The 54,215-nt window shown below is 64.8% G+C and carries 63 protein-coding genes, 5 tRNA genes and 3 pseudogenes; 45 read left to right on the top strand and 26 right to left on the bottom strand.

Annotated elements, in window-relative coordinates; genetic code table 11:
* Positions 1-84: 84 nt before the first annotated feature.
* The 6 genes and pseudogenes from E5206_RS09775 to E5206_RS09755 all read left to right on the top strand — a co-directional run bounded on the left by E5206_RS09775 (position 85) and on the right by E5206_RS09755 (position 4,215).
* Positions 85-672 (top strand): recombinase family protein, encoded by a 588-nt coding sequence (locus E5206_RS09775; RefSeq protein ID WP_136322321.1) that lies wholly within the window; start codon positions 85-87, stop codon positions 670-672.
* Complete coding sequence (locus E5206_RS09770) at positions 669-2,120, top strand: Mu transposase C-terminal domain-containing protein (protein ID WP_136322320.1); 1,452 nt, start codon at positions 669-671, stop codon at positions 2,118-2,120. Before E5206_RS09775 ends, E5206_RS09770 begins: the two co-directional genes overlap by 4 nt.
* 493 nt (positions 2,121-2,613) lie before the next feature.
* Positions 2,614-2,672 (top strand): annotated as a pseudogene (locus E5206_RS19820) (hypothetical protein); the annotation flags it as partial.
* Between the two features lie 13 nt (positions 2,673-2,685).
* A complete protein-coding gene (locus tag E5206_RS19815; RefSeq protein WP_346763442.1) occupies positions 2,686-3,030 on the top strand; it encodes an ATP-binding protein in 345 nt (114 codons plus the stop codon).
* A gap of 194 nt (positions 3,031-3,224) precedes the next feature.
* Positions 3,225-3,752 (top strand): hypothetical protein, encoded by a 528-nt coding sequence (locus E5206_RS09760; RefSeq protein ID WP_136322319.1) that lies wholly within the window; start codon positions 3,225-3,227, stop codon positions 3,750-3,752.
* Entirely contained in the window at positions 3,733-4,215 is a 483-nt protein-coding gene (locus E5206_RS09755) for a hypothetical protein (protein WP_136322318.1), read from the top strand. Before E5206_RS09760 ends, E5206_RS09755 begins: the two co-directional genes overlap by 20 nt.
* A gap of 121 nt (positions 4,216-4,336) precedes the next feature.
* Here E5206_RS09755 and E5206_RS09750 read toward each other — a convergent pair.
* The 4 genes and pseudogenes from E5206_RS09750 to E5206_RS09735 all read right to left on the bottom strand — a co-directional run bounded on the left by E5206_RS09750 (position 4,337) and on the right by E5206_RS09735 (position 7,644).
* Positions 4,337-5,554 (bottom strand): annotated as a pseudogene (locus tag E5206_RS09750) (IS110 family transposase).
* Between the two features lie 222 nt (positions 5,555-5,776).
* Positions 5,777-7,235 (bottom strand): annotated as a pseudogene (locus tag E5206_RS09745) (dynamin family protein); the annotation flags it as partial.
* A gap of 135 nt (positions 7,236-7,370) precedes the next feature.
* Positions 7,371-7,443 (bottom strand) — tRNA-Glu (locus tag E5206_RS09740).
* Between the two features lie 129 nt (positions 7,444-7,572).
* A tRNA-Gln gene (locus E5206_RS09735) sits at positions 7,573-7,644 on the bottom strand.
* 347 nt (positions 7,645-7,991) lie between these two features.
* On the opposite strand from E5206_RS09735, the gene E5206_RS09730 reads away from it, so the two are divergent.
* The 3 genes from E5206_RS09730 to E5206_RS09720 all read left to right on the top strand — a co-directional run bounded on the left by E5206_RS09730 (position 7,992) and on the right by E5206_RS09720 (position 11,139).
* Positions 7,992-9,380 carry a hypothetical protein gene (locus E5206_RS09730; RefSeq protein ID WP_136322317.1) on the top strand — a complete coding sequence of 463 codons (1,389 nt, stop codon included), beginning with the start codon at positions 7,992-7,994 and terminating at the stop codon, positions 9,378-9,380.
* Positions 9,381-9,587: 207 nt separating this feature from the next.
* Positions 9,588-10,304: an ATP-binding cassette domain-containing protein gene (locus tag E5206_RS09725; RefSeq protein WP_240689619.1), complete on the top strand. Its 717-nt coding sequence runs from the start codon at positions 9,588-9,590 to the stop codon at positions 10,302-10,304.
* A 127-nt stretch (positions 10,305-10,431) separates the two neighbouring features.
* Positions 10,432-11,139, top strand: coding sequence for an ABC transporter permease (locus E5206_RS09720; protein WP_240689617.1), 708 nt, complete (start codon positions 10,432-10,434; stop codon positions 11,137-11,139).
* 70 nt (positions 11,140-11,209) lie between these two features.
* Here E5206_RS09720 and E5206_RS09715 read toward each other — a convergent pair whose 3' ends face one another.
* The 19 genes from E5206_RS09715 to ilvD form a co-directional block, all read right to left on the bottom strand.
* Positions 11,210-11,590: a hypothetical protein gene (locus tag E5206_RS09715; protein ID WP_136322315.1), complete on the bottom strand. Its 381-nt coding sequence runs from the start codon at positions 11,588-11,590 to the stop codon at positions 11,210-11,212.
* Between the two features lie 115 nt (positions 11,591-11,705).
* Complete coding sequence (locus tag E5206_RS09710; RefSeq protein WP_136322314.1) at positions 11,706-12,302, bottom strand: hypothetical protein; 597 nt, start codon at positions 12,300-12,302, stop codon at positions 11,706-11,708.
* Positions 12,295-13,038 (bottom strand): HAD family hydrolase, encoded by a 744-nt coding sequence (locus E5206_RS09705; RefSeq protein WP_136324059.1) that lies wholly within the window; start codon positions 13,036-13,038, stop codon positions 12,295-12,297. The genes E5206_RS09710 and E5206_RS09705 overlap by 8 nt, the downstream gene beginning before the upstream one ends.
* Positions 13,039-13,040: 2 nt before the next feature.
* Entirely contained in the window at positions 13,041-14,588 is a 1,548-nt protein-coding gene (gene gltX / locus E5206_RS09700) for a glutamate--tRNA ligase (RefSeq protein WP_136322313.1), read from the bottom strand.
* Positions 14,589-14,727: 139 nt separating this feature from the next.
* A complete protein-coding gene (locus E5206_RS09695) occupies positions 14,728-15,321 on the bottom strand; it encodes a PadR family transcriptional regulator (protein ID WP_136322312.1) in 594 nt (197 codons plus the stop codon).
* Between the two features lie 243 nt (positions 15,322-15,564).
* A complete protein-coding gene (locus E5206_RS09690; protein WP_136322311.1) occupies positions 15,565-16,341 on the bottom strand; it encodes a fumarylacetoacetate hydrolase family protein in 777 nt (258 codons plus the stop codon).
* A 10-nt stretch (positions 16,342-16,351) separates the two neighbouring features.
* Complete coding sequence (locus tag E5206_RS09685; RefSeq protein WP_136322310.1) at positions 16,352-17,143, bottom strand: MBL fold metallo-hydrolase; 792 nt, start codon at positions 17,141-17,143, stop codon at positions 16,352-16,354.
* Between the two features lie 96 nt (positions 17,144-17,239).
* Complete coding sequence (locus E5206_RS09680; RefSeq protein ID WP_136322309.1) at positions 17,240-18,352, bottom strand: branched-chain amino acid aminotransferase; 1,113 nt, start codon at positions 18,350-18,352, stop codon at positions 17,240-17,242.
* Positions 18,353-18,466: 114 nt separating this feature from the next.
* On the bottom strand, positions 18,467-19,519 hold the full coding sequence (locus tag E5206_RS09675; RefSeq protein ID WP_136322308.1) for a 3-isopropylmalate dehydrogenase: 1,053 nt from the start codon (positions 19,517-19,519) through the stop codon (positions 18,467-18,469).
* Positions 19,520-19,593: 74 nt separating this feature from the next.
* Positions 19,594-20,370, bottom strand: a complete 777-nt coding sequence (locus E5206_RS09670) for a class F sortase (protein WP_136322307.1) — start codon at positions 20,368-20,370, stop codon at positions 19,594-19,596.
* A gap of 82 nt (positions 20,371-20,452) precedes the next feature.
* Complete coding sequence (locus tag E5206_RS09665) at positions 20,453-20,971, bottom strand: hypothetical protein (RefSeq protein WP_136322306.1); 519 nt, start codon at positions 20,969-20,971, stop codon at positions 20,453-20,455.
* A gap of 434 nt (positions 20,972-21,405) precedes the next feature.
* Positions 21,406-22,965: a methionine--tRNA ligase gene (gene metG, locus E5206_RS09660; RefSeq protein WP_136322305.1), complete on the bottom strand. Its 1,560-nt coding sequence runs from the start codon at positions 22,963-22,965 to the stop codon at positions 21,406-21,408.
* 62 nt (positions 22,966-23,027) lie between these two features.
* Complete coding sequence (locus E5206_RS09655; protein WP_205759889.1) at positions 23,028-23,795, bottom strand: ATP-binding cassette domain-containing protein; 768 nt, start codon at positions 23,793-23,795, stop codon at positions 23,028-23,030.
* A complete protein-coding gene (locus E5206_RS09650; RefSeq protein WP_136322304.1) occupies positions 23,792-26,581 on the bottom strand; it encodes an FtsX-like permease family protein in 2,790 nt (929 codons plus the stop codon). The genes E5206_RS09655 and E5206_RS09650 overlap by 4 nt, the downstream gene beginning before the upstream one ends.
* A 219-nt stretch (positions 26,582-26,800) precedes the next feature.
* Positions 26,801-28,396, bottom strand: a complete 1,596-nt coding sequence (gene serA / locus E5206_RS09645) for a phosphoglycerate dehydrogenase (protein ID WP_136322303.1) — start codon at positions 28,394-28,396, stop codon at positions 26,801-26,803.
* 137 nt (positions 28,397-28,533) lie between these two features.
* On the bottom strand, positions 28,534-29,559 hold the full coding sequence (ilvC, locus tag E5206_RS09640) for a ketol-acid reductoisomerase (protein ID WP_136322302.1): 1,026 nt from the start codon (positions 29,557-29,559) through the stop codon (positions 28,534-28,536).
* A 100-nt stretch (positions 29,560-29,659) separates the two neighbouring features.
* Positions 29,660-30,172: an acetolactate synthase small subunit gene (ilvN, locus tag E5206_RS09635; RefSeq protein WP_136322301.1), complete on the bottom strand. Its 513-nt coding sequence runs from the start codon at positions 30,170-30,172 to the stop codon at positions 29,660-29,662.
* Between the two features lie 2 nt (positions 30,173-30,174).
* Positions 30,175-32,073: an acetolactate synthase large subunit gene (locus E5206_RS09630; RefSeq protein WP_136322300.1), complete on the bottom strand. Its 1,899-nt coding sequence runs from the start codon at positions 32,071-32,073 to the stop codon at positions 30,175-30,177.
* A gap of 396 nt (positions 32,074-32,469) precedes the next feature.
* Positions 32,470-34,191 (bottom strand): dihydroxy-acid dehydratase, encoded by a 1,722-nt coding sequence (gene ilvD, locus E5206_RS09625; protein WP_136322299.1) that lies wholly within the window; start codon positions 34,189-34,191, stop codon positions 32,470-32,472.
* Positions 34,192-34,592: 401 nt separating this feature from the next.
* Here ilvD and E5206_RS09620 point away from each other — a divergent pair, with 401 nt between their 5' ends.
* The 3 genes from E5206_RS09620 to E5206_RS09610 all read left to right on the top strand — a co-directional run bounded on the left by E5206_RS09620 (position 34,593) and on the right by E5206_RS09610 (position 36,906).
* Positions 34,593-35,510: a hypothetical protein gene (locus tag E5206_RS09620; RefSeq protein WP_136322298.1), complete on the top strand. Its 918-nt coding sequence runs from the start codon at positions 34,593-34,595 to the stop codon at positions 35,508-35,510.
* 155 nt (positions 35,511-35,665) lie between these two features.
* Positions 35,666-36,769: a PQQ-dependent sugar dehydrogenase gene (locus tag E5206_RS09615; RefSeq protein WP_240690087.1), complete on the top strand. Its 1,104-nt coding sequence runs from the start codon at positions 35,666-35,668 to the stop codon at positions 36,767-36,769.
* Between the two features lie 64 nt (positions 36,770-36,833).
* Positions 36,834-36,906, top strand: a tRNA-Lys gene (locus E5206_RS09610).
* 118 nt (positions 36,907-37,024) lie between these two features.
* Here the strand turns inward: E5206_RS09610 and E5206_RS09605 are convergent.
* Both E5206_RS09605 and E5206_RS09595 read right to left on the bottom strand, forming a co-directional pair.
* A complete protein-coding gene (locus tag E5206_RS09605; RefSeq protein WP_168709308.1) occupies positions 37,025-38,086 on the bottom strand; it encodes a tyrosine-type recombinase/integrase in 1,062 nt (353 codons plus the stop codon).
* Positions 38,087-38,574: 488 nt separating this feature from the next.
* Positions 38,575-39,045, bottom strand: coding sequence for a hypothetical protein (locus E5206_RS09595; RefSeq protein ID WP_136322294.1), 471 nt, complete (start codon positions 39,043-39,045; stop codon positions 38,575-38,577).
* Between the two features lie 301 nt (positions 39,046-39,346).
* Here E5206_RS09595 and E5206_RS19275 point away from each other — a divergent pair, with 301 nt between their 5' ends.
* The 25 genes from E5206_RS19275 (at position 39,347) to E5206_RS09495 (ending at position 50,043) form a co-directional block, all read left to right on the top strand.
* Positions 39,347-39,466, top strand: coding sequence for a hypothetical protein (locus tag E5206_RS19275; protein WP_168709306.1), 120 nt, complete (start codon positions 39,347-39,349; stop codon positions 39,464-39,466).
* 112 nt (positions 39,467-39,578) lie between these two features.
* Positions 39,579-40,325, top strand: coding sequence for a phage antirepressor N-terminal domain-containing protein (locus E5206_RS09585; RefSeq protein WP_205760032.1), 747 nt, complete (start codon positions 39,579-39,581; stop codon positions 40,323-40,325).
* Positions 40,325-40,519: a helix-turn-helix domain-containing protein gene (locus E5206_RS09580; RefSeq protein ID WP_136322291.1), complete on the top strand. Its 195-nt coding sequence runs from the start codon at positions 40,325-40,327 to the stop codon at positions 40,517-40,519. Before E5206_RS09585 ends, E5206_RS09580 begins: the two co-directional genes overlap by 1 nt.
* 117 nt (positions 40,520-40,636) lie before the next feature.
* The gene (locus E5206_RS09575) at positions 40,637-40,909 is read left to right on the top strand and encodes a hypothetical protein (protein WP_136322290.1); all 273 of its coding nucleotides are present in this window, start codon (positions 40,637-40,639) and stop codon (positions 40,907-40,909) included.
* A 94-nt stretch (positions 40,910-41,003) separates the two neighbouring features.
* Positions 41,004-41,279 (top strand): hypothetical protein, encoded by a 276-nt coding sequence (locus E5206_RS09570; protein WP_168709305.1) that lies wholly within the window; start codon positions 41,004-41,006, stop codon positions 41,277-41,279.
* A complete protein-coding gene (locus E5206_RS19270; RefSeq protein ID WP_168709304.1) occupies positions 41,276-41,431 on the top strand; it encodes a hypothetical protein in 156 nt (51 codons plus the stop codon). Before E5206_RS09570 ends, E5206_RS19270 begins: the two co-directional genes overlap by 4 nt.
* Positions 41,428-41,712: a hypothetical protein gene (locus E5206_RS09565; RefSeq protein WP_136322288.1), complete on the top strand. Its 285-nt coding sequence runs from the start codon at positions 41,428-41,430 to the stop codon at positions 41,710-41,712. The genes E5206_RS19270 and E5206_RS09565 overlap by 4 nt, the downstream gene beginning before the upstream one ends.
* 354 nt (positions 41,713-42,066) lie before the next feature.
* Complete coding sequence (locus tag E5206_RS19265; protein WP_168709303.1) at positions 42,067-42,222, top strand: hypothetical protein; 156 nt, start codon at positions 42,067-42,069, stop codon at positions 42,220-42,222.
* Positions 42,219-42,701, top strand: coding sequence for a hypothetical protein (locus tag E5206_RS09560; RefSeq protein ID WP_136322287.1), 483 nt, complete (start codon positions 42,219-42,221; stop codon positions 42,699-42,701). Before E5206_RS19265 ends, E5206_RS09560 begins: the two co-directional genes overlap by 4 nt.
* The gene (locus E5206_RS19735; RefSeq protein WP_276605959.1) at positions 42,698-42,826 is read left to right on the top strand and encodes a hypothetical protein; all 129 of its coding nucleotides are present in this window, start codon (positions 42,698-42,700) and stop codon (positions 42,824-42,826) included. The genes E5206_RS09560 and E5206_RS19735 overlap by 4 nt, the downstream gene beginning before the upstream one ends.
* Positions 42,823-43,017 carry a hypothetical protein gene (locus E5206_RS09555; RefSeq protein WP_136322286.1) on the top strand — a complete coding sequence of 65 codons (195 nt, stop codon included), beginning with the start codon at positions 42,823-42,825 and terminating at the stop codon, positions 43,015-43,017. The genes E5206_RS19735 and E5206_RS09555 overlap by 4 nt, the downstream gene beginning before the upstream one ends.
* A 155-nt stretch (positions 43,018-43,172) precedes the next feature.
* Positions 43,173-43,409, top strand: a complete 237-nt coding sequence (locus tag E5206_RS09550) for a hypothetical protein (protein ID WP_136322285.1) — start codon at positions 43,173-43,175, stop codon at positions 43,407-43,409.
* A 166-nt stretch (positions 43,410-43,575) separates the two neighbouring features.
* Complete coding sequence (locus E5206_RS09545) at positions 43,576-43,827, top strand: hypothetical protein (protein WP_136322284.1); 252 nt, start codon at positions 43,576-43,578, stop codon at positions 43,825-43,827.
* A 202-nt stretch (positions 43,828-44,029) separates the two neighbouring features.
* Positions 44,030-44,269: a hypothetical protein gene (locus E5206_RS09540; protein WP_136322283.1), complete on the top strand. Its 240-nt coding sequence runs from the start codon at positions 44,030-44,032 to the stop codon at positions 44,267-44,269.
* Positions 44,270-44,443: 174 nt separating this feature from the next.
* The gene (locus tag E5206_RS09535; protein ID WP_136322282.1) at positions 44,444-45,277 is read left to right on the top strand and encodes a PD-(D/E)XK nuclease-like domain-containing protein; all 834 of its coding nucleotides are present in this window, start codon (positions 44,444-44,446) and stop codon (positions 45,275-45,277) included.
* A 2-nt stretch (positions 45,278-45,279) separates the two neighbouring features.
* Positions 45,280-45,876 (top strand): hypothetical protein, encoded by a 597-nt coding sequence (locus tag E5206_RS09530; protein ID WP_136322281.1) that lies wholly within the window; start codon positions 45,280-45,282, stop codon positions 45,874-45,876.
* Positions 45,873-46,046 carry a hypothetical protein gene (locus E5206_RS19260; RefSeq protein ID WP_168709302.1) on the top strand — a complete coding sequence of 58 codons (174 nt, stop codon included), beginning with the start codon at positions 45,873-45,875 and terminating at the stop codon, positions 46,044-46,046. Before E5206_RS09530 ends, E5206_RS19260 begins: the two co-directional genes overlap by 4 nt.
* A 2-nt stretch (positions 46,047-46,048) precedes the next feature.
* A complete protein-coding gene (locus tag E5206_RS09525) occupies positions 46,049-46,579 on the top strand; it encodes a single-stranded DNA-binding protein (RefSeq protein WP_136322280.1) in 531 nt (176 codons plus the stop codon).
* Between the two features lie 27 nt (positions 46,580-46,606).
* Complete coding sequence (locus tag E5206_RS09520; protein ID WP_136322279.1) at positions 46,607-46,840, top strand: hypothetical protein; 234 nt, start codon at positions 46,607-46,609, stop codon at positions 46,838-46,840.
* A gap of 125 nt (positions 46,841-46,965) precedes the next feature.
* Positions 46,966-47,256 carry a glutaredoxin domain-containing protein gene (locus E5206_RS09515; protein ID WP_136322278.1) on the top strand — a complete coding sequence of 97 codons (291 nt, stop codon included), beginning with the start codon at positions 46,966-46,968 and terminating at the stop codon, positions 47,254-47,256.
* 44 nt (positions 47,257-47,300) lie between these two features.
* The gene (locus tag E5206_RS19255; protein ID WP_168709301.1) at positions 47,301-47,438 is read left to right on the top strand and encodes a hypothetical protein; all 138 of its coding nucleotides are present in this window, start codon (positions 47,301-47,303) and stop codon (positions 47,436-47,438) included.
* Positions 47,435-47,734, top strand: a complete 300-nt coding sequence (locus E5206_RS09510) for a hypothetical protein (RefSeq protein WP_136322277.1) — start codon at positions 47,435-47,437, stop codon at positions 47,732-47,734. The genes E5206_RS19255 and E5206_RS09510 overlap by 4 nt, the downstream gene beginning before the upstream one ends.
* Entirely contained in the window at positions 47,731-49,392 is a 1,662-nt protein-coding gene (locus E5206_RS09505; RefSeq protein ID WP_240690084.1) for a DNA cytosine methyltransferase, read from the top strand. Before E5206_RS09510 ends, E5206_RS09505 begins: the two co-directional genes overlap by 4 nt.
* A 79-nt stretch (positions 49,393-49,471) precedes the next feature.
* Complete coding sequence (locus E5206_RS09500) at positions 49,472-49,843, top strand: hypothetical protein (protein WP_136322276.1); 372 nt, start codon at positions 49,472-49,474, stop codon at positions 49,841-49,843.
* Positions 49,840-50,043: a DNA cytosine methyltransferase gene (locus E5206_RS09495; protein WP_136322275.1), complete on the top strand. Its 204-nt coding sequence runs from the start codon at positions 49,840-49,842 to the stop codon at positions 50,041-50,043. Before E5206_RS09500 ends, E5206_RS09495 begins: the two co-directional genes overlap by 4 nt.
* Before the next feature lie 5 nt (positions 50,044-50,048).
* On the opposite strand, the gene E5206_RS09490 is transcribed toward E5206_RS09495, so the two are convergent.
* Complete coding sequence (locus tag E5206_RS09490) at positions 50,049-50,387, bottom strand: hypothetical protein (protein ID WP_136322274.1); 339 nt, start codon at positions 50,385-50,387, stop codon at positions 50,049-50,051.
* A 101-nt stretch (positions 50,388-50,488) separates the two neighbouring features.
* On the opposite strand from E5206_RS09490, the gene E5206_RS09485 reads away from it, so the two are divergent.
* The 8 genes from E5206_RS09485 (at position 50,489) to E5206_RS09455 (ending at position 53,525) form a co-directional block, all read left to right on the top strand.
* Positions 50,489-50,824, top strand: coding sequence for a hypothetical protein (locus E5206_RS09485; RefSeq protein ID WP_136322273.1), 336 nt, complete (start codon positions 50,489-50,491; stop codon positions 50,822-50,824).
* Between the two features lie 210 nt (positions 50,825-51,034).
* Positions 51,035-51,424 (top strand): hypothetical protein, encoded by a 390-nt coding sequence (locus tag E5206_RS09480; RefSeq protein ID WP_136322272.1) that lies wholly within the window; start codon positions 51,035-51,037, stop codon positions 51,422-51,424.
* Positions 51,424-51,618, top strand: a complete 195-nt coding sequence (locus tag E5206_RS09475; RefSeq protein WP_136322271.1) for a hypothetical protein — start codon at positions 51,424-51,426, stop codon at positions 51,616-51,618. Before E5206_RS09480 ends, E5206_RS09475 begins: the two co-directional genes overlap by 1 nt.
* Entirely contained in the window at positions 51,615-52,022 is a 408-nt protein-coding gene (locus E5206_RS09470; RefSeq protein ID WP_136322270.1) for a RusA family crossover junction endodeoxyribonuclease, read from the top strand. The genes E5206_RS09475 and E5206_RS09470 overlap by 4 nt, the downstream gene beginning before the upstream one ends.
* Positions 52,009-52,623, top strand: coding sequence for a hypothetical protein (locus E5206_RS09465; RefSeq protein ID WP_136322269.1), 615 nt, complete (start codon positions 52,009-52,011; stop codon positions 52,621-52,623). The genes E5206_RS09470 and E5206_RS09465 overlap by 14 nt, the downstream gene beginning before the upstream one ends.
* A gap of 115 nt (positions 52,624-52,738) precedes the next feature.
* Positions 52,739-52,811, top strand: a tRNA-Asn gene (locus E5206_RS09460).
* An 89-nt stretch (positions 52,812-52,900) separates the two neighbouring features.
* Positions 52,901-52,973 (top strand) — tRNA-OTHER (locus tag E5206_RS19250).
* Between the two features lie 246 nt (positions 52,974-53,219).
* Entirely contained in the window at positions 53,220-53,525 is a 306-nt protein-coding gene (locus tag E5206_RS09455; protein WP_136322268.1) for an HNH endonuclease, read from the top strand.
* Positions 53,526-54,215 lie beyond the last annotated feature (690 nt).

The following is a 54,215-nucleotide window of genomic DNA, read 5'->3' as shown; positions in this document are numbered from 1 at the left end:
GCCGCCCTGTGTCTTGTAAAGGTGTCTCACCGTGGATCGTCTCAGGCGGGTGCCGTCCGGGGGTTTCTGAGGCACAATGGCCGGGTGAGACATCTCGGGTATACGCGCGTGAGTACGTCGGGCCAGGACGCGAAGTTGCAGCTCGATGCACTGGTCGATGCCGGGGTTCAGAAACGCGATGTGTTCGCCGACGTCACTTCCGGGAGCAAGGCCGCTATTGAGCGGCCCGGGATGAAAAAGCTCCTCGCGTATGTTGAGCCGGGTGACACCGTCGTCGTGTGGCGGGTGGACCGGCTCGGCCGGTCCTTGATCGATGTGTTGAACACGGTGAACCTGCTGCGGGAGCGCGGTGTGCTCCTGAGGTCCATTTCGGACGGCATTGACCCCACAACAACGTCGGGCCGCCTGATGCTCAACATGCTCGCGACCCTTGCCGAGTATGAGCGGGAGTTGATCGTCGAACGCGTGAACGCGGGCATCGCCGCGGCTCGGCAGGGCGGAACCCGCTTCGGCCGACCCTTGTCCGACCCGCTCGTCATCGCCGACAAGCTCGCGATCGCGTCGGACGCCCGCTCGAAGGGACGCACCGCTGAGGACGCGGCCCGGCTCGTCGGCTGGAGCCGCGCGACGCTCTACCGCCACCGGCAGGCGGCCGAAGACCGCCGGTCATGAAGCATCGGCTGTCGGCCGACGACCGGGCGGCACTGCTCCGGCAGCACCTCGATGACGGTGTTCCCCTCGCCAGGATCTCCGGCCAGGCCGGCATCCCCCTCCGCACCCTGCAACGGTGGACGGCAGGATTCCGCGCCGGCGGCTCGGTCGCGGACCTTGGCCGCCAGCCACGCTCGGACCGCGGGAGCCATTCGCTCCCGCCCGAAATCGTGGGTGCGATCGAAGGCCTCGCGCTCCGCCGGCCGGCGCCGACTATCGCGTTCATCCACCGGCGGATCTGTGACGTCGCGATCGACCGCGGCATCCCGGCCCCCGGCTACTCGACGGTCCGGGCGATCGTTTCCGCCATCGATCCCGGACTGCGCACCATCGCCCTCGAAGGCGACGCCGCGTACCGGGACCGGTTCGAGCTGGTCTACCGGCGCACAGCCAGCCGCGCGAACGAGCAATGGCAGTGCGACCACACCGAGCTGGACATCGAGATCGTCGACGCCGCCGGCGCCCGCGCACGCCCGTGGCTGACCGTCGTACTCGATGACTACTCCCGCGCCATCGCCGGCTACACCGTCTTCACCGGTGCGCCGACCGCGCTCCAGACGGCACTGGCCCTTCACCAGGCCGTGCAGCGCAAGAAGCATCCGGCCTGGCCCGTCATGGGTCTGCCCGATCTCCTCTACAGCGATCACGGCGCAGATTTCACCAGCACCCACCTTGAACGGGTCTGCCTAGACACCCACATCCGCCTCATCCATTCCCTCCCAGGCGTGCCGCAGGGCCGCGGAAAGATAGAGCGGTTCTACCGCACCATCACCGACGAACTCCTGCCGCATCTGCCCGGTTTCATCCCGCACGGCACCCGCGGGACGCCGGTGACGGCACCGACGATGACCCTCGAGCAGCTCGACGCCGCGCTCGAGCAGTTCATCGTTGACGAATACAACCAACGCACGCACTCCGAAACCGGAGAGGTCCCCGCCGCACGCTGGCAGGCCGGCGGCTGGATCCCCAGAATGCCCGTCCGACCCGAGGACCTTGACCTCCTGCTCCTGACCGTCGCACACCAGCGCATCGTCCACCGCGACGGCATCCACTTCAACGGCCTGCGCTACCTGGACCTCACACTCTCCGCCTACGTCGGCGAGACCGTCACCATCCGCTACGACCCCCGGGACATGGCCGAGATCCGCGTCTGGCACCAGGACACGTTCCTCTGCCGCGCCATCGCCCCGGAACTCGCCGCCGGTTCTGTCACCTTCAAGCAGCTCAAGGCGGCCAGATCAGCACGCCGGAACGAACTGAAGAAACAGCTGCGCACCAAACTCAGCCTCGCCGATGCCCTCCCCGCCGACGACCGCTACGCGCCGCCGGCACCCGCCGAACCTGCAGAAACCGGCGGGCAATCCGCGGATCCCAAACAGCACCGGCTCCGCACCTACGCCGAAGACTGACCCATGAGAGGAACGCCCATGACCGCCAAGGATGAGAATGACGACGGACGCCGCTTCCTCTTCAACAATCTCGGCGAGATTTCCGCCGCCCCGCCACCGGTCCCGCCCGACACGCCTGCATTTCTCATCACCAAGGAGCACCGGCGCTTCACCGAATTCGCCACCGCAGTACGCACCAACCGCCACATCGGCGTCTGCTACGGACCGCCCGGCGTCGGTAAAACCCTCTCCGCACGCGCCTACGCCGGCGCGACCGAATGGGAACAATGGCAGCGGACCGGTCAAACCAACACCGAGCCCGTCCCTGCCTGCGTGATCGAAGCCAGAACAGCATTCTGGACCCCCACCGTGACCATCAGCCCCCGAGAGATCGACCGGCAACTACCCCGGATCTGCCAAAGAATCTCCTGGGCAGCCGAATACGCCCGGGAAGGCAACATCGACGTCTTCGAGCACCGCGACTCCCGGGCATCCGGCCTGACCGAACTTCCTCATCATCGACGAGGCCGACCGGCTCAAACCCCCGGCCCTCGAGCAAGTCCGGGACTACTACGACCGCCACACCATGGGCGTCATCCTTATCGGCATGCCCGGCATCGAAAAACGCCTCGCCCGCTACCCCCAGCTCTACAGCCGCATCGGCTTCGCCCACCATTACCGAACCCTCGGCACCGAGGAACTCACCTTCGTCCTCACGAACCGCTGGCAGGAACTCGGCCTAAGTATCGACCCCCAGGACTTCACCGACGCCGAAGCCATCGCCGCTGTCGCCCGAATCACCAACGGCAACTTCCGGCTCATCCAGCGCCTCTTCACCCAAATCACGCGCATCCGCGACATCAACCAGCTCAACAGCATCACCAAGGAAGTCGTAGAAGCAGCCCGCGAAACCCTGCTCATCGGCACCTGACCGCGCCATATAACGCCGCGAAATACACGCCAAATACCGCGGAGAATTACAGGAAAATGACAACACGGCCGGCTCATTTGACCATAGATCAGTGTCTTAGAAAGCTGTTGCTTTTCGAGACAACCCGTCAGGTGGTTTCTCTACTTCTGCCTTGGTACTGATCCTGTGGGCGGGTGTGCAGGTAGGTTGTCCTCATGACGGATCAACGCGAAGTGAAGCTACACGTCGAGCTGGACATAGAGATTGAGGATCCACGGAAGCTCGATGCCTACGTCCAGGACTGGGTCAGAGAGAACTTCGCAGACGATCCAGATGAAGCTTCCGAGTCTCTTTCGCAGGCAGGAGAGGGTGCCGCCCCTGCCTTGCAGTTGGTAGTAGACCCCGACAGGCTCGTCGATGACATCCCCGGGATTGTCGCAACCGGAGCCACGTGGTGGGCGGAAGAAGTCCCCGATTCTGCGGAAACGGACGGGGTGGTCCCGACAATAGCTGCCTCCCGAAAGGAGGCGCCTCGGAGTGATGACGAGATCATTCAGGACATTCTTAAGTCGTTTAGCGAGGTACCCGGGCTAAGCCTTCAACGACTGGGGTACGACGAAAGCGAAACCCATCCCGACCAGCGAGCCCGATCACTTCGTGAGGCAACAGCCTTGGCCGGCGCCATGGCGTGGGCCTGCAATACGCTCGTGGACGAACTTTTCGATGACATCTGCGTACGATGACATCTGCGTACTCCGGGAGTCTGGTTCGGTCAGCGAGACTCTTCGGATCGATGATCTCCCTCCGTTGTACCGAACCCGCTACAACGCACTTTTCGCGCAGAAGTTCCTGACCGTAACCGTGGACCTTGGCACTTCCTTCGTTGCAGGTTTCCGGTCTCCAACCTGCGTTGCCCAGGAAATAGCCCTTCGACTGGTCCTCGACGGCGTCGAGACGCTCGGCGAGCTGTACCCGGAACTGCCTCTGGCTAGTAACTGGCGATCCTGGGCCGAGGACTCTCTGTTCGAGGACTTAGATCATGAAACGCTCTACGACCCGTCGCTGGACGGCATCGCCAGCGACCCCGACTACGCACACCTTGGTATGGCTAATCTCGATCTATCCTCCTGGTTTGTCCCCTTTACAGGGCGTGTCGTCAGCCTCTATGCCCTTGATGAGGAAAAACCAAGCGCACGAGAGTCGTGATTCCTTAGCCGACGCCAGCATCAGTCCCCACAGGAGACCTCGGCAACATCCCTGCAGCGCTAAGAAGCCCGGAAGCGCGGAACACCGATGATCCCCGATGACGTTTGCTGCCCGAGGCGGATCAGGCGGCAAACCGCGCTGCCGTCGCCGGGACCGGCGTGTAGGTGGTGCCGTCGCGGAGCATGGCCCAGAGGACGTTCAGGCGGCGCCGGGCCAGGGACAGCATGGCCTGGATGTGGGTTTTGCCTTCGGTGCGTTTTCGGTCGTAGTACCTCCGGGAGGCCGGGCAGGATTTCAGGGCGGAGAGCCCGGACAAATAGAACACGCGCAGGAGCCGCCGGTCGTAGCGGCGGGGGCGGTGGTGGTTGCCGGTGATCCTGCCGGAGTCCCGGGGCGCCGGGGCGAGTCCGGCGACGCCGGCGAAGCGGTCCGCGGTTTGAAAGATGGCGAGGTCTCCGCCGGTGGCGCCGAGGAACTCAGCGACCAGGACGGGTCCGAAGCCGGGCATGCTGAGCAGGGACGCGGTGTGCCGGTGTTCGGTGACCTTCTCGCCGATCAGGGCATCGAGGTCGGCCAGTTCCTTGTCCAGGGTGATGATCTCCTGTGCGAGGGCGGCGACGATCAGCTCCCCGAGGTGCTGCGCGGGCACGGTGGTGTGCTGGGATTTCGCCGCGTCCACGGCGGCCCGGGCGACCGCGGCGGAGGATCGGGCCCCTTGTTTCTTCAGCCACGCCTGCAGCCTGGCCTGGCCGGTGCGGCGGATCCCGTCCGGGGTGCGGTGTCTGGTGAGCAGCAGCAGTGCTGCTTTGGAGCGGCTGTAGTCAAAGGCCCGCTCCAGCGCCGGGAAGTATTCGAGCAGCTGGGCCTGCAGCCGGTTGATCGCCCGGACCCGGTCCGCGGATTTGTCCGCCCGCCGGGCGGTGAGGATCCGCAGCCCGGTACTGGTCTCATCCCCTGCCCGCAGCGGCTGCAGATCCCGGCGCATCCTGGCCTGATCCGCTATCACGGCAGCGTCTTTCGCGTCCGTTTTGCCCTCTCCGCGGTAAAGCTTGGAGGCGTGATGGACGATCCGGCCCGGGATGTAGAGGATGTCCTGGCCGTGGGCGACGAGCATCGCTATCAGCAGCGCCGGGCCGCCGTGGTTCAAATCCGTCGCCCAGATAACCTCATCCCCGTCCGGCGAGTTTCAGGACGATGGCGATGAGCTCCAGCAGGGCCGGTTCATCGTTGGGTATTTTTGCGAGAGCAGCCGGGTTCCCTCGGCGTCGATCACGACGCAGTGATGATGGGCTTTGCCAGCATCGATACCGGCCCACAATTTCGCCAAAACAGCCTCCAATCTGTCGTACGGGTCGAACCCGGCAGATAACCGCGCCGTCGTGTCCTTATCCGGCGATCATGTCGCGTCTCTCAATCAGCGGTCGGGTCATCGCGGGGCGGCGGGCGGCCAATCCTTCGAAGCCGTCACGAGCCCGTCCGGCACAGCAACCAAAGCCATACCCGCCTCCCCCGGGTAGCCACGACCCTACAACGGCCACGGAACCACCCGACAACACCATAAGGACAGCCACCGGGCCTGGGGGCGTTTGCCCTGCCCCTCGGTCCGGATGAGTTCCATCAGGCTCCCCTGCCGTGCCCGGATTTCGCCGGCCACCCTGTCGCCGAAGCCCGCGGATGTTCCGGACAGGTCATCGCCACCCAACAGTTGCCGGCCGGCCGGATCGGAACGCCACCGCTGGTCGGTCCGCTCCGCGGCGTTGGCGGCTTCATCGATGATCACGGCCTGCAGCCCGGTTTCAATCGCGGTTTCCACCCGGACCGCGGGCGTCGTCTCGCCCCGGAAGAAGGCGCCCATGCGGTCCCGGAGGCGCCCGATGTTCTGTTCCAGGGCCCGGAAGAACTCCCCGGTGCCGACGAAGTCCTGCCAGCGCGCCAGCACTTCGCCCCGCAGGAGCGCGCCGTCGCGGGTGGCCTCCAGAATCCTTGCAACGCCGTCCCGGTACGCGTCGCCGGTATCCGTCGCGAGGACCTCGGCTGCGCGACGCTGGGCGTCCGCCGCCTGCGCCACGGCCCCGACCCGGTTGCCCAGCGCCTTTACCGTGCCGTTGAGGGTCCGCCGGGCGATGTCCGCCCGTCCGGCGGCATCGGCCGCGAGTTCCCGGAGCCAGAGCTGCAACGGCTCGACGGCGGCAGGCGGCAGCATCCCCGTCGCGTCCAGGGCGGCTTCCAGCACCACGAAAAGCCGCGCTGCGCCGAGGCCCCCACGGCCGAGCATGGTCTGCAGGTCGGCGCTGACTTCGGCCTCGGCTGCGGGCGGGACCCGGTCCAGCACGACGGCCACCATGATGTCGCGGGAGGCAGCGTCCAACAGCAGCCGCCAGGGGACGCCGTCGGCGTAGCGGTTGGCCGTGGTGACAAAGATCCACAGGTCGGCCGCCGCCAGCAGTTGGCCGGCCAGCTTCCGGTTGTCATCGGAGATGGAGTCGACGTCGGGAGCGTCCAGCAGCGCGATTCCCGGGGGCACCGCCGTGTCGGCGAGCAGCACGAGGGAGGAGACGGCACCGGCCCCGGGGCAGTCCCGCCCGGTGGGGGTGGCGGCGGTGCGTCCAGCACCGTACCGCGGATCCGGCTCAGGCCCGGCAGGACGCGCCGGCCCTCGAACCAGCCCGCGTCGTCGGGGTGGTGCAGCAGGAGGGGCTGTGGCGGGTGGTGGGCCGGATGGCCCCGGCCCGGGTGACGGTGTGCCCCACCAGCCCGTTGACCAGGGTCGATTTCCCGGCGCCGGTGGAGCCTCCGACGACGGCGAGCAAGGGTGCGTCAAGGCTGCGGAACCGGGGCAGGATGTAGTCATCGAGCTGGGCGAGAGCATTGCGGATATCCAGCCGCGCGGCGTCCGCGCCGGGGAGGGCCAGCGGCAAGGCCGTCGCGGCGAGGTCCCGGTGGACGGCTTGCAGCAGTTCGACGGCGGCGTTTGACCGCGGTGCCGGCGGCTGGTTCCCGGGGGTCTCTTTGGGGCTCACAGCTTCATCATGCCAGTTGGGCGCGGCCGGGGCGCCGGCTGTGCGGCCGCCGGCTGCCGGACTGTTCCAGTTCCGGGCAACTGTCCCGGAAACGGGAAACGGCCCCGGGCTCAATGCCCGGGACCGCTTCAGCTGTGACCCCAGCGGGATTCGAACCCGCGTTACCGCCGTGAGAGGGCAGCGTACTAGGCCGCTATACGATGGGGCCGCGTACTTTCCAGGACGGCATTTCTGCTGTCCAAGCCAAGTGATTATTTCATACACTCAGCAAGTGTTTCAAATCGGACGAGCCGGTTCAAAACCCCTGATCAGCCGCGGAATTCCGCGGATTTCAGAGCTGGGATACCAGGACTCGAACCTAGAATGACGGTACCAGAAACCGTAGTGTTGCCAATTACACCATATCCCAATGGAACTTTCGGGCCGGATCCGCAGGTCTAAACCAGCGCTCCCGGCGCCTCAGCACGAGTAATTACTTTACCCGAGAGTTTAGCCGCGCACAAATCGGCGGTTTGATCCGGCCGTACGCGGCCCAGCGGGCCACCGGCATCACCCCGCACCCGGCGCCGCACCCGGAAGACCCTTGCCAACCCGGTGCCGGAAAGTTTACGCTCGGTAAGTTACCAATGAGTAACAACCCCTCCCCCACCCCGCTGCGGGCGGCATTGCGCTTATTTCCGAATGTTAGCCACACCACACTTTGGGGGTGGCCGGCAGCAGAACCGTTGCCGGCAGGACCGTCGAGAGGAACCATCCGTGTCACAGAGTCGTGCCGCCAGCAAGACCCGGACCCCTACCCAACATCTCGCCATCGCCATCCTTGCCCTGCTGCTTATCGCACTGTTGGGCTTCTACACCCTCGTTACCGGACGCATCACGGAGGGCTCGGCCAAACTCAAGGAAGGAGCCGGCCAGGCATCCGCCGGCGCCGAACAGCTCAGGGACGGCGCCGGCAAACTCGCCACCGGTGCGGGCCAGGCCGATACCGGCGCGGGCAGACTGTCCGCCGGCGCGGAAAAGATCCACGCTGGCATCAGTGACAAGCTTGCGCCCGGCGCCGACAAGCTGCAGGACGGCGCGGGCAAGCTGGCCGAAGGCGCCGTCAGGATTGCAACAGATGTCAACAGCAAGCTCGCCCCCGGGGTGTACAAGGCCGACGACGGCGCCCGGAAGCTCGCTGCCGGAGCCGTCCAGCTCTCCGCAGCACTGACACCCACCGCTGCGGGAAATGCCGAAAACAACCTGGCCGACGGCGCCACCAGGCTCGACGGCGGCGCGGCCCAGCTCGCCGACGGAACCGGTGAGCTGGCGGCCGGCACCGCCCAACTCAAGGGCTACCGGGGCGCCAACAGTGACCCCGAGGCAGGAACGGGTACCGCGGCCCTCGCGCAGGCGCTGGAGCTGCTGCAGGCTGCGGCCTCAGACCCGGTGCAGGGGCTGGTCCCCCTGGCCGTCGTCAAGGACAAGATCGCCAGGATCGCAGCCGGTGCGCAGAAGCTGGACGCCGGTGCGACCCGGTTGCAGGGCGGCGCGGTCCGGCTGCAGGCCGGAGCCGCCCAGCTGCATGCGGGGACGGGGAAGCTGACGGCGGGCTTCGCCACCCTGGCCGGCAAGCTCAACAGCCGGGACCCCAACAGCCCCGGTGTTGTGCTGGGCACCCAGCTCCTCGCGGACGGCACCTCCAAGATCCGCATCGGCATGGACGGGGTCCCCGGGGATCCCGAACACCCCGGCCTGCTCAAGGCCGCCGCCACGATGACCGAGGGCAGCTCCCGGCTGGCCGACGGCACGGTAGCGCTGAACGCCGGCATCAAGGGCGATCCCGGTGATCCCACCAATCCCGGCCTGCTCACCGGCTCCCAGGCCCTCGCCTCCGGTGCGTCAGAGCTCTCTGCGGGCAACACCAAGCTGGCATCCGGATCCTTGCAGCTGGCCACGGGCGCGGACAAGCTGGCGGACGGCAACGCCCGGATCGCGGACGGTACCGGCACCCTGTACTCCTCCGCCGCCGCGGTCTCGCCGTCGAACGTGGTCGGGCAGTCCGACGCGGCAACGGCGCTGGGGCTCGTGGGCGCGCTGGGACTGGGCTCCGTCGCTGCTTTTCTGGTCCTCAGGAACCGGCGCCACGTACTGGAAGGAAAGTAGGCGCCGAACTGATTATCCGAAGACTGTGGGAGGGCGCAGTCATGGCGGCCACGGACGGGACCTTTGACACTGGCCGGTGAAGCGGCGCGAGGGAAGGCTGGAAACGTAGTGGCGGCTTTCGGAAAGTGGGCCAACATGGAAACAGTCGCTGCAGTCCGGTGCAGAAACGTAAGGTACAGCTTCGGAAGCACTGTCGCCGTAGGCGGGGTGGATCTTGACGTGGAGGCGGGAACGATCTTCGGGTTGCTCGGACCGAACGGGGCCGGAAAGACCACGATCATCCGCATGATCACCACTCTTCTGAATACCAGGATCGGCTCGATCGAGGTGTTCGGCGTCGACGTAGCCAGGCACAAGCTCCAGGTGCGGCGCCTGATCGGTTATGTGCCGCAGCAGCCTTCGGCCGACGCCGACCTCACGGCGAGGGAAAACGTCGCCCTCTTCGCGCGGCTGTTCGACGTGCCGCGAAGGGAACGGCGCCGTGTGGTCGGTTCCGCTTTGGACTCCGTCGGACTGGCCGAGGTCGCTGACCAGAGGGCGAACACCCTCTCCGGCGGGATGGTCCGTCGACTGGAGCTGGCCCAGGCCCTGGTCAGCGCGCCGCGGCTCCTTATACTCGATGAGCCGACCATCGGCCTGGACCCGATCGGACGCGCCGCCGTCTGGGGCCGGATCCAGGATGTGCGGTCCAGGACCGGGATGACGGTGCTGGTGACCACCCATTACATGGACGAGGCCGATCAACACTGCGACCGGATCGCCATGATGCACCACGGCCTCATCCACGGTCTCGGCACGCCCGCCGAACTTAAACGGGGCCTCGGGCCCGAAGCCACCCTTGACGACGTCTTCCTGGCCTCCACCGGAGCCGGCCTTGGCACCGTCCACCCGGAGGAACACCGGCATGGCAAGAATGCGGAGTGAAACCCGTCCGGACCCGGCTGGATCCCGGGGAAGGGGCAGGCACCCCGGCGGCCGCCTCCCCTTCCTGCAGCCCGCTGCGCTGCTCGGCTCCCGGGTAGTCACCATGTGCGCTGTCGAACTGCAAAAGATGAGGCACGACCCCACTGAGCTGCTGATCCGTGCCATCCAGCCGGCCCTCTGGCTGTTGATCTTCGGGGAAACATTCACCCGCCTAAGGGCCATCCCGACAGGCAACGTGCCCTATCTTGACTATCTGGCCCCCGGCATTTTGGCTCAGTCTGCCCTGTTCGTTGCCATCTTCTATGGCATCCAGATCATCTGGGACCGCGACGCCGGAATCCTGGCCAAGCTGTTGGTCACTCCCACACCCAGGGCGGCCCTGGTGGCAGGAAAGGCGTTTGCTTCCGGAATGCGCGCGCTGGTCCAGGCTGTCGTCGTGCTGGTGCTCGCAGCCCTGCTGGGAGTCGCGCTGACCGCTGACCCTCTCAGGTTGCTCGCGACTGCAGGTTTCGTCGTCCTCGGATCGGCCTTTTTCTGTTGCCTCTCCATCACCGTCGCGGGACTGGTCCTGAGCAGGGAGCGCGTCATGGGAATCGGTCAAGCGATCACGATGCCCCTGTTCTTCGCTTCGAATGCGCTGTACCCGGTGAGCCTCATGCCCGGCTGGTTGCAGGGACTCAACCAGGCCAACCCGCTCGGTTATGAAGTAGATGCCCTCCGCGGACTGCTCATCGGTACCCCCGCCAATTTACCCCTCGATTTCGCGGTGCTTCTCATTTCCGCAATCGCCATGATCAGCATCGCTGCGGCGCTGCTGGGCCGGTTGGCACGCTGAAGGCAACAGCATGATTGCCCCCGGGGCCCGTGCCGTTTCACAGCCCACCGGCGCAACGTTGCGTGCTGGCCTACAGGTTGCCATTGCTTCCCGGGGTGCCGGGTGCCGTCGGCTGGACTTGGTTCTGGCCGGTGCCCGGACTGCGGCGCGCCTGCCCGTTGGCACCGTTGGGCCGGCCGTTCTGAAGCCTCTGCGCGAACTGGCGGGTGGCGTCGGACTTTCCCATCGAATATCCGATGACGCCCCCTCCGCCCCCGGCAAGCAGTACCGCAACGACCGCCGCCACCAGGATCTTCGGCAAGGTCCACCACTTCCTCTTCACCGGCCCTGCCGGGGCGTAGCGTGCCGGGGGATCCGCCTGAAGCAGCGGCGCCGTGGGGGCTGTCTCCGGGGTCGGGCGGGGGTCGGATGACGGAGCTGCGGCCCGGTCTTGGAATGCGTCCTGCTTCACGTAATATCTCCTCAAGAATGCAAAGGGTTAACGCCCCAAGTAAAGTGCAAAAAACTGAGCGAATACTGGGTGCCGGCTCAACGTCCGGCCATGCGTCCGGCGTTTACTTCGTCGTCTACTCCGTCGCCGCCGGCAGCCGTGAAGGATCACTGGCGTTGAGGAGCTTGAGCGCAAGGGCCCCCGAAAGGACTGCGAAGGGAAGCTCGACGAGGACGGCCTCAAGGATGGCCGTGGCCAACGGAAGGCCGGGAGCGGCAGTTGTGACATCGAACAAGGCGTCGATGCAGAGACTGGTGCTGAACGCGGCCGTGGTCAACACCGCATAAGGGCTGCGTCGAAGCAGGAACAGCAGCGTGAACAAGGCACTGAGGCCTTCGAATCCATCCAATCCGAGCCAGGCCACATTCCAATTGCGCGCCACCGTCTCAGAAGGCATGACTCCGCCCAGATAGACGATCCACACCACATAAAAGACAACTGCGCCGGCCCCGCACGCTATTGCTGCGCGGCGCCAGCCCATCCCCCAGACCCGTTTGAGGATCCTGCTGCGGAGAGTCAGCGCCACGATCACGGCCAACAACACCAGCCCGGACCTCAGGACGACAAAATGCAGTCCGGCCGGCCAGTCCCCGGCAGCGAACAGCCTGACCGGGACCACCGACTCCAGGGTTCCGGGGACGGCGCCACAGCACTGGGCCAGAAAGCTAGGCACGGCCCGCCAGGAGTTCCAGCAGGGAGCCGATCTCGCGCCCGGCAAAGCCCGGGGCCGGTTCCCCGCCGCGGTTGAGCCAGACGCCCAGCAGGCCGGCCGCCGTGGAGCCTTCAGCATCCAGGAGCAGGTTGTCCCCCACATACAGCGTTTCGCCGGCGCCGGTGCCCAGCCGCCGCACACCCTCAAGGTAGATGGCGGGTTCCGGCTTCGCAGCCCCGACGGTGTCGGTGCCCACAAGGACGCGGATGCGCTCCAGCCCTGCCGCGTCCAGCTTGACCCGCTGGTAGTCATGGACGTTGTTGCTCACCGCACCGTAGGGAATGCCGGCGGCGTCAAGCGCGTCCAGCATCGGGGTGACGTCGTCGAAAGCCCGGATGTAGCCATGCTGCAGGCTCGCGTAGGAACTGACCCAGTGGTGCGCCTGCTCGCCCTCTTCGAGCTCGACGCCGAAGTGCCTCAGCGCGGCCCGGCCGCGGAGCAGGCGTTGTTCGTTGAAGCTCAGCTCCCCGGCAAGGTAGCGGTCGTAGAAGTGGGTGGTCTCGTGGGTGAAGATCCGCCCGAACTTCTCCCACCCGGCCTGGTCCAGGCCGGGCAGCAGGTGCTCGCTGACGTCGCGCAGCGCCGTCGTCATGGCGAACTCCAGGTCCACCAGTGTGTCATCGATGTCAAAGAGCACACCGCGGACGACGCCGAGGCCGGTGGCCAGGACGCCGATCGCGGCCTCGGGATCAGTCATCATCAGCCGCGGAAAGCGCGCAGGCGGGCCAGGGACGGGTCCTTGCCCAGGATCACCATGGATTCAAACAGCGGCGGGGAGATCCGCCGGCCGGAGATGGCCGTGCGGACCGGACCGAAGGCCAGCCGCGGCTTGACGCCCAGGCCCTCCACGAGCGCTTCCCTGAGAGCGGCCTGGATGCTCTCGGCGCTCCAGTCGGCGAGCGGTTCCAGCGCGGCCAGGGCTGCGTCGAGCACCTCGGCGAGGTTCGCCGGAAGCCCCTTGCGGGCGTCGTCCGCGACGTCGATCGCGTTGTCGTCCTTGAACAGGAAGGCGAGCATCTCAGGGGCCTCGCCCAGCAGCGAGATGCGCTCCTGGATCAGCGGGGCCGCCTCGGCGAGGATCTCCTCCTGGCGCGGGGTCAGGGTGTCGCCGACAAAGCCTGCGGTGCGCAGGTACGGGACGAGCCGGCCGCGGAAGTCCTCGGCGTCGAGCATCCGGATGTGGGTGCCGTTGATGGCCTCGGCCTTCTTGATGTCGAAGCGGGCCGGGTTGGCGAGAACGTCCTTGACGTCGAAGTTCTCGATCAGCTGGTCCACGGAGAAGATGTCCTCGTCGGCGGAGAGGCTCCAGCCGAGCAGGGAGAGATAGTTCAGCAGGCCCTCGGGGATGAAGCCACGGTCCCGGAGCAGGAACAGGTTGGACTGGGGGTCCCGCTTGGAAAGCTTCTTGTTGCCTTCGCCCATAACGTAAGGCAGGTGCCCGAAGACCGGCATGTAGGTGGCGACACCGATCTCGATGAGGGCGCGGATCAGCACCACCTGGCGGGGGGTGGAGGAGAGCAGGTCCTCGCCGCGGAGGACGTGGGTGATGCCCATCAGAGCGTCGTCGACGGGGTTGACCAGGGTGTACAGCGGGGATCCGTCCGCACGGACGATGACGTAGTCGGGGATGCTGCCGACCTTGAAGGTGATCTCGCCCCGGACCAGGTCGGTGAAGGTGACGTCCTCATCCGGCATCCGCACGCGGAGCACGGGCTGGCGGCCCTCGGCCTTGAACGCTGCCAGTTGATCTTCGGAGAGCTCGCGGTCGAAGTTGTCATAGCCGAGCTTGGGGTCGCGGCCGGCGGCGCGGTGGCGTGCCTCGACTTCCTCGGGCGAGGAGTAGCACTCGTAGGCGTAGCCGGCGTCGATCAGCTTGGCGACGACGTCCTTGTAGAGGTCCAGACGCTGGGACTGGCGGTAGGGCTCGTGCGGACCGCCGACCTCCACGCCTTCTTCCCAGCTGATACCGAGCCATTTGAGCGCCTCGAGCAGCTGCTGGTAGCTCTCCTCCGAGTCGCGCGCCGCGTCCGTGTCCTCGATCCGGAACACGAAGGTGCCCTTGGTGTGCCGGGCGTGGGCCCAGTTGAAGAGGGCGGTGCGGATCAGGCCGACGTGCGGGGTGCCGGTGGGCGACGGGCAGAACCGGACACGGACCGGGGTATCGGCGGTGACCTCACCGGTGGAGCCGGAAAGCTCGGAGCTGGTGGCTTCGCTGGAGGCGGCGTGGGGCGCAGAAGGAGTAATCATAGTGACTCCAACTTTACCGCCTGCCCGGACGCGAACCCGGATCACCGTTCTCCCGGGGCGCCCGGCGTCCGGCGGAGGCTGCTGAAGGCCATCCTGGCGCCAGCAGCCCGCGCCGGAGCTGGTCTGGCGGAGGCTGAAACTAGTCGGCGAGGATCTGGTAGAGCGCGCGGCGGGTTTCGTCGATTTTTTCCATAGCGGCAGTGCGTTGTTCATCGGTTGCCGAGAAACGGAACTGGTGGATGACTCCCATGAGCTTTCCCACGCTCTGGTGGAACGCGGGCCCGGAGCCCTGGGAGTCGGTGCTCCACGCGTTGTCCAGCTCCTCTGCGTGCTCGGTGACGTACGCCCTGCCGGCATCCGTGAGCGTGAACTCGGTGCGTCGTCCATCGCCGACGGGTGTGATGAGTTCTTCATCAACGAGCTGCTGCAGCGTCGGGTAGACCGAGCCCGGGCTTGGCCGCCACGCTCCCGACGTTTTCTCAGCGATCGTCTTGATCAGCCCGTAGCCGTTGGAGGGAGATTCGGCCAGGAGGGAGAGAATCGCCGAGCGGACATCGCCCTTGCTGGCCCGGCGTGATCCGCCGGGACCAAAGCCCGGGCCAAAACCCGGCCCGAACCCGCGGCCCGGTCCGAACCCGCCGTGTCCATGCGGTCCGCGGCGGCTCCTGCCGCGTTCGAAGCGTTCCCTATCCGGTCCGAGTCCAGTGAATCTGTTGTCGTGAATGCCTTTCATGGGGGCATCGTCCTTCCACCACAGATGGGTCTTTCCGATGGTCACCGATCATTCGGCGATACTTAAAGATATATCGGTAAGTATCGCCGGTCAAGAAGGGATTTGATGACGTTTTGACCGGGAGCGCAGCAGAGAAGGGCGCGGCCGGATGGGGCGCTGCGGCCACCTGCCGGAGACAGCGGCGGACCGTAATCGACGGTGCCGGGAAGACAGGATGTGCCCTGGTTCAGCACCGGAAGGACGCTAGCGTCGCACCACGGGGTTGGACAGCCGGCCGATGCCCTCGATTTCCACCTCGTAGCGGTCGCCGGCCTGGACGAGGCCGACGCCGGCCGGGGTGCCGGTCATGATGACGTCCCCGGGCAGCAGGGTGAACGCCTGCGAGACGATGGAGACGAGTTCCCTGACGCCCCGGATCATCTGGCTCGTGTTGCCGTCCTGGCGCAGTTCGCCGTTGAGCCGGCCCTGGATCTGCAGGTCCTCCGTGTCGAGTTCGGTCTCGATCCACGGCCCCAGCGGTGCCGAGGTGTCGAAGCCCTTGGCCCGGGCCCACTGGAGGTCCGTCTTCTGGACGTCGCGGGCCGTGAGGTCGTTGCCGCAGGTGTAGCCGAAGATGACGTCGTCGACCCGTTCCTCGGGCACATCCTTGCAGATCCGGCCGATGACCACACACAGTTCGGCTTCGAAGGACACTTCCTCGGAGAACTCCGGCAGCACGATCGGATCGTTGGGGCCGATGACCGAGGTGTTCGGCTTCAGGAAGAGCAGCGGCTGCTGGGGGACCTCGTTGCCGAGTTCCTCGGCATGCTCGACGAAGTTGCGGCCGACGCCGATGACCTTGCTGCGGGGAATGATCGGCGCCAGCAGGCGGACGTCCTCCAGTTTGTGTGTTTCGGCAGTCCGTTCCACGCCGTGGAAGAAGGGGTCGCCCTTGATCACAGTGACTTCCTCACTGCCGGGCCCACCTTCAACGATGCCGTAGAGGGGATCAGAATCGACTACAAACCGGGCGATACGCATGGCCCCAAGCCTACCTGCTGCCGGACCGCAGATAGTCGAGCTGGGCGGCCACGGAGAGTTCCGCCGCCCGGCGCACTGAGGCGTCGACGTCCGCGTAGACGACGTCGGTCACGGCGTCCGGTCCGGCGTCCTCCCCCAGGGCCTCCAGGGCGGTGCGGATCTGCGCGAGGCGTCCCTGCCGGTGCTCGCGGTAGGCACGGGCCACGGCGTCCAGTTCGGGCAGCACGGGACCGTGGGCCGGCAGGACGGTGGCCGGGCCCAGGTTCTCCAGCCGGTCCAGGGAGCCGAGGTAATCGCCCAGTGTGCCGTCGGGGTAGTCCAGGACGGTGGTACCGACGCCCAGGATCGTGTCCCCCGTCAGCACGGCGCCGCGGGCGCCGTCCCCGGGCAGGTGGAAGCAGACCGAGTCGGAGGTGTGGCCCGGCGTCGCCAGCACCCGGATCTCCACTCCCGCGGCGTGCAGCACCTCGCCATCCCGCAGCGGGTCTCCCCCGTGGCAGTGCGCGGGATCGGCTGCACGGACGGGGGCGCCGGTGAGTTCGGCGAAACGGGCCGCGGCCGCCGTGTGGTCGGCATGCCGGTGCGTGATGAGGATGAGCTCCACCGCGCCGTACCGCGTGAGTTCCTGGAGGTGGCCCTCATCGAGGGGTCCCGGATCCACGACCACGACGCCGGGCGAGCCGGGAGCGGCGATCAGGTAGGAGTTGGTGCCTGCCAGGCTCATCGGTCCCGGATTCGGTGCGAGGCGGAAGCGCGTGAGTTCGCTGCTGCGGCGGATGGAGGAGGTGTTTTCCGTGGTCACGGTTCCATCTTTGCACCGAGGAGCGCTCAAAGGAGCAGCAGCACGACGGCGGCCCCCACCGTGTGGTGGGGGCCGCCGTCGGACTGTTGGTGAAAGCTAGGCCAGGCGGGTGAGCCAGCCGTGGGTGTCTTCCACGGTGCCGGTCTGGATGCCGAGGAGCGTCGCGCGGATGGCCATGGTGGTCTCCCCCGCCTTGGCGTCCTCGGATCCGATGAACTCCGTGTTGTCCTTCAGGACGCCGATGGGGGTGATGACGGCGGCGGTACCGCAGGCGAAGACCTCGGCGATGTCACCGGAGGCCACGCCGTCGCGCCATTCGTCCAGGGTGATCTTGCGCTCGGCGACGGCGCGGCCCATGTCCTCGGCCACCTGGATCACCGAGGACCGGGTGACGCCCTCGAGGATGGTGCCGGTCAGCGCCGGGGTGACGAGCGAGCCATCCTTCATGACGAAGAAGACATTCATGCCGCCGAGTTCCTCGACCGCGTTGTCGTTGAACTGGTCCAGGAAGAGGACCTGCTTGCAGCCGTGCGCCTCGGCCTCCTGCTGGGCGATGAGCGAGGCTGCGTAGTTGCCGCCGCACTTGGCGGCACCGGTTCCGCCGCGGCCCGCGCGGGCGTATTCGCGGGAGATCCAGATCGAGACGGGCTTCAGTTCGCCGCCGAAATAGTTGCCCGCCGGGGAGGCGATGACACGGAAGGAGACCTCGCGGGCCGCGCGGACACCCAGGAACGCCTCGGTGGCGATCATAAACGGGCGCAGGTACAGGGCTTCGCCGTCGCCGGAGGGCACCCATTCCTTGTCCACGGAGACCAGCTGGCGGATGGCTTCCAGGAAGTACTCCTCCGGAAGCTCGGGGAGGGCCAGGCGGCGGGCGGACTGGTTCAGGCGGGCGGCATTGGCCTCCGGGCGGAACGTCCAGATGGACCCGTCGGCGTGGCGGTAGGCCTTGAGCCCTTCGAAGATCTCCTGGCCGTAGTGCAGCACCGCGGCGGACGGGTCGAGGGAGATCGGTCCGTAGGCCTCAATGCGCGCATCGTGCCAGCTGCCCTTGCCGTCGGCGCCGACACTGTAGTCGACAATCGCGGTGTGGTCGGTGAAATAGTTGCCGAATCCCGGGTTCGCCAGGATGGCAGCACGTTCTTCAGCGGACTTCGGGGTTGCCGAAAGCTGCTGGGTGAATTCGACGCCATGGGCAGTCTGGGTCATGGTTCCTCCACGGTCGGCTGCCAGGTGTATGAACGTGGTTCAACGTCGGACCACGGCAGCATTTTGGTGATTCGAAACAAGCTTACGCCGGTTGCCGGACCGGGCAGCCGCAGCCTACAGGGCGGCCGCTATGGCGTCCCCGATGGCGCTTGTGCTGCGGAAGCCGCCGTCGCGGTTTTCGACGTCCGCGACGACGGCCGCCTCGATCTTCCGGGCGGCGCGGGCAAAGCCCAGGTGGTCCAGCAGGAGCGCGCCGGAGAGGATGGCGGCCGTGGGATCGGCCTTCTGCTGGCCGGCGATGTCCGGGGCCGAACCGTGGACCGGCTCGAACATGGAGGGTGCGGTGCGTTCCATGTTGATGTTGCCGGATGCGGCGAGGCCGATGCCGCCGGTGACCGCGGCGGCGAGGTCGGTGATGATGTCGCCGAAGAGGTTGTCCGTGACGATCACGTCGAAGCGGGCGGGGTCGGTGACCATAAAGATGGTGGCGGCATCAATGTGCAGGTAATCGTGCGTGACGTCCGGGAATTTCTGCGCCACAGCCTCGACGGTGCGTTTCCACAGGTGGCCGGCGTAGACCAGCACGTTGTGCTTGTGGACCAGGGTGACATGTTTGCGGTCGCGGGCACTGGCGCGGCGGAACGCGTCCCGTACCACCCGCTCCACACCGTAGGCCGTGTTGAGCGACACCTCGGTGGCAACCTCGTGCGGGGTCCCGGCGCGCAGGGCGCCGCCGTTGCCGACGTAGGGGCCCTCGGTGCCTTCGCGCACGACGATGAAGTCGATTTCTCCGGGGTTGGCGAGCGGGCTGCCGACGCCGGAGTACAGCCGGGAGGGACGCAGGTTGACGAAGTGGTCCAGGCTGAAGCGCAGCTTGAGGAGCATCTCGCGCTCGATGATGCCTGAGGGGATCCGGGTGTCACCCGGGGCCGCACCCACGGCTCCGAAGAGGATGGCATCCCGGGTGCGCAGGTCGGCCAGGGTTTCCTCTGGAAGGGTCTCGCCGGTCTCGAGCCAGTGCTCCGCACCCAGCTTGTAGTGGGTCTGCTCCAGCACGATCCCCTCGGCGGCGGCGGCCTTTTCCAGGACCTTCAGGGCTTCGGCTATGACCTCGGGTCCGATACCGTCGCCCGGGATAACTGCCAGATCAATCGTGGATGCGCTCATGTTTTCAGGGTAGCCAAGGGATCCACATGCTGGTCAAGTCGTCTCACTATTCGGATGCTTCGGGCCGGCGTTCCTCACTTCCCGGCAGCGGGGGAAGCCGTGACCACAAGGTTCACGCCCCAGAGGTCCTCCGTGTAGCAGCTGATCAGGACTATCCGGTTGGGAACCGCTGTCCAGACCGAACTGTCTTTGAGCGTCGACTTCCTATAGGTGGCCACGGAATCCACCGTGTACTCCACGACACCCGTTGCCGTGGTCACGGCGAATCGGTCGCCGGGAGCGGCTGCCGAGCTCAAATGGTTGAAGGGCGCGTCCAGCCCCTCCCAGCTGTGGCCGATGATGTACGTGGTATTCGTCGAGCCCGCCCCCGGGCTGCCGAAGGTCGAGAGCCAATATCCGTCCATCGTCTCCGGTGGCACAATGCTCTGGCTATCAGCGTCCGGTTGCAGGGGATGAACCACAACGTCCATGCCTGCCGCCGGGTACGAAATGCGTTGCGGTGCGGAGGCAACAGGGCCGGGTGCCGCCCGCGGGGCGCCGGCCGGCCGGCCTGTCGCGGGCGGCACGGCCAGGGCGTCGCCGAAGGAGGCAGGGCCGGACTGGGCAGGGCGCGACTGGGCAGGGCCGCTGGCCGGAGTGGCCGGAATGGCCGGGGCCGAGGCGGTTGGTATCCCCGTTCCTGCACTTCCGGCGAGGGACCGCCCGTCATCTGGACCGATTGCGCCATAGACGAGCCAGGCCACCAGCAACCCGACGATGCAGGCCGCCAGCAGGAGCCAGTCCCGGCGGCCCAGGATCAGGCTGCGCGGGGCCCCGCCGTGGAATTGCCGGGTCTTGCAGTGGCTGGCCATAACTTCTCCTGTTGAAGTGCAACCGCAAGTAAATAGGCGTCCGGGGCGGGTGCCGCTTACCACACCCGCCACGGAGGACCCCCTAGCTGTCAGCCTTCCTTGCCCGTGCCCTGCCAGTGCAGAGCACCGCTGCGGCTCCTGACATGAAGAGGCCAGTCAGCGCGGAGAGCCACAGAGGAATACCAGCATCCGGGTTCCCGCCCACGGCGGTCTGGACATTGTGGCCCACGTTGGCCGCAGGCACGGCTGCTGCCTTGGCAGCAGACGGCGACTCACTCGGGGACTCCGACGGCTTCGGCGACTCACTCGGACCGACGGACGCCCCAACGGCGCAGCCCGCCGCCAGGATCGCCAGATTCCCCGGGCTCAGATTCTGCCCGTTCGGCATGTCCGCGCCCGCGTTGGTCGGCACGATATCGTGAGTGTCGCCGGCGTGGGCCGACAGCGCGCTAAGGCTGATCGTCACAGCAATGTACGGGTTGGACTGCGAATGCGTCGCATGGCAGATAGAGATTGTGTCCGGCGGCGCGGCAGCAGCAGTCACCGTGGCAGCCATCACGCCCAGCCCCACGACCCCCAGTGTGGCGATTGTCCTTCTCATCTTCGGCCCTTCCGTTCAAGTCATGTTCGACCTGACAGGACCCTGTGGAGTAACCATCTGTGAGACCTAGGAAAGACTATTAATTGCGACCCCAACAGCGAATCAAAGGGCGACAGCTACTCCCCAGCAGTGTCGTCAGTTCGCTTGCTTTTTCAGACTATGGTGGGCACCGTGCACCGGTCCCGAGTATCCGGTACGCGCATTCGCGTGACTCCGCTACCTCGTTGCCACGAACTGTAGTCAGTCTGGCAGCGCCGATTACCTGTACAACGAAAACCGGCGCGACGTCGCAACGGGGAACCCGGCTGTTCGGGCGGGGCTGAGACACACACGCTCCCTCACCAGCCGTCGTCGAAGCGCAAACGCTCCCGCACCTTTCATCAAAAGGTGCAGGAGCGTCGGGCCCAAACCTGCAGGAAGTGAGGGAGCGTTGGCTATGCCTCGGCGGGCTCCTCGTACTTTGGGAAGACCGGGGCCGGGGCCGGCAGGGGCGTACCCGCGGCGATGGGAGTTCCAAGGGCCGTGAACTGCCGGGCATCGCCCTCGGCCTGGCCGAGGGTGTCCAGGATGGCCGCGGTCGCCGTCGGCATGACCGGCTGGACCAGGATGGCCACAATCCGCAGCACCTCGAGCGTCACGTAGAGCACGGTCTTCATGCGCCCGACGTCGGTCTTGCGCAGGACCCACGGGGCCTGGTCGGCGAAGTAGGCGTTGGAGTCACCGAGGACGCCCCAGATTGCCTCCAGGGCGCGGCTGAATTCCTGCTTCTCGAAGGCTACACGCGCGCTGTCAAGCAGCCCGTTGGCCTGGGCCAAGAGCGCGGTGTCCTCGGCACTGAAGGCGCCCGGAGCGGGAACGCGGCCTTCGCAGTTCTTGGCCACCATGGACAGGGACCGCTGGGCGAGGTTGCCGAAGTTGTTGGCGAGGTCCGAGTTCATCCGGCCAACGATTGCCTCGTGGTTGTAGTTGCCGTCGGCGCCGAACGGCACCTCGCGCAGGAGGAAGAACCGGACCTGGTCGAGGCCGTATTGGGCCACGAAGTCCGCCGGCGCCACGACGTTTCCCAGTGACTTGGACATCTTGACGCCGTTGTTCTGCAGGAAGCCGTGGATCATGACCCGCTTGGGCAGTTCCAGCCCGGCGCTCATCAGGAAGGCGGGCCAGTAGATGGCATGGAACCGCGAGATGTCTTTGCCGATGACGTGGACGTCGGCGGGCCAGTACTTCCTGAAGGACTCCGACTCAAGGTCCGGGTAGCCGACTCCGGTGAGGTAGTTGGTCAGCGCATCCACCCAGACGTACATCACGTGCTGGTCATTGCCGGGCACCGGGACACCCCAGTCGAAGCTCGTACGGCTGATGGACAGGTCCTCGAGGCCGCCGCGGACGAAGCTGATGACCTCGTTGAATCGGTACTGCGGGGCGCCGAAATCAGGGTGGGCCTCGTACATTGCCAGCAGTTTGTCCTGGTAGGCGGAGAGCTTGAAGAAGTAGCTCTCCTCCGCCGTCCAGGTCACCTCGGTGTCCGTTTCGCGCGAGTAGCGGACGCCGTCATCCTTCACCACGGTCTCGTCCTCGACGTAATACGCTTCGTCGCGGACGGAGTACCAGCCTTCGTACTTGGACAGGTAGATGTCGCCGTTGGCTTCCATCTTCTTCCAGATTGCCTGTGACGCCGCGTAGTGATCGGCGTCCGTGGTGCGGATGAACCGGTCATAGGAGATCCCCAGGGCCGCGTGGGCGGCCTTGTAGACCTCCGCGTTGCGGTTCACCAGCTCCTTGGGCGAGATGCCCTCTTTCTCTGCCGTTTGGGCAATCTTCATGCCGTGCTCGTCCGTGCCGGTCAGGAAGAAGACGTCGTAGCCGTCCAGCCGCTTGAAGCGGGCCATCGCATCGGTGGCAATGTATTCATAGGCGTGGCCGATGTGCGGCACGCCGTTGGGGTACGTGATGGCCGTGGTGATGTAGAACGGGGTTTTAGCTGAAGACGACACTCTGTGAACTTACCTTTTTCTGAAGCGGTGCAAGCCGCGGACGGAAGACGCTACCCCTAAATCTAGATCAGTTCGGTGAGGGTATCGCTCTGGCGGACAAGTTCGTGGTCATGTGAAGCCACCAGGACGGCAATCCCGTCCGACGTCGTGTCCTTGAGGATGCTGATGATGCGGTTGGCGGAGGCGCGGTCCAGGCTGGCCGTGGGCTCGTCGACGACCAGCACGCGGGTGCCGAGGATCAGGGCCCGGGCGATCGCCACGCGCTGGCGTTCGCCGCCGGAGAGTTGGGCGGGACGGTGGCGCATGCGCCGGCCCAGGCCCACGAGGTCCAGGAGGTCCTTGGCCATGTCGCGGCGCTGGTCCACCTCGCCGTCGGGGACGGCCGGCAGCAGGACGTTTTCCAGCGCGCTCATGCCGTCGATCAGGGCCCCGCCCTGGTCGACGTATCCGATCAGGGCACGGCGTCGGTCGGCGATCTCGTCGTCGCCCATGGTTTCGAGCGAATCGCCTTCCCAGAACACCCGGCCCGACGTCGGCAGGGTCAGGCCCGCACTGACGGTCAGGATGCTGGTCTTGCCCGAGCCGCTGCGGCCGGCGACGCAGTGCATCTCGCCGGCGTGCAGGGTCAGGTTGAAGTCGTCCACGACGTTGACGGCCTCGGCACCGCTGTTGCCGCCGCCATAGTGGATGGTGATGTTGCTGAGCTCCAGCGGAGTGGCATGGTCCGTGGCCTTCACGATGGTGTTGGCACGGGTCTTGTGCGCACCCTTTCGGGTGCTCGCGGTCATCCGGTCGTGGGCCGCCCGGTCAAGGTTCAGCTCGTTAGTCATTTGACTACTTTCGTTGCAATGGGAATCCAGCAGAGTACAGCCACGAGTCCGGCCAGGCCGGCCCAGAGTGCGGCATAGGGGGCGAGGAGCAGGCCGATGCCGAGGGCGCCCAGGACTGCCAGCGGCAGGGCGACGGTCCCCACCATGGCGTTTTCGAAGAAGCGGACCTGGCCCAGCATGTCCGGATTCCAGCCCATGGCCCTCAGCGTGCCGAGGTACTCGCGCTTGGCCTGCAGCTCGAAGCGGCCGGTGACCATGGTCAGCACGAGCCCTACGGCCACCCCGGACAGGGCCAGGATGATACTCGGCAGCGCGATGCTGGCCGCGGCCAGCCCGCTGAGCGCGCTGGCGCCGGCCGCCCGGGGGATGTCGATCAGCAGCGCGATCAGTCCGCCCACCGCCGCCCCGAAGACGCCGACGGCGACGGCCAGGGAACCGGTGTTGAACTTGTTCGTGCTCAGCTGCCGGTTGGCGAAGGTGAGCGCGGAATCGACCGGGATGAGGCGTTCATCGTGCTGCGGTTCCTGGTCCACTTCCTCGCGGTGGCGCAGCTGCTGGGCGGCGAAGTAGGCGGCGCCGATGTACAGCGCCAGGACGGAGGCGGAGACGATGGCGGTGGCCGGGTTCCAGCTGATCAGGCTCAGCACCGTCCCGGCGACGGCCAGCAGCGCCGCGCCGACGCCGAATTCGGCCAGCACCCAAGAGCGGATCCTGCGCTGGGTCCAACCCATGGCACGCAGCGTTCCGGCCTCGCTGCGCCGTTTGCGGACGTAGCTTACCGTCGAGGCGCCGGTCAGCAGGGCCGCGCCGCACAGGGTCAGGAACAGCAGGGTCAGGTTGGTCCCGGTGAGCGAGGCGGAGACGGCATCCGCGGCGTCCTGGCGGACCCACGACTGCCGCACGGTGCCCAGCGCGGATTCCTTGCCTGCGTCGTCCTTGGAGTAACCCGGGACGAAGATGCTCGCGTCCTCACGGGCGGAGCCGGCGACGACGGTCGCCTGCAGGCCCATGTCGCGGATCTCGTTGGCGAGCTTCTCGACGTCGGGCTGGGCCTGCTTCCAGCTGCCAGGGACCTTGGCCCGGACGCGGACGGCGTCGATCACGGAGGCGTTCTGCTCGTAGCCGCGGGCGGCGGCGAGCCCGTAGAAGTCGGTAATGGCACCGGCCGACTGGCTGGCCAGCCCCGTGGCGCTCAGGGACGGCTTGAGGTCCGTGTGCGCGACGTCCTTGCCGGAGGCATCCTTGGTCACGGTGAAGGGGGTGGGGTCATAACCGCCGAGGGGCAGCCGGTTGACGTCTCCGGCCACTTCCTGGACCTGCGCGGCGTCGAAGGTGCCGTAGACCATTGCGAGCGGGGTCGCCAGCTTCTTGCCGGTTTCGAGGTTGTCCCGGTAGGAACGCTCATCCACGGGGTTGCGCTGGGTCTGGTCGACGGGAGCGCCGTTGGCGGCCTTGTCCGGCAGCCGGTTCACGGTGACCCAATCGCCGGGCGTGGCGGACTTGTCCACGGCGCCGTTGCCGGCGGTGGATCCGTCCTTGTACTTGGGAGCGGCGGCGAAGTCGGTGCTCCAGGTGGCGGGGTTGTAGAGGCCCTGGCTGAAGCTGCCGGTGTCCCCCAGCAGCTGGGTCAGGTCCTTGGAGCCGGGCCAGGAAAGCGCGAACGGGGACTTGGAGACGAAGGGCAGGTAGTCCTTGTCCAGCGAGCGGGTCACGGTGCCGACATCCTTGGTGACATTGCCCGAGGCGTCGATTTCCTCGATCTTGACCGAGTACTTCAGGTCCACGGAGGTGCCCGAGCGGACGATCAGCGGGATGGCCTGGGAATCGGCCGTGAGCTGGCCGCTGCGCTTGGCCTGCTGGTACTGGCTCATCAGGGGTGCCCAGTATTTGAGCTTGACGCCCAGGAAGTCGGGGCCTTCCTTCAGCTGGTCCATGCCGATGCCGTTGGTGAAGAGGCTTTCGAAGTGCCGGCCGATGGCTCCGGCGTTGCGGGCGTCCGCCGGGGGCGCCTTCTCCAGGGGCGCCAGGAAGTCACCTGCGGTGCCGAGCAGCGCGCGCTCGGCGACGGGGTCCACGGCGACGACGGACTCGGTCACCTGCGGCGCCATCGGCAGCGAAACGGAGAGGTTGAAGAGGGTATGTTCGGAGCCGCCTGCCGGGGCGGGGAACTTGATGCCGGTCTCCCCTGCCGGGCCGGCGATGCGGACGTTCTTGCCGCCGGCGACCGTCTCTTCGATGAGCTTGGCCTTGCCGAGCGAGCCTTCGGCCGTGGTCTTGAACAGGGTCTGGTCCGTCTGCCCGTCCGAGCTCACGGCGCTGGCGGTGAGCCGGTACTTCTTGGGCGTGTCGCTCAGGACCGACTCGGCGGCCGGCCACTTGCTCGGATCGGTGGCGGTGGGATCCCCGGAGGTGCCGGCGAGGCCGGCGTTGAAGCCCAGATAGTCGGTGGCCTCGAGCCGGGGGGATTCCAGGTTCTGGGTGACGCGGGAGACAAGGCTGATCGGCGCCGCCACGGAGGTGCCGGACAGCTTCCGGATGGCGTCGAGCTGGTCGAAGCCGATGCCGCCCTGGCCGTTGGCGATGTCCGGCTGCATGAGCCCGCCGTTGTCATTTGCCTTGACCTGGACAAGGATGTCGTAGAGTCCCCGTGAGTTCTGGTCAACGGTCCGGTCGAGAGCCGCCTGCGACTGCCCCTGGATCAGGACCGACAGGCACATGGCCGCGATCAAAATGGACGCGGTCAGCAGAAGCACTCTGCTTCTGATGAACCTCTGGACGGCGTTCATTGGGCTCCTGAAAGCTGGATTGCGTGCGCACGCCACAGTTCATCCCATACGGAAGTGAAGGCGTCCCCTGCCGGGGCGTGCAAAAGTGAAGGCCGGTCTGCCGGCCAGGATCCGAAATTCGGACCTAGCCATTGTACGCAGACCGGCCACTCGTTCGCGGACGGGCGGCAGTTGCTGCAGCTTCCTGCAGCGCGGCGCCGCCCGTCCGCGGGGAGGGGTTCAGTCCTCCAGATCAACCTCGCGGACGAGGTCCGCGCCGATGCCGGCCTTGATGGCGTCAAGGACCTGCTGCGGGACGGAGCTGTCGATGGTCAGCAGGGCGAGCACCTGGCCGCCCTCGGTCTGCCGCGCGACCTGCATGCCGGCGATGTTGATGTTGTTCATGCCCAGGATGTGGCCGATCGTGCCGACCACGCCGGGGCGGTCCGCGTAGGCAACCACAACGAGGTGCTCGCTGATCGGCATCTCCAGGTCGAAGCCGTTGATACCAACGAGCTTCTGGATCTGCTTGGGGCCCGTCAGGGTTCCGGCCACCGAGATCTGGCTGCCGTCGCTGAGCGCGCCACGCAGGGTCAGGACGTTACGGTAGGACTCCGTGTCCGGCGTCGTGATCAGGCGGACGTTGATGCCGCGCTGTTCGGCGATGACGGGGGCGTTGACATAGGAGACCTGCTCGGTCACGACGTCGGCAAAAATGCCCTTCAGGGCGGCGAGTTCCAGCACCTTGACGTCGAGCGTGGAAATTTCGCCGGCCACCTCGACGTCGAACTGCGTGAGCGATGCGTGCGTCATGGCGGTGAAGATGCGGCCCAGCTTCTCCATCAGCGGGATGCCCGGGCGGACGTCCGGGGCGATGATGCCGCCGGCCACGTTGACGGCGTCGGGCACCAGCTCACCGGCCAGGGCAAGGCGGACGGACTTGGCCACGGAGACGCCGGCCTTCTCCTGTGCCTCGTCGGTGGAGGCGCCCAGGTGCGGGGTCACCACGACGTTGTCGAGCTTGAAGAACGGCAGGTCGGTGCTGGGTTCCTTGACGAACACGTCGACGCCGGCTCCGGCGATCTCGCCTGACTCCAGGGCTGCGTAGAGGGCTTCCTCGTCCACGAGGCCACCGCGGGCGACGTTGACGACATAGGCCGTGCGCTTCATCTTCCTGAAGGATTCCTCGCCGAGCATGCCGACGGTCTCGGGCGTCTTGGGCATGTGGATGGTGATGAAGTCCGACTGCGCGAGCAGTTCGTCCAGGGTCACCAGCTGCACGCCGAGCTGGGCGGCCCGGGCGGAGGTGATGTAGGGGTCGTAGGCGAGGATCTTGGTGTCAAAGCCCTTCAGCCGGGCCGCGACGAGGGCGCCGATCCGGCCCAGTCCGATGATGCCGATCTTCTTCTCGAAGAGTTCGATGCCGGTGTACTTGGAGCGCTTCCACTCGCCGTCCTTGAGCGCGGTGCTGGCCTGCGGAATGTGGCGGGCGAGGCTCAGGATGTGGCCGACGGTCAGTTCGGCGGCAGAGACGATATTGGAGGTCGGCGCATTGACCACCATAACGCCGGCCTGCGTGGCGGCCTTGATGTCCACGTTGTCCAGGCCGACGCCGGCGCGGGCGATGACCTTGAGGTTCTTGGCGGCGGCGATGGCCTCGGCGTCCACCTGCGTGGCGGAGCGGACCAGGATCGCGTCGACGTCGGCGATCGCAGAGAGCAGCTGGGAACGGTCGGCGCCGTCGGTCTGCCGGATTTCGAAGTCCGGGCCAAGGGCCTCGATCGTGGCGGGCGAAAGTTCCTCAGCGAGGAGTACTACAGGTTTGGTGCTTGTCACCGGTGACCTCTTTAGCTCTCTTGTGTTTCAGGTGGGGATTTTGGTGAATCAGGTGTTGCTGGTGATACGGGTGGTGCTGGACAGCAGGGAAGCCGGACCCCAGGAAATGGTGTCCGGCTCCCCTGCCGGGCAAAGGCCTAGCGGGCTGCCGAACCTTCGACGTAGTCGGCGTCCTGCTGCTGCCAGGCGAACAGCGCACGCAGCTCGCGGCCAACGGCCTCGATCGGGTGCTGCTCTGCCTTGGCACGCAGCGCCTTGAACTCGGGGGCACCGGCGTCCTGGTCGTCGATGAAGCGCTTGGCGAAGGCGCCGTCCTGGATGTCCTTCAGGACCGCCTTCATGTTCTCCTTCACCTCGGGGGTGATGACGCGCGGGCCGGAGACGTAGTCGCCGTATTCCGCGGTGTCAGAGACGCTCCAGCGCTGCTTGGCGATGCCGCCTTCCCACATGAGGTCAACGATGAGCTTGAGCTCGTGAAGCACCTCGAAGTAGGCGATCTGCGGCTGGTAGCCGGCCTCGGTCAGGGTCTCGAAGCCGTACTGGACCAGCTGGGACACGCCGCCACACAGGACGGCCTGCTCGCCGAAGAGGTCCGTTTCGGTCTCTTCGGTGAAGGTGGTCTTGATGACGCCGGCGCGGGTGCCGCCAATGGCCTTGGCGTAGGACTTGGCCAGTTCCCATGCGGAACCGGTAGCGTCCTGCTCAACGGCGATGATGTCCGGGATGCCGCGGCCGGCCTCGAACTCGCGGCGCACGGTGTGGCCGGGAGCCTTCGGGGCGATCAGGATGACGTCAACGCCCTCCGGGGCCTTGATGTAGCCGAAGCGGATGTTGAAGCCGTGGGCGAAGGCCAGCGCCTTGCCGGGGGTCAGCTTGTCCTTGATCGAGTCGTTGTAGATCGAGCGCTGGTACTGGTCCGGCGCCAGGATCATGATGACGTCGGCCCATTCGGCGGCGTCGGCGACGTTCTTGACCGTGAAGCCGGCGTCCTCGGCCTTGGCGATCGACTTCGAGCCTTCCTTGAGGGCGATGACAACCTCGACGCCGGAATCGCGCAGGTTCAGTGCGTGGGCGTGGCCCTGGGACCCGTAGCCCACAATGGCAACCTTGCGGCCCTGGATGATCGACAGGTCTGCGTCGTCGTCGTAGAACATTTCAGTCACTGGTGTAACTCCTCTTGAGTGGTTTTTCGATGGTGTCTTTGGTGCTGCGGTGCCGGGCGCAACGTGTGGCCAGGCAGGTGCCTGCGCTGTGCGCTGTGCCTTACGCGCTGCGTAGGGCCCTGTCACTCATGGAGCGGGAGCCCCGGCCGACGGCCAGGGTGCCGGACTGCACGATTTCGCGGATGCCGAAGGGCTCGAGCACGGAAAGCAGTGCCGTGAGCTTCTCGGGGTGGCCCGTCGCCTCAATGACCACCGACTCTGTGGAGACGTCGACTACTGAAGCGCGGAAGAGGTCTGCAGCCTGGGTGACCTGCAGCCGGGTTGCGGCATCCGCACGTACCTTGACCAGGATGTGGTCGCGCTGTACGGAAGATTCGGGGGTGAGCTCAACGATCTTGATCACGTTGATCAGCTTGTTCAGCTGCTTGGTGATCTGTTCGACCAGCTCGCCATCGGCGTCGACGACGACGGTCATCCGGGACATGCCCGGAACTTCCGTCGGGCCCACGGCCAGGGAGTGGATGTTGAAGGCGCGGCGGGCGAAGAGGCTTGCGACGCGGGTCAGCACACCGGGCTTGTCTTCGACCAGTACGGACAGTGTGTGGCGGGTCATGTTCAGTCCTCCTCTTCCCATTCCGGGGTCATGTTGCGGGCAACCTGGATCTGGTCATTGCTGACTCCCGCGGGGACCATCGGCCACACCATGGAGTTGGGGCTCACGACGAAATCGATGACCACGGGGCGGTCGTTGATTTCCAGGGCCTTCTGGATGGTGGCGTCGATGTCCTCGTCGCGTTCGCAGCGGAAGGAGGCGCAGCCGTAGGCATCCGCCAGCTTGACGAAGTCCGGGATCCGGACGGTGTCGTGGCCGGTGTTCAGGTCGGTGTTGGAGTAGCGGCCCTCGTAGAACAGGGTCTGCCACTGGCGCACCATGCCCAGCGAGGAGTTGTTGATGATGGCGACCTTGATCGGGATCTTGTTGATCGCGCAGGTGGCCAGTTCCTGGTTGGTCATCTGGAAGCAGCCGTCGCCGTCGATGGCCCAGACCACGCGGTCCGGTTCGCCGACCTTGGCGCCCATGGCGGCCGGCACGGCGTAGCCCATGGTGCCGGCCCCGCCGGAGTTCAGCCAGGCGTGCGGGCGCTCGTACTTGATGAACTGCGAGGCCCACATCTGGTGCTGGCCGACGCCGGCGACGTAGACGCCTTCGGGGCCGGTGAGGGCGCCGATGCGTTCGATCACGCGCTGCGGGGCGGTCAGGCCGTCCTCGGGTTCGGTCCAGCCCAGCGGGTAGGTCTCCTTGAGGTTGTTCAGGAAGGCCCACCAGCTGCTGAGGTCAGGGGTGCCTGAGGCCTCGTACGCCAGGCGCAGGGCATCGCTCAGTTCCGGAATGATCTCCTTGACCGAGCCGACGATCGGGACGTCCGCCGTACGGTTCTTGGAGATTTCGGCCGGATCGATGTCCGCGTGGATGACCTTGGCGTTCGGGGCGAAGGACTTCAGGACGCCGGTCACCCGGTCATCGAAGCGTGCGCCCAGGGTGATCAGCAGATCTGACTGCTGCAGGGCGGTCACGGCGGACACGGTGCCGTGCATGCCCGGCATGCCGACGTGCTGCGGGTGCGAGTCCGGGAAGACGCCGCGGGCCATCAGGGTGGTGACCACGGGGGCGCCGGACAGTTCTGCCAGCTCGCGAAGTTCGGCCGAGGCATGGGCCTTGACGACGCCGCCGCCCACGTACAGCACGGGCTTGCTGGCGGCCGCGATGAGCCTGGCGGCTTCGCGGACCTGCTTGCTGTGGCCGCGAAGCACGGGGTGGTAGCCGGGGAGGTCGATCTTGGGCGGCCAGGAGAAGGTCATCTGGCCCTGCTGGGCGTCCTTGGCGACGTCAACGAGGACGGGTCCCGGACGGCCGGTGGAGGCCAGGTGGAAGGCCTCCGCCATCACGTGCGGGATGTCGTTGGGGTCGGTGACCAGGAAGGAGTGCTTCGTGATCGGCATGGTGATGCCGACGATGTCCGCTTCCTGGAACGCGTCGGTGCCGATCACCGCGCTGGCGACCTGGCCGGTGATGGCCACCATCGGCACGGAGTCCATGTGGGCATCCATGATGGCGGTAACGAGGTTGGTGGCCCCCGGGCCCGAGGTAGCGATGCAGACGCCAACCCGTCCGGTGACCATGGCGTAGCCTTGCGCGGCGTGGCCGGCTCCCTGTTCGTGACGGACCAGAATGTGATTCATTCGTGAAGCCATCAAGGGGTCATAGGTGGGCAGGATCGCGCCACCGGGCAAACCGAAAATGTCCTGCACGCCGAGTTCTTCGAGCGAGCGGACGATTGCTTGTGAGCCGGTCATCACCGTCGGGGGTACGACGTTGTTCGGCCCAAGGACAGGAGAGACGGCAGCAGTGTCGACGGCGGCGTCAGCCGGACGTTCGACGCGTTCCGAAGCCTTGTGGGCTCCAGCGGACTTCGTGGCCATCAGCGAGGGGCTGATCGGCGATCCTTTGCTCATCGGACTCTTCCTTTGTGGATCTTCTGTGATCGTGGAACTACGGGGTGTTGCGTGGTGCTGATCGTGCGGGAAATAAAAAAACCCCTCAGCCGGCTGGCTCTTCGAGGGGTTGCGCGTGACGGTTCGTTACCGGTGAAGGCTAATCAGCCACGCGCCTGGTAAGGACGACGACGCCGACGGTAACGAATGAGATCATGCGTTCAGTTTTCCCTCTGGGTGGGACACGTGTCAACGAGCACACGCCTTGTCTCACGATGTGGACTTCATTGTCCACGGGTTGGTCCTTCCCCAGACCTCCGGCGCGAGCGCCGTCCGTCCGGGGCCCCTCGGATCAGCCCCTATTTAGCCCTGCCGCCTCCAGCGGCGATGTCACCGCTGGAGGCCGTTGCATGGGTTTCAGCCGCAGTAAGCGCCGGTGGAGGCGCTGTGGACCAGCTTGGCGTACTTGGCGAGCACGCCCTTGGTGAACTTGGCCGGCAGGGGTTCCCAGCCGACCTTGCGGGACTCGAGCTCGGCCTCGTCGACCAGGAGGTCGAAGGTGCGGGCGGCGATGTCCACGCGGATCCGGTCCCCGTCCTTGACGAAGGCAATTGGGCCGCCGTCGACAGCTTCCGGTGCCACGTGGCCGATGCACAGGCCGGTGGTTCCGCCGGAGAACCGTCCGTCGGTCAGCAGCAGCACGTCCTTGCCCAGGCCTGCACCCTTGATCGCACCGGTGATGGCGAGCATCTCACGCATGCCCGGCCCGCCCTTGGGGCCCTCGTAGCGGATGACGACGACGTCGCCGGCCTTGATCTCGCCCTTGTCGAGGGCATCCAGGGCACCCTGTTCACGTTCGAACACGCGGGCGGAGCCTTCGAAGACGTCGGCGTCGAAGCCTGCACTCTTGACGACGGCGCCTTCCGGGGCCATCGTGCCATGCAGGATGGTGATGCCGCCGGTCTTGTGGATGGGGTTGTCCATGGCGCGGAGCACCTTGCCGTCCGGATCCGGCGGGTTGATCGAAGCGAGGTTCTCGGCCACGGTCTTGCCGGTCACGGTCAGGCAGTCGCCATGGATCAGGCCGGCGTCGAGCAGGGCCTTCATGATCACCGGCACGCCACCGATCTTGTCGACGTCGTGCATGACGTAGCGGCCGAACGGCTTCAGGTCGCCCAGGTGCGGGATCTTGTCGCCGATGCGGTTGAAGTCGGACAGCGTCAGGTCCACCTCTGCTTCGCGGGCAATGGCGAGCAGGTGCAGCACGGCGTTGGTGGAGCCGCCGAAGGCCATCGTGACGGCGATGGCGTTCTCGAATGCCTTCTTGGTCATGATGTCGCGGGCCGTGATGCCAAGGCGGAGCAGGTTCACGACGGCCTCGCCGGACTTGTGCGCAAAGACGTCGCGACGGCGGTCCGCGGAGGGCGGGGCCGCGGAGCCGGGGAGGGACATGCCCAGGGCCTCGCCGATGCAGGCCATGGTGTTGGCGGTGTACATGCCGCCGCAGGCGCCTTCACCCGGGCAGATGGCCTTTTCGATGCGGTCCAGGTCCTCGCGGCTCATCTTGCCCGCGGCGCAGGCGCCGACGGCCTCGAAGGCGTCGATCAGGGTGACTTCCTTTTCGGAGCCGTCCTCGAGTTTGACCCAGCCGGGCATGATCGAGCCGGCGTACAAAAAGACCGCGGCGAGGTCCAGCCGGGCGGCCGCCATCAGCATGCCGGGCAGCGACTTGTCGCAGCCGGCCAGCAGCACCGAGCCGTCGATCCGCTCGGCCTGCATGACGGTCTCCACCGAGTCGGCGATGACCTCGCGGGATACCAGCGAGAAGTGCATGCCCTCATGGCCCATGGAAATGCCGTCGGAAACGGAGATGGTGCCGAACTGCATCGGGAAACCGCCGCCGGAGAAGACGCCTTCCTTGGCGCCCTGGGCGAGGCGGTTCAACGAAAGGTTGCAGGGAGTGATCTCGTTCCACGAGCTCGCGACGCCGATCTGGGGCTTGGCGAAGTCGTCGTCGCCCATGCCGACCGCCCGGAACATGCCGCGCGCGGGGGCGGCGTGGATTCCATCGGTAACGACCCGGCTCCGGGGCTTGATGTCCGGCTTGGTGTCTGTTGCTGTTTGGGTGTCCTGACTCATGGCTCAAAGTCTATGGCGCAAAGATGGGCACCAACGACCCGGAGTGGAGCGTTAAGCCGAAAACCGGGAATATTTCGATCAAATAGTGGACTCTCGTCTCAGCTGATGGAACCGGTGATTCTTTCCGCCCTTATTGGTGGCACCGTGACGTTCCCCGAAGCCTGGCACCTGGACGCGGGCAGCCGGCTGCGCGCTCTTTCCCGCTCGCCCCCAGCACCGCCTGGGTCCTCTCCCGGACACGGCACGGTCGGCCTCCTTGGCTACTCCTGCACTTCCCGCGGCCTTCCGGTGTCGGCGTCGACGGGGTTCGGCCAGGCGCCCGGGGAGGCTGGACAGCCCGCTTGACACGGACGTAACGTCAAGCAACGGCAACCTTGCCTCATGGACAGAAAGGCTCTGCTATGGATTGGATCATCTGGCTCATCGTCATCGTGGTGATCGTCGCCGTTGTCTGGTGGCTTCTCAAGCGCAACTCCCGCGGCGGTGCGGGCTCCTCGGCCACGGCGGGGACAAGCAAGTCCGCAGCCCCGCTGGCCTCCCCCAGCGGGCCCCGCACCCAGGCCCCGTCCGGCACCGGGACCTCCGCTGCGCCGGCAGCCGCGGCTGCCACCGTTCCTGCTGCGCCGGTTCCGCCGGTTCCGCCGGAGACAGCCACCTCCCCTGAGCCGTCCGCCGGCGCTGCGGAGGGCGCCGAGTGGGAAACCCAGTGGTCCGAGACTCCGCCGCCCGAGCCGCAGGCCGCCGCGCATCATGACCCGGCACGCGGTGCACACGCCGCTGAGGCGGCCCCGGAGACCGGGGCACCGTCTGCGGCGGGGGTGCAGGCGGCCGCGGGCCTGCCGGTACACCACCCTGAATACACCGAACCCCATTCCCCGACCCTGCCCGGGGCGGAAACGGCCGCGGCGGAAGCCAGCGACACGGCGGGCGCCGGGGACGTAGCCCCGGCAACCACGCCCGCCCCTCCCGAGGCAGCCGTTCCTCCTGCGGTGGCGACCGAGGTCCCGGGGGTACCTCCGGCTGAGGCCGAGACGCTACAGGCCGCGGCATCCTCGGCGGCGTCGGAAACCCCGGCGGGCCACTTGGCCGAACCGTCAGGGCACCTCGCCCTGGAGCAGCCGTATGGCGAGGGCTCGGCGGCACCGGCGGCCGACGGCAGCGGGCCGGAGGGTTTCACTGTCAAGGGCAACGCCTCCTCGATGATCTACCACGACGAGACCAGCCCTTCCTATGCGGAAACCCGCGCGGAGGTCTGGTTCCTTTCACCGGCGCATGCCGAGGCAGCCGGCTTCCGGCCGCCGCGCCGGACGCGGCAGTAAGCCCCGACGCCGGCTGACTGGCCAACGGCAAAAACCACGGCACAATGGACCCGAAGATGAGGGCGGGGCGGGCGGGAATACCCGCGCCCCGCCCTATGTCGTGCCCACGGGCGTCCCGCCGGGCGCCTGGCTGGGTCGCGGCAGTGGTTGCCACGATGCTGGCGCTCACGGCCTGCACCGCCGGCGGCGGCGCCACCCCCAGCGGCGGAACCGGCAGCGGGGCAGCCGGCCCGGCAGCGCCCGTGGTCTCCGGCCGGATCGACGCCGGACTGCAGCTGCCCTGGTCAACGGTCTTCCTGCCGGACGGCACAGCCGTCATTTCCGAGCGCGACAGCGCCCTGCTCAAGTGGGTGGACAGCGCGGCGGCCAGCGGCGGGCAGGCCGGCACGATCGGCCAGGTGCCCGGCGTCGTGCCCGGCGGCGAAGGCGGCCTGCTGGGACTGGCGCTGTCACCGGACTTCGAGACGGACCGGAACCTTTACGCCTATTTCACCGCCCAGGGTGACAACAGGATCGCCCGCCTCCGGCTGGACGGGAGCGCCGGCCAGTGGAAGCTGGGCGTCCCGCACGTCATCTTCACCGGGATCCCGAAGGCCTCCACGCACAACGGCGGAAGGATCCGGTTCGGGCCGGACGGGTACCTTTACGTGGGCACCGGGGACGCGCAGCGTCGTGAACAGCCACAGGACCGGGCGGCCCTCGGCGGCAAGATCCTCCGCCTCACCCCTGACGGCCGGCCTGCGCCCGGGAACCCGTTCGGCGACAACCCCGTGTACAGCCTCGGACACCGGAACGTCCAGGGCCTCGCCTGGGACGGCGCCGGCCGGCTCTGGGCGAGCGAATTCGGCCCCGACGTCGATGACGAACTGAACCTGATCGTGGCCGGCGGCAACTACGGCTGGCCGGAGGTGACCGGCGCCCCGCACCGCCCGGGCTTCCTGGACGCCAAAGTGGTGTGGCCGTCGACGGCGGACTCCTCCCCCAGCGGGCTGGAGATCGCGGATGGCACGGCCTACCTCGGCGCCCTGCGCGGACAGCGGCTCTGGGCTGTCCCCTTGAACGGGGAAACCGCCGGCGATCCTGTGAGTTATTTCACAGGATCCTATGGCCGTATCCGGGACGTGTCGCTGGCTCCGGACGGCCGCCTCTGGCTCCTGAGCAACAACCAAAACCCTGATTTCGTGCTGATTCTGGATCTCCCGGGCCACGCCGGCCGCCCCACCAGCACCCGATTTCACACAACGTCGAAACTCGTGTAGAGTTTCATGTCGTTGCGGAGAACAACGAGGGAAACAAAAAGCCCGAGTGAACGAAACAACAGATGCACCTCTAGCTCAACTGGCAGAGCAATTGACTCTTAATCAATGGGTTCCGGGTTCGAGTCCCGGGGGGTGCACAAACGAAAAACCGCTCCAACACTGGCGAAAGTCGGCGTTGGAGCGGTTTTTTTATTTGCCCAAAAACAGGGCTACTCGTCGTTTAGTCGTCGTTTGAACGATGACATATCCGGGCGCTTAGTGGACCAGTGTGACCCGGCTATTCAATTGCTCCAGAATCAGCGACGAGTCCGGCGCGTTCCGGTTCCGCTCAATGTAGTGCTTCTTCGTGATGGCATCCGAGCTGTGCCCAAGCTGCCGGGAGGCAATGAGAGAGCCAGACTCGCGCTCAATCAGCGTGGCGACCGCTTTGCGGAACGAAGAAGGCTTGACACCCTCCCATTGCTTGCCCCTCGCCTCGCGCCACAACCTCCGGAAGTTTGCCGGCTCCATCGGCTCGCCGTTCCGGTTAGGGAACACCAGGTCACCAGCGGCACCCGCTTTCCTGCGCCTCAACAGCTCCAGACCGAACAGAGGCAGCGTGAGAACGCGCTTGCCTGACTCGGACTTAGGAGAGGCCTGCCGGTGCAAACCGTGCACGGAATCCCGCTTCACAGTCCCCGTGACTGCAATCGTGCCCATCCTGAAATCAACGTCCGAGAACTGCAACGACAGCAACTCCCCCGGACGCAGTCCGGTCGCCAGAAACATATCCATCGCGTCCAAAGTGGAAGCCCGCCCCGGCTTCTGCCCCGCCCACTTATCGATGTGCCGGCGAAGGTCTTGGACCTGTTCGACAGACAAAGCGGACACTTGACGCTTTTCAACCGTCGGCATCATGACTTCCCGCACCGGATTCGTGCCGATGATGTCGTAGCGGACAGCGAGGCCCATCATAAGTGAAAGCACCACGCGGCTCTGTGAAGCCATGGATGGTGCAGTAGCCTGCAGCGTCCTCAGAAATGCCTCACATCGCCCCGTCGTGGCCTCCCACAAGCGCCACGCGCCCATCGCGGGAAGGATGTAGCGGTCAACTTTTTGGCGGTAGGAGTCCTGCGTCGCCTGGGACTGCGTAAGGGTAGGGAGCCAGCGCTCGGACAACTCCTTGATCGTAGAGTCCCTGGTCAATTCCAAGCCACCCAAGTGCGTCCGCGCCTTCAGCTTCTCTTTCAATGCGGCATCCGCGGCGGCGCGAGACGTGCCCTGCGCGGACACGCGGCGGGTCACGCCATCAAAGTCGCGGAAGCGGGTCAGGGCCACCACCTTGCCCTTCGGGCCCGAGTAGGAAACCTGACCGCTCGTGCCAATCGGCAGCGGGGCTCTACCTCGCATACTATTCCTTCCTCCATGTTGTCAACTACGCTACCCTCGATGCGGCCACGTCCCTGATCCGACCCAGTTCGGCCCGCGTCAATGTCATCATGTAGGTCTTCAGCACGCTCGGCAGGACTCCGAGCGACGCCGCGACTGCATGTGTGTGCTGTTCCGTGCCGGCCGCGTCCAGTACTGATTGAAAGTCGAGGAGTCGGTGCGCAGCCCATCGGTTCGCTAGCAGCTCCTGCTTGCCAGTCACGCCAGTGTGACCATAGTGGGCATGCCCTAGCTCATGCATGAGCGTGCAAGACCACTGGATCAGGCCAAGACCCGGGCGAAGAGTCACCAGCCGCTTTTTAACGTCAAACGCGCCCCACCAACCGTGAGGCGTTGGTGCCGTCCGCACCCGGACCCCCATCTGGTGCGCAAGAACACTAGGGTTCATGCGGTAGATCGTCGAATCCAATATTGTCCTCGCCCTTGAATGCAGCCAAACCATAATCTTTAGCATCGGCCTCAGACATGTTGGAGTAGTCCGGGTCAGCCGGAACTAGGTCCCACATCGCCGTCTGGCCAGGAACTGGGCGGTTCCCTTGGATTCTGCGCCCCAGCTCGTCAATCTGGACATGCATTCTCGCCGTGAGCGAATCCGTACTGATCTTCTCCAAGTCGGCTTCGAGCGCTGTGGATTCGGCAAAGTCCATCACGTCATCTGCCGTGATGATGCCCGCCTCAACCAGTGCCTCGACGGGGTTCAGCTCGTAGGCTCGGCAGACGGCAATGATGACGTCGGGCATGTCAATGTTGCGATTGAAAGTACTTGGTGTCTGACCAACACGGAGGGCCATCTGCCGCTTGGACTCGCCAGTGTTGGACTCAAGCCACTCTGAAATTGATGTTTGCATGCCTTCATGATGTTTCATTTTTGACACATACGCAAGCTCAAACGCTACAGATTCTAGGCGACCCCAGTTCCAGTACTGAACCTTTCGTGTTGCAAATTCGAATTACAGTGTTGTGATTCTGAATCAACGTGTGCCATGCTTGGAACACGGCGTTTCAAATACACAACACGAAAGGGTGGACATGCACCAGAAACTGAGGTTGCGGGATGGCCTACTTCCCCGCCTTCGAGAGATTCACCGGCTCCCCTCCGAAGAGTCCCAAGCGCGACTCATGGGTGTCAGCCGCTCAACAGTCCGACGAATGGAAGCTGGCGAACAGCCATCGGCCGATTTCATCGTGGCGATCTGTACCACATACCAGCTTGGTATCGGCGAAGCCTTTGAGATCGTATCCAGCATCTCCGAGCCCATCGCCGCATAAAAAAGCCCCCAGCTACACGAATAGCTGAGGGCCTGAAGAAACCAACATCCAAGTAAGGAATCCAATGCCTAGTTTAGTCCAAATCCCGTTCCACGGAACCAACCTCACCGCAATGAGCGATGAAGGCAAGCCTCTGGTGAGCTTGCGCCACGTTTGCGAGTCACTAGGCATCGACACTGACAGCCAGCGCAAGAAGCTTTTGAACAAGTCATGGGCCTGCACGGTGTTGAACACCGTGCAGGTTCCGGGAGACACCCAGACCCGGAAGTGGTTGATGATCGACCGCCGCACGATGACAATGTGGCTGGCAACTATTGAGCCCTCCCGCGTGAAGCCCGCAGCCCGCCTGTTGCTCGAAGCATTCCAGAACGAAGCGGCCGACGCGCTGGACGCCTACTTCCACGATGGTGGCGCGATCAACCCCCGGGCCACTGAATCCCAGCTTGACGAGATGCAGCGCAAGGCAAAGTTCCAGTTGGAGCTAATCAACCTCGCCCGCCCCTCGATCATGGACGCCAAGTTCCTGGACTCCAAGGCCCGCATCGTCATCGCCAGGGCGCTGGGCGAGGAGCCAGAGATCGACCCGCTCGACATGCCGCTCTACGCGGAGGAATACCTGAAAGATAACGGCGTCCCCAAGAGGGACATGGCCGGCACTCGCTCAATGTTCGGTCGCCGCGTCTCCAATGTCTACAAGGACCACTACGGTGTAGCCCCGAAAAAAGCAGCCAACGAGGTCAACGGCGGGATCAGGTCCATCAACTCCTATACCGAACGGGACCGCTGGATTTTCGACCAAGTGTGGAATGAGTTCTACGCCGATAAATACTCGGTTTCAATGTTTCAGGAGGCTATCTGATGACTCTCGCCCTGGAACCCGAAGTTCAGTGGTTGACTCCCGATGATTTGGCTCGCGCATGGCAGGTATCTGCCGGGACAATCGCGAACTGGCGCACTAATAACAAAGGTCCCGAGTTTGTCCGGATCGGTGGCCTCGTCCGCTACCACCCAGACGCCGTCGCGGCGTGGCTGAAAGCCCAGCCCACCAAGTAACACCAGCCGCAGCGCAAAGCGCCGGCACCCCGCACCACCTCGCCCGACTCAGGGCAAACCCCAACACCGCACCATCCCACCCGTTGCGTTCGTCCCTCGGAGAAGGAGTTATTTGTCATGCCCAAAATCAGCCTGGCTGTCATGGAAAACAAGGTCCGCAACCACTACGACGCCGCAAACAAGCCACGCCCCGACCGTCGCTTAGTCCGCATTTTCGCTAAGGAAGCCGCCCGCCGCTTCGAGACCTTCACCCACACGCCCGATGAGATGGAGCAGTTGCTCGCCTACTGCCTCCACTACTGGGACGAAACCGGCGAGATCGCCATTGAGAACGTCCAGCAGCGGCGCAACGAAGCCGCAGCCGCCCGCCGAGTGGCAGTGGCCGCATGAACGACACACCCATCTATGACCAGCTGATGCGGGAAGCCGCCGCGGACAACGCAGACGCCCACACCATGCGGACCCGATTCGCGGTGATGTGCGCATGAGGGCCGCCGTGTTGGAGGACTCGCACGAAGACTGGCATGAGGATGCGCTGGCAACCATCATTGGGCTGGCCGCGGCGCACGAGATCTTCTCTGCGGATGATCTCGCCCGGGAGATGCGTCGGCCACCTCACCCGAATGCGCCCGGTCAGGCATTCAGCGCGGCCCGGGCCGCCGGCTACATCACGGCCATCGGCTACCAGCAGTCATCCACTAAGTCCCGCAAGAACGGCGTCATCCGAGTGTGGCGCCGCACCGAAAGGAGATCCGCATGAATGGTTTCTTCATCCTTGTCCTGGCTGCCACGATCTTCGGCGCGATTGTCTACATCCCCCGCGCTATCCGGCTTGACCGTGCCGACGCCTACGCAGAGTTTCACCTGATGCACGGGCCGCGGTCCGGGTGCGTCGATTGCGAGGGGAAATGAGCACCGAACTGGACCTCGACATCGCCACACTCGTCGGCGAAATGGAAGCCGTACCGTGCGACTTGCCCCAGCATGGCAACCACCCCATGCACACGGAGGAACCCGCCTCGCACTACGTCCGATCGCACTGCCAGGCCTGCGACGACGACACCGGAACTATCGCCGCCTGTCCGGGATTCGTCGCTGCGGTTCGGGCCAACTTCTACGGATACTGCAGAATTTGCAGGGCCCAACACCGTGCTCTCGATATGGTCACGATCCTTGGCCCGGTGAAGTCATGATCCCCGGTTTCGCGTCTGCCGAGCGCGCCTACGAGAACCGCGACCCGTACCCCGAGCCTGACCGTTGCGAGGACGGCGACTGTGACGAGTGCCGAGAATGCCTGGCCGCACGCGCACAGGGCGAGGCCGACGAATACGCCGACATACAACGGAAAGAGAGGCGGCACCAGTGAACCCCGAAGTCCTAGCCGCCACCCTTGCGTCATCCGAAGCGAACTACACGGCCCTTGTATCCCGCGCCGCCAGTCTCGCTGGGAAGCCTGCCGAGCACGACGCGTGGATCCTCGTTGGCGCCGCGCACCGCATCACCGCAAACCTACGACTGCTACTAGCCACCAGTGAAAGAAGGACGACATGAACGCGACCGCCCAAACTCCGGTCCCGGATACGGTGCTGCTGACCCACCGACGCATCAAGGCCAAGGTTGCCGCCGCCAAGGACGCTATGGATTCCGCAGCCCAAGCCGAGATCCAGGCCGCAGCGAACGACTACGCATGGGGGAACAAATGAGTGACAGAGACGAACTGATGCTGGACAGCATGGGCAGCACGCCGAGCGGATTTGAAATCAAGATGCACGCTGGCGGACCAGACACCGCCAGGACGCTACTGTTCATCGCGGACGCCATGCGCTCCACGTTGGATGAACACGACGCCCCCAACTATGTCGAGATGGAAGTCAAAGCCAGCGACGGCAAGCAGTACATCATGATCTTGCAGCGCAAGGGGAAACTGACGCCACATAGCGCACGGCTGGCAGCGGAGGAAGCGCTCGAAGCCTCCAAGCCCCGCACCATCGAGAGCGTCGAAGAGCTGGACGCGCTGCCCGCAGAGTCCGTAATTCGTTCAGACGCTGGCATTGTCTACGAAAGATACGCGGACGAAGACGGCCCCGAATTCGACTTCTGGTTGATTCCGGGCGAGCAAAGAGCGCAGGGAGCAACAAAGATCGACCTCCCCGCCACCGTCCTGTGCGAGCCCACCCCGTGACGGCCACCCTGCCCACGGTCCTTGCCAGTATCGAGGCGATCCCGGAAACCGCAGAGAACTGGCGGGTGCGCAGGGATGCGATCAGTGGTGTGAAGAAACTTATCGAACAGGAGAACGAGAAATGAGCGACAAACGCAACGAAGGTGTAGCAACGGGCGGCATGGCAATAGCTATGGCCGAACTCGCCCGGAGATGCATCGGGCCTGATGGGACTGTCGTCAAGGTGTTTGCAGAAGGTACCCCAATCGTCCGGGCCGCATTCATTTCCAGGCTTGCTGAAGCGGCCATGAAAATCCTCGACGAGGGCACGGAATGACCGACCGCCTAGCCCAGATCCAGGCACGCGCAGACGCCGCCACTGAGGGGCCGTGGGAACTAGAGCCATACGCGGGTGTTATGTGCCTTGCTGTTGCGCCAAATGGGAATTTGGTAGTTGATTTCTCCACTTGGACGGATGGCCACTTTTCCGAGATGGCCGAAGTTGAGGCACTGGCTTCATTCATCGCCCACGCCCGCACGGACATCCCCGCCCTCCTCGCCATGGTGCGGGATCAGCAGGCCGCGCTGGAACGGGTGCGGGAGTTGCACGTACCCGTCATGGAAGACGGCAGTCCGGTTGGTTGTGCGCTGTGTGACTGGGAACACGACGACGGCATGACGTGGCCTTGCGGAACACTCGCCGCGATCACCGCAACGGAGGGGGCGTGAGGTTCACATGGCTCACGTACCGGGTAGCGATCCGGCGATCATTCAACCGCGAATACCAGGCATTCTGTGACCATCAAAGGGCTTTCCGTGGACCAGATCCATGGATCAAACAGATGTGTCACACCTTCGCTCTTCAGGCGCGGCAGATCAGGGAAAGGAAGACGGCATGAGCGGGATGACGGAAGTGCTCCGCAAGGAACTCGCCAAGGGCGGATACCAGATGCCCAGCGACACGCTGCCCTACGAGACTCAGGCGGCCAGCATCGCACGAGCCCTGACCGCTGCCGGGTTCGGACCAGTCGCTGAAGCCAAGGCGGAGGCATTGGAAGAGGCGGCGGACACGGTACTGGGTGACCAGCCGATCTTTGTGGGCGCATGGCTCCGCGCCCGCGCCACAACTGTGCGGGGTGAAGGATGAGCGGCTGTGTCTCAAACCTCCACAAGGCGCCCGTTCCAGCCACCATTCACGGATCATTTTCAAACCCCTGGAATTCTGCGAACTGTAGTGATGATGTCTGGTACTGCGAAAAGTGCGCTGCCATAGGTGAGCAGTTCGACTTCTTCACGCCAGACACCCCGGAGCATGGGCTGGCCGACGACTACGAAAGGAACGAACACGGATGAGCGAGACGAAGCCTGACCCAAACCTGCCCGAGTTTGTGACCACGGATGCCATCAAGGCCGCTATTGACGCCATCGAAGACGGACATGCCGCATGGACTCCGGAGTGGATGCAAAACGCACTCATGTCCGCATGGCAGGCCGGGAACTTGGCGGGCGACTCCAGCGCCTACCACGGCGGACTGTACAAGGAATACAACCCGTTCATGACCCAAGCCGAACGAAAGGCATGGTACTGACATGCCTGAGTGTGAGGCTGAGCGGCGGAACCTGATGGCGCTGCACCAGATCAGCCTACAAAAAGGCAACGGGGCATGGTGCCTCAACGAAATAGAACAACTACTCCGCGGGGAAACCTGCGAATGCGACACCGCCAGCTAGGCGGTTTTTTATTGCCCATTTAGGGGGAGCAAATGAGCTACACACCAGGCCTAGGCATCTTCGATCTCCTATCGAACAAGGACTACCACGCAGACCCGGCGCTCGGATCAACCAGCCTCAAGACGCTTGCCACACGGACGCCCGCACACTGGAAATGGGAGCGCGACAATCCGGTGCACAAGGACGCATACGACATCGGGACACTCGCGCACAGCCTCATCCTCGAAGGCGACACCTCACTGCACGAAGTGATCGACGTCCCGGACAAGCTGGGCAACAAGTGGAAGATCCCGGCGAACGAAGCGAAGGCGAAGGGGCTAATCCCGATCACGCCGAAAGAGTGGGCAGGCATTGAGGCTATGCGCGATGCAGTCATGGCGCACCCGCTCGCACGGGCCGCATTCACCGGGCACCGTGCCGAACAGTCCGTGTTCTGGGAGGAAGACGGGCTCATGCTCAAGTGCCGCCCGGACGCATGGCAGCCCGGCGTGCTGGTGGACCTCAAGACGACGATCAACGCCGACCCAAACGAGTTCGGCAAGACCGCCCACAACTTCGGCTATCACCAGTCAGCGGCCCACTACATCGACGGCGTCAAAGCGGCAACCGGCGAAGAACTGCCATTCCACTTCGTGCTGGTTGAGAAGACGGCGCCATATCTCGTGTCCGTGGTGGAACTCGACTGGGAAGCCATCGATATCGGCCGCGGACTCAATGACCGGGCAAAACGGATCTACCGGGAATGCGTCGAGTCCGGCACTTGGCCTGGCTACCCGAACGCCGACCTCATCAGCCTGCCCATGTGGGCCATCTACCGAGCCGAGGAATTGCTTGGGCTCAACACAGAAACGGAGATCGTGTTCTAGTCATGGACATCTCAAAGGCTCTTGTAGCCAAATCGGACCAACTCAACGCCTCGGACCTAACCGGCGCACCCATCGTCGCAACCATCGCTGCCGTGCGCAAAGGTGATGCAGTCAAGCCAGTCATTGTCGACCTTGTCGGCATGGACGGGCGACCGTGGAAACCGTCAAAGGGAATGCTCCGCATCATCGCTAACGGGTGGGGCGTCGAGTCGGATGCATGGGTTGGGCGGTCCGTGAAGCTGGTCAACAACCCCGAAGTGATCTACGCGGGCGAAAAGGTAGGCGGCGTAGAGGTCATCGCAATGTCCCACATTGATGCCCCGTTCACCATCCCTGTCCGCATCAGCCAGAAGAAGGTAAAGCAGCACACTGTGGCTGTCCTGGCCGAACCATCTACCGAGCCGTGGCGGGCTCAATGGCAAGCAATCACCAACGCACTAACTGCCGCCGGTTACGACGGTGACAGTAAGCAGATGCTCGCCACGGCAGGGCAAGTCATAGGCACTACATGGGGCCACCCGAACAAGATCAGCGCCGAGGATGCACAGAAAATCCTTGCAGCAGTACGAGAAGACAACCACCAGGAGACCAGCGAATGACCATCTCAATCACCGCAACCCCCATCGAGCGGGTGCACGCCAGCCCCATCGCGGACTTCGGCGTCATGCTCCGAATGGGCGGCGGCAACTACATCTACTTCACACATGAACTGGCAGCCCAATGGGTTGAAGTTCTCCAGACCATCGCAACCAACGAAACGAGCTACTGAACATGGCCGGCGAAACGACTTTGACCGTAATTGGCAACCTAACCAACGATCCTGAGTTGCGGTTCACGCCGTCCGGATCCGCGGTGGCCAACTTCACCATCGCGTCCACCCCGCGCACGTTCGACAAGAACAGCAACGAGTTCAAGGACGGCGAAACCCTGTTCCTTCGGGCATCGGTTTGGCGTGAGGCTGCGGAGAACGTCGCCGAATCGCTAACCAAGGGGATGCGCGTCATCGTGTCCGGGCACCTCAAGTCCAGGTCCTATGAAACTAAGGAGGGCGAGAAGCGTACCGTCATCGAACTGGAAGTTGACGAGATCGGCCCGTCCCTCAAGTACGCGAACGCCAAGGTGAACCGGACGCAGCGCTCCGGCGGCCAAGGCGGCGGCCAGGCATCGAGTGGCAACGCTGGCGGCGGCAACTGGGGCGGCAATCAGCCCGCCGCACAGGAAGACCCATGGGCCACGCCCCCGCAAGGCGCCGGCAACGGCGGCGGCTGGGGTAACGGGCCCGACTCCGAACCACCGTTTTAGTCAATCCAAACGAACCAAGGAGATCCAATGTCAGAGTCATACATCAAGGCCGAAATTGTCCGCCCGAAACTCTCCACCATGGATACCTTCGGGCAGTTGTTCGGGTCGCTCGTGGGCCTCGGGATCCGCGTTCTCATCGTGTGGTGGTTCTTCGCCGCATGGTTCCCGGAACTGGGGCTTACGTACTGGCAGCTTGTCCTGCCCATCTACGCGGTCCGCGTACTGATCCTCAAGGGACCACTCGGCCGCGCACTGAAGTAGCCCACCCGCACTACCTACCCCCACCAAGGCCGCCACCGAGCGGCCTTTTTCATGCCCGCGCACGCCAGTAGTAGTAGGAATATTGCTCCTCCTACTACTACTGGCGCCGCATCTGAGAGGAAACCATGACCCACGCCCACGAAATCCAAGCCCGCGAGGGTGTCGCCACGGTCGTCTATACGAAGCCAGATTGCGTCCAGTGCACCCAAACATTCCGGATGCTCGACCGCGCCGGAATCTACTACACCAAGGTCGATGTCAGCCAGGACGAGACCGCCCTGAAGTTCATCAAGGCACTCGACTACATGCAGGCCCCCGTCGTCTACGTCTCCACCATCGACGGGGACGAGCACTGGTCAGGATTCAATCCGGACCTCATCAAGGCCAACATCACGGAACGGGCGGACGTCGCGTGAGGCCAGACGTCTGCTGCTTTCTCTGCCGATCCCAGTTCGGCTGCATGAACAGCAACTGCGACCACCACGTGACCGCCCGGATCGCGGACGACGCTGACGACAAGTCGCGCCAGACCTACCGCAACCCCACACAGGACCAAGCCATCTTCAACGTGATGCGCGAGAAGAGAGACCGACGATGAGCAAGCGCAAGAAGCCCGCCCCAACCCACACAATCCAAGCGTTCTGGCCCGTCATCGGCGCGCCCGTCACGACCATTGATGAGTGCGAGGAACTCCTCACCGATGCCGTCAACGACCTCAACGCCGTAGCCCTACGCCACCGCGCCCACATCACCGGGCCCGGCAAAGGCTACCTCGCACCAGGCCGCGACTTCCCCGGCGCACACGGCGCCAGACAAGTCATCGTCATCGAAGCACCCGCCACACCAATGCCGCCACGCGGATACCACCACACGCCCGGAAGGAACATCACGTGAGCACCGCACTACTTGAGCGCCAGAGCGTCCTGGACGACCTGCTGCTGTTCATGCAGCAGGCCAATAACGAGCTGACCGCCACGGACATGTTCTGCGGCGCCGGCGGATCCTCCACCGGCGCGCTGGAAGTCCCCGGCGTGACGATCAAGACGGCCATGAACCACTGGGCCCGGGCCATCGAGACGCACAACGCCAACCACCCTGAGACGGAGCACGTCTGTGCGGACATTCAGATCACGGACCCGCGCTACATCGCCACCTCGGACATTCTCTGGGCATCCCCCGAGTGCACCAACCACTCGGTCGCTAAGGGCAAGAAGCGCGTCACCAACCAGCACGACCTGTTCGGCGACTCCATCGCGGACGAGGCAGCCGACCGATCCCGCGCCACCATGTGGGACGTGCCCCGCTTCGCCGAATGGCACAAGTACAAGCTCATCATCACCGAGAACGTAGTGGACGCCGCCAAGTGGGTCATGTTCGACGCCTGGCTGATGGCCATGGACGCGCTCGGATACGAGCACCACATCGTCTACATGAACTCGATGCACGCCCAGCTTGGCGGACTCCCCGCGCCCCAGTCGAGGGATCGCATGTACGTGATGTTCTGGCTCAAGGGAAACCGCCGGCCAAACTTTGACCTGCTCATGCCCCTGGCGCATTGCGGGACGTGCGACGAGACGGTGCGCTGCGTCCAGTCATGGAAGAACCCGAACTACCGTTGGGGCCGCTACAAGGCGCAGTACGTCTACCGCTGCCCCAACACGCGCTGCAAGAACGCGATCATCGAACCGGGCTGGCTGCCTGCCGCTTCCGCGATCGATTGGAAACTGCGCGGCCAGCGCATCGGCGACCGCACCAAGCCGCTCGTACCCAAGACCATGGCCAGGATCGCGGCCGGACTCAAGCGCTACCACGGCAAAGCAGTAAGCATCGATGCCGTCCGCGGCGCCGAGATCATCAGCCCCGTACACGCCGAGCCGTTCCAGACCCAGACGACCAGCTACACACGGTCACTGCTCGTGCCGGTGGAAGGCCGGGAAGGGAAGCAGGCACAGCTTGCAAGTGATCCCATGCGGACGCAGACGACCCGGAACGAAACTGGGCTGCTCGCACTGCCGCTGATCATGCGGAACAACTCGAGCCGCGGCAGTGGCGCTGAGATGTCCAAGCCTGCCACGGAGCCGCTGGGGACCATCACGACGGCTGGCCACCAGTCGCTTATCGCGACGCCGGGCAGCCGTCTGCTCATGGAGTACTACGGCAACGGCCAGATGCACCCGGTGTCCAAGGCCATCCCAACGATCAGCACCACCGATCGGTTCGCCATGATCACCACCATGCGCGGCACCTCCCCCGAGCACCTGGCCGCATCAAATGCGCCAACCACGGACCCGTTCGGAACATTCAGCGCAGGCGGCCAGCACCACGCCGTCACCGAGTGGACCGTGCCGGAAATTGAGGATTGCGAGTTCCGGATGCTCGAACCCTACGAGATCAGTGCGGGCATGGCCTTCCCGAAGAGCTACATCATGACCGGCAACAAGCGCGAACAGGTCAAGCAAGCCGGCAACGCGGTAACCCCGCCAGCCGCACGGGACCTGTTCATCGTCGCAGCACTATCGCTATCCGACGCAGGGTCACTGGTGGCGGCCTGAGCGCGGCCTATGGCTCGTCGGGCGAAAGCCTGATCGGCCGGACCTCCACACCGAACCCATGGACCGTATGGTGCGCACCGTGAACGTCAAGCTTGCTAGTCAGGTCGGCCAAAACACAGGCCCCGAGGAGCAGCTCAAGTCCGGCCGCCGGGTTCTGCCGGAACGCGTGCCCTGCTTCAAATCCGGCCGCTTCAGGGTTGTCACTCCCGGCCAGAGAGTTCGCGGCAGCCACTCCGAGATCGTCCGCATCAACTTCAAGGACTCCGTGAACAACGAACTGGAACAAGGCCATGGTTATCCGCTTTCTGCGAGCTCCAGAGACTACTTGGCTAACGGTACTCCCGGGCTAATCCATTTACATCGCGGCCGGCGCCGCCGTGCCAAACAAGAAAGGACCAAAGATGACCGAGCTGGAAGAGAAGGACCAGCGGCAACCATCACGGCCTCGTGACTCACACCGAGCAAGACGTCGCCTACGTCGCCTTTCGGATGATCCAGCCGCACGAACAGATGTGGGGCATGGACTTCCCCAAGGACTACACCGTCCTCGGCACCATGAAGGAACGCACCATGCAAGCAGGCAACGCTGTCACTCCACCAGCCGCCCGCGACCTCGTCGCCTGCATGGCCGACACCCTCACTGCTGCATGAGATCGCTACTCGGTCGCATCGGCGGTCCGGGTTAGATGTTCTTCCTCTTCTCGCCCGAACATGCCGGCAAAGAGCACGAAGAGCACCCCGAGTAAGAGGAGCACGCCCGCAAGGATGAAGAGGTTGACCAAAAAATTGTCCAATTGGGTGACGACTATAGCCAAGCAAAGGGCGAGCCCCACCAGGTTCCAGGCGACGATGCGTTCTCGCCAGACCGTTAGTCCGCGGCGCCACTTGTCTCGCGAAATCTTGGAAGGCGAAAGCCTATCCTCCAGGGCAAGGATCACCAAGAGCGTCGGAATTACTTGCGCGAGCAACCCGGCGGCGTTCACATCAATAGTCATGGCGAAAGCCTAGTCATCCCACCGAAATTTGTGCTCACTGACTGGCGCAATCGGGCCGGGCAATGGCCAGGCCCAAGGATTCCCCGAAGAAAGGACTAGCAATGGCGTGGTTCAACGCCGACGACAAGATGCACTCGCACCCGAAGTCCAGGGCGGCCGGTCTCGAAGCCATCGGCCTCTGGACCCTCGCGGGCACCTACTGCACCGACTACCTCACGGACGGCGCTGTGCCTCTCTGGTTCGTAGAGTCATGGCCCCGCGGTAAGCAACTGGCCGCCAAGCTCATCAGGACGGGCTTCTGGGCGTCTGACGGCGAGGATTACCAATTCCTCTCGTGGGACGAGTACCAGCGCACCAAGGAACAGGTTCTAGCCGCCAAGGAGAAGGCCGCGGAACGCAAAGCGAAGTTCATCGAATCGCAGACCAAGAACAAGTAAGTAACGCAAGCAGAACGCCGTTCCGAAAGCGTTCCGAACGCTGTTCCTCAAATCGTCCAAGACCAAGACCAAGTACTTAATACTCACCTCGTGTGGGCTCTCTCGCCTTTGTGTTGGGGTGCTTTTCAAAGAGGTGGGGAAATAGTTTCCAACCAATCATCGCCTTAGGTGATGCGAGGCTGTGCGATTTTTGGCTGAAAGGAATTTCCATTGACCATCACGGATCAGCAGAGCCGCGCTGTCGCCTACCTGCTCCACGAAATCAGACCGGACTGGGGTGTTGCCTCGCTGGTGTCATTGATCGACAAGCACCGCGACGTCCCAAGCCTGGGCGCCCTGACCATCGCCGCCACCACCAAGGCCATGGAGGCAAGCTGCAAGACGCCGGCGCCGATCTTCCACCCCGGACCACACTGGCCCGCAGCAGCACGGGCCCACCTCTCCAAACCCGAGCCATGCGCCGACCACATCGGCCAAGACGCCCACACCTGCAGATCATGCTGGGCCGACGTCAAAGCCGGGATCCGCCCACAAACCCACATCGGAAAACACCACGAAGCCGTAGCGGATGCTGCGGCTTCTGTCATTGAAGGAGAGTAATGAAATTCAAACTTGGGGATCCCGTCCGCATCATCGCCCGCACATGCCGGTACTTCGACGAGGCCGGCACCATCGTGGACCTCGATGGCAGCCAGCAATTCCCGTTCCATGTCGCAGGTCTTGAGGATGTGCCGCTCTGGTTCGGCCCGGACGAGCTGATATTGGCCGAGCATCAAACTCGGGGCGACCAATGATCCACGCATTCATCCCCGGCATGCCCGTCCCGCAAGGGTCCGTGAACGCCTACCGCGGCCGCATCGTCGCCGTCACCCCGAAGCTGCGGGAATGGCGGCTGAAGATCCGGGCCGGGACCATGGCGCGACACACTGGGCCGCCGCTGGACGGGCCGATCACGGTTCATCTCGTGTTCCATATCACACCACCCAAACGGCCACGCTGGCCGCTCCCGGCAGTCAAGCCGGATTTGGACAAGCTGATCCGCGCCGTCCTGGATTCGTTGTCGACCACCAGGCACCTGGCCGGCGTCATCACCGACGACGCCCGGGTCGTATCCATCACCGCACAGAAGACCTACCACGGGCGCCCCGGCGTCATGGTGACCATTACCAAATCGGAGAGCGCCAATGAGTCTCAGTGACCATGTCCACCAACTGACCAACGAGCACATGACCCAGGCGGACGATGGGTCATTCATCAAAGCCCCGCCGCTGCTGGCTGAGCTGCGGGCTGCAAGCGGATCCAGTCTCGGCGCACAAGGCGGAGGCTCAGGTGGTGCCGGGATGATCGTCAATGCCAAGGCCGTGAAGCTCGAAAACGAGATCAAGGGACGGGCACTCAGCGAACACTTCGAGATGACCGGGAACGAGTACCGCGGCGGGCTCGTCGCACTCCTCCAAGCATGGGCGGTGGCTGCATCCAGTGAATGGCAGCCCTACCTGGAGCGCGTCACGCTCGAATGGATTGATGACATCAGGGCCATGCTCGAATCCAAACGGCCACCGTGGCGCCCATCCATCCCATGCCCGGCCTGTGGTCAGCGGTTCCATGGGCCCGAACGTGAGCCATGCCTCGCCGTCCACTACTGGGACGACGACGCCGAAGCCATCGCGCCGCCGGTACTGTGGGCCGCCAAGTGCGACGGGTGCGCCGCCGAATGGAACGGCGACAACCTGAAGTGGCTCAGGGCCGCAGCCGACACGCCGAATCGTGATGTTGCCGAAGTGGCAGGAGTGAATTAAGCTAAGTCTTGGCGAGGTCACAAGTGGCTTCAAAATCAGGTCGATCTTCGGATCGGCCTTTCGTGTTTAAAGACCGAGGCCCGCACTGACCCCCATACGGTGCGGGCCTCAACAATGACCTGTAGCTCAACTGGCAGAGCAGCCGACTGTTACTCGGCAAGCTTCAGGTTCGACCCCTGATAGGTCAGCGGGGACACAAACGATCCCCCGATATGAGTGATGAAAACGCCACGTCGAGAGACGCGCAAGCCCCGGTGCTCTTCCGCCCGGGGCACACGGCAGTAGAAGAGGCAAGGTGCCAGGGCTGGCTGTAAACCGGTCCACGGTAGGTTCGATTCCTACTGCTGCCACGTGCGCCCTAAGCATGGCCGAAACAACTGCTAGTCCTTGGAAGTCGGCAAGCACATCTTCACTCGTCTCCGCGACCCGCAAGACAAGGCAACCAATCCGGCCACCGTCTCAGGCAAACCGGAAGCACAACCAGAGACCAGATGTAACCCAGTGACCGACACGTAGGAGCTGGGCGAAACGCGGCCAAGAACGAACGCTGGCATTCCCCGGGCCGGACGCAACCGCAGACTTTCAGGAGGTCACGCATGGCGACCTCGCGCACCGGAACATCCCAGTGGAAGAAGCTCCGCGCCAAGGTCCTACACAAGGCCCAAGCACAAGGGCGGACGCAATGCCCATACTGCGGTGTCACGCTCAACTACCAGCAAGGGCTACGTCCCAATAGCGCCGAGGTAGACCACATCATCCCCCACGCCAGGGGCGGCCAAGACGTCGAAGAGAACGCCATTGCTTGTTGTCGCCGCTGCAACCAGTCCAAGGGCAACAGACCAGCGCCACGCACAGCCGTTTTGATGGCTGCGAAACCGCTTCGGACATCGCGGCAATGGTGAGCAAAACCAAATAGAGAGCTCCCGCGACTGCGCTAACAGTCCGGGAGCATGACCGACTTTCAAGGAGTCGATGTGAACATTGTGCCATGCCGCGTCTGCGGGGAACAGTTCAAGCCGAAGACGGCCAGGAACATCTACTGCTCACCGAAGTGCAAGGACCGCGGGAAGCCCAGTGTGAAGTGGCAGGGTGGGACGCTAACGCCGGGAAGAAGTTGCGGACTCTCCGGCTATCGCGGTGGCTGCCGATGCGATGTCTGCCGCGAAGCCCAACGGGTTGCGGTGGCAGGATATGCGGCGCGCAAGACGGCCGAGGATGGGATTCACCCGGCGACAAGGTCAAAACGCAAGAAGACCGGGTATGACCCGAGTCAACTGCCGCGCTGCTCAATCTGCGGCGAGAGGTTGAAGTCAATGCCTCGCGGCACTGAAAGGCCAATGCACAAAGCCTGCCGATCGGTTTCCTCGTTCTACATCGCACCATCCATCCGACGTGAAATATACGAGCGCGACAGATGGACGTGCCAACTATGTCTGCTGCCAGTAGATGCAACACTCCACCATCAAGACAGCTGGGCCGCATCACTGGACCACATCGTGCCCCAGTCGCATCAAGCAACCCCGGACCACTCACCGGAAGCCCTCAGGCTGGCTCACAGATGGTGCAATAGCGCAAGGGGCAACAGCTTGAGC

The sequence above is a fragment of the Arthrobacter sp. PAMC25564 genome, assembly GCF_004798705.1.
Lineage (GTDB): Bacteria > Actinomycetota > Actinomycetes > Actinomycetales > Micrococcaceae > Arthrobacter.
The sequence above is the reverse complement of the archived record's forward strand: the minus strand, read 5'-3'. Positions and strand labels throughout refer to the sequence as shown.

Excerpts from the sequence above, each read along its gene's own strand:
- E5206_RS09510 (WP_136322277.1), top strand. The coding sequence starts at position 47,435 with ATGAGCAAGCGCAAGAAGCCCGCCCCAACCCACACAATCCAAGCGTTC.
- E5206_RS09540 (WP_136322283.1), top strand. The coding sequence starts at position 44,030 with ATGAGCGAGACGAAGCCTGACCCAAACCTGCCCGAGTTTGTGACCACG.
- E5206_RS09670 (WP_136322307.1), bottom strand. The coding sequence starts at position 20,370 with ATGGCCAGCCACTGCAAGACCCGGCAATTCCACGGCGGGGCCCCGCGC.
- E5206_RS09555 (WP_136322286.1), top strand. The coding sequence starts at position 42,823 with ATGAGCGACAAACGCAACGAAGGTGTAGCAACGGGCGGCATGGCAATA.
- E5206_RS09560 (WP_136322287.1), top strand. The coding sequence starts at position 42,219 with ATGAGTGACAGAGACGAACTGATGCTGGACAGCATGGGCAGCACGCCG.
- E5206_RS09575 (WP_136322290.1), top strand. The coding sequence starts at position 40,637 with ATGCCCAAAATCAGCCTGGCTGTCATGGAAAACAAGGTCCGCAACCAC.
- E5206_RS09760 (WP_136322319.1), top strand. The coding sequence starts at position 3,225 with ATGACGGATCAACGCGAAGTGAAGCTACACGTCGAGCTGGACATAGAG.
- E5206_RS09490 (WP_136322274.1), bottom strand. The coding sequence starts at position 50,387 with ATGACTATTGATGTGAACGCCGCCGGGTTGCTCGCGCAAGTAATTCCG.
- E5206_RS19270 (WP_168709304.1), top strand. The coding sequence starts at position 41,276 with ATGAATGGTTTCTTCATCCTTGTCCTGGCTGCCACGATCTTCGGCGCG.
- E5206_RS09475 (WP_136322271.1), top strand. The coding sequence starts at position 51,424 with ATGAAATTCAAACTTGGGGATCCCGTCCGCATCATCGCCCGCACATGC.
- E5206_RS09470 (WP_136322270.1), top strand. The coding sequence starts at position 51,615 with ATGATCCACGCATTCATCCCCGGCATGCCCGTCCCGCAAGGGTCCGTG.
- E5206_RS09695 (WP_136322312.1), bottom strand. The coding sequence starts at position 15,321 with ATGAAAGGCATTCACGACAACAGATTCACTGGACTCGGACCGGATAGG.
- E5206_RS09570 (WP_168709305.1), top strand. The coding sequence starts at position 41,004 with ATGAGGGCCGCCGTGTTGGAGGACTCGCACGAAGACTGGCATGAGGAT.
- E5206_RS09705 (WP_136324059.1), bottom strand. The coding sequence starts at position 13,038 with ATGACTGATCCCGAGGCCGCGATCGGCGTCCTGGCCACCGGCCTCGGC.
- E5206_RS09680 (WP_136322309.1), bottom strand. The coding sequence starts at position 18,352 with ATGACCCAGACTGCCCATGGCGTCGAATTCACCCAGCAGCTTTCGGCA.
- E5206_RS09585 (WP_205760032.1), top strand. The coding sequence starts at position 39,579 with ATGAGCGATGAAGGCAAGCCTCTGGTGAGCTTGCGCCACGTTTGCGAG.
- E5206_RS09485 (WP_136322273.1), top strand. The coding sequence starts at position 50,489 with ATGGCGTGGTTCAACGCCGACGACAAGATGCACTCGCACCCGAAGTCC.
- E5206_RS09620 (WP_136322298.1), top strand. The coding sequence starts at position 34,593 with ATGGATTGGATCATCTGGCTCATCGTCATCGTGGTGATCGTCGCCGTT.
- E5206_RS09515 (WP_136322278.1), top strand. The coding sequence starts at position 46,966 with ATGACCCACGCCCACGAAATCCAAGCCCGCGAGGGTGTCGCCACGGTC.
- E5206_RS09630 (WP_136322300.1), bottom strand. The coding sequence starts at position 32,073 with ATGAGCAAAGGATCGCCGATCAGCCCCTCGCTGATGGCCACGAAGTCC.
- E5206_RS09525 (WP_136322280.1), top strand. The coding sequence starts at position 46,049 with ATGGCCGGCGAAACGACTTTGACCGTAATTGGCAACCTAACCAACGAT.
- E5206_RS09720 (WP_240689617.1), top strand. The coding sequence starts at position 10,432 with ATGAGGCACGACCCCACTGAGCTGCTGATCCGTGCCATCCAGCCGGCC.
- E5206_RS09615 (WP_240690087.1), top strand. The coding sequence starts at position 35,666 with ATGCTGGCGCTCACGGCCTGCACCGCCGGCGGCGGCGCCACCCCCAGC.
- E5206_RS09545 (WP_136322284.1), top strand. The coding sequence starts at position 43,576 with ATGAGCGGGATGACGGAAGTGCTCCGCAAGGAACTCGCCAAGGGCGGA.
- E5206_RS09665 (WP_136322306.1), bottom strand. The coding sequence starts at position 20,971 with ATGAGAAGGACAATCGCCACACTGGGGGTCGTGGGGCTGGGCGTGATG.
- gltX (WP_136322313.1), bottom strand. The coding sequence starts at position 14,588 with ATGATTACTCCTTCTGCGCCCCACGCCGCCTCCAGCGAAGCCACCAGC.
- E5206_RS09520 (WP_136322279.1), top strand. The coding sequence starts at position 46,607 with ATGTCAGAGTCATACATCAAGGCCGAAATTGTCCGCCCGAAACTCTCC.
- E5206_RS09465 (WP_136322269.1), top strand. The coding sequence starts at position 52,009 with ATGAGTCTCAGTGACCATGTCCACCAACTGACCAACGAGCACATGACC.
- ilvN (WP_136322301.1), bottom strand. The coding sequence starts at position 30,172 with ATGACCCGCCACACACTGTCCGTACTGGTCGAAGACAAGCCCGGTGTG.
- E5206_RS09595 (WP_136322294.1), bottom strand. The coding sequence starts at position 39,045 with ATGCAAACATCAATTTCAGAGTGGCTTGAGTCCAACACTGGCGAGTCC.
- E5206_RS19265 (WP_168709303.1), top strand. The coding sequence starts at position 42,067 with ATGAACGCGACCGCCCAAACTCCGGTCCCGGATACGGTGCTGCTGACC.
- E5206_RS19255 (WP_168709301.1), top strand. The coding sequence starts at position 47,301 with ATGAACAGCAACTGCGACCACCACGTGACCGCCCGGATCGCGGACGAC.
- E5206_RS09655 (WP_205759889.1), bottom strand. The coding sequence starts at position 23,795 with ATGACTAACGAGCTGAACCTTGACCGGGCGGCCCACGACCGGATGACC.
- E5206_RS09770 (WP_136322320.1), top strand. The coding sequence starts at position 669 with ATGAAGCATCGGCTGTCGGCCGACGACCGGGCGGCACTGCTCCGGCAG.
- E5206_RS09650 (WP_136322304.1), bottom strand. The coding sequence starts at position 26,581 with ATGAACGCCGTCCAGAGGTTCATCAGAAGCAGAGTGCTTCTGCTGACC.
- E5206_RS09755 (WP_136322318.1), top strand. The coding sequence starts at position 3,733 with ATGACATCTGCGTACGATGACATCTGCGTACTCCGGGAGTCTGGTTCG.
- E5206_RS09565 (WP_136322288.1), top strand. The coding sequence starts at position 41,428 with ATGAGCACCGAACTGGACCTCGACATCGCCACACTCGTCGGCGAAATG.
- E5206_RS09550 (WP_136322285.1), top strand. The coding sequence starts at position 43,173 with ATGGCCGAAGTTGAGGCACTGGCTTCATTCATCGCCCACGCCCGCACG.
- E5206_RS19260 (WP_168709302.1), top strand. The coding sequence starts at position 45,873 with ATGACCATCTCAATCACCGCAACCCCCATCGAGCGGGTGCACGCCAGC.
- E5206_RS09455 (WP_136322268.1), top strand. The coding sequence starts at position 53,220 with ATGGCGACCTCGCGCACCGGAACATCCCAGTGGAAGAAGCTCCGCGCC.
- E5206_RS19815 (WP_346763442.1), top strand. The coding sequence starts at position 2,686 with ATGGGCGTCATCCTTATCGGCATGCCCGGCATCGAAAAACGCCTCGCC.
- E5206_RS09690 (WP_136322311.1), bottom strand. The coding sequence starts at position 16,341 with ATGCGTATCGCCCGGTTTGTAGTCGATTCTGATCCCCTCTACGGCATC.
- ilvD (WP_136322299.1), bottom strand. The coding sequence starts at position 34,191 with ATGAGTCAGGACACCCAAACAGCAACAGACACCAAGCCGGACATCAAG.
- E5206_RS09580 (WP_136322291.1), top strand. The coding sequence starts at position 40,325 with ATGACTCTCGCCCTGGAACCCGAAGTTCAGTGGTTGACTCCCGATGAT.
- E5206_RS09675 (WP_136322308.1), bottom strand. The coding sequence starts at position 19,519 with ATGAGCGCATCCACGATTGATCTGGCAGTTATCCCGGGCGACGGTATC.
- E5206_RS19275 (WP_168709306.1), top strand. The coding sequence starts at position 39,347 with ATGGAAGCTGGCGAACAGCCATCGGCCGATTTCATCGTGGCGATCTGT.
- E5206_RS09530 (WP_136322281.1), top strand. The coding sequence starts at position 45,280 with ATGGACATCTCAAAGGCTCTTGTAGCCAAATCGGACCAACTCAACGCC.
- E5206_RS09535 (WP_136322282.1), top strand. The coding sequence starts at position 44,444 with ATGAGCTACACACCAGGCCTAGGCATCTTCGATCTCCTATCGAACAAG.